The organism is Stenotrophomonas sp. 2201_Sma, from assembly GCF_056486685.1.
In genome coordinates, this window is record NZ_CM151329.1 from 1682828 (window position 1) to 1737492 (window position 54665).

56 protein-coding genes, 4 tRNA genes and 1 pseudogene (2 of these 61 running past the window's edge) are annotated in these 54665 nt (G+C 66.4%); 40 read left to right on the forward strand and 21 right to left on the reverse strand.

The genetic code is table 11. The features are described 5' to 3' along the window. Window positions 1-177 carry the end of an FMN-binding glutamate synthase family protein gene (locus tag ACZLIF_RS07925; protein WP_128989021.1) on the forward strand. 1446 nt of this gene lie to the left of the window's left edge, so only the last 177 of its 1623 coding nucleotides appear in the window; its start codon lies off the left edge, out of view; its stop codon occupies window positions 175-177. Between the two features lie 22 nt (window positions 178-199). Next, on the forward strand, window positions 200-661 hold the full coding sequence (locus tag ACZLIF_RS07930; RefSeq protein WP_128989023.1) for a GNAT family N-acetyltransferase: 462 nt from the start codon (window positions 200-202) through the stop codon (window positions 659-661). A gap of 50 nt (window positions 662-711) precedes the next feature. Here ACZLIF_RS07930 and ACZLIF_RS07935 read toward each other — a convergent pair whose 3' ends face one another. Next, complete coding sequence (locus ACZLIF_RS07935) at window positions 712-1959, reverse strand: TIGR03862 family flavoprotein (RefSeq protein ID WP_128989025.1); 1248 nt, start codon at window positions 1957-1959, stop codon at window positions 712-714. Continuing rightward, a complete protein-coding gene (locus ACZLIF_RS07940; protein ID WP_053519803.1) occupies window positions 1946-2380 on the reverse strand; it encodes an FKBP-type peptidyl-prolyl cis-trans isomerase in 435 nt (144 codons plus the stop codon). The genes ACZLIF_RS07935 and ACZLIF_RS07940 overlap by 14 nt, the downstream gene beginning before the upstream one ends. A 69-nt stretch (window positions 2381-2449) precedes the next feature. On the opposite strand from ACZLIF_RS07940, the gene ACZLIF_RS07945 reads away from it, so the two are divergent. The 4 genes from ACZLIF_RS07945 (at window position 2450) to ACZLIF_RS07960 (ending at window position 5361) form a co-directional block, all read left to right on the forward strand. Then, entirely contained in the window at window positions 2450-2815 is a 366-nt protein-coding gene (locus ACZLIF_RS07945; protein WP_053519804.1) for a DUF6164 family protein, read from the forward strand. A gap of 68 nt (window positions 2816-2883) precedes the next feature. Further along, window positions 2884-3651, forward strand: a complete 768-nt coding sequence (locus tag ACZLIF_RS07950) for a sulfurtransferase (protein ID WP_053519805.1) — start codon at window positions 2884-2886, stop codon at window positions 3649-3651. A gap of 148 nt (window positions 3652-3799) precedes the next feature. Further along, entirely contained in the window at window positions 3800-4795 is a 996-nt protein-coding gene (locus tag ACZLIF_RS07955) for an LLM class flavin-dependent oxidoreductase (RefSeq protein ID WP_128989027.1), read from the forward strand. A 68-nt stretch (window positions 4796-4863) separates the two neighbouring features. Further along, window positions 4864-5361: a pyridoxamine 5'-phosphate oxidase family protein gene (locus ACZLIF_RS07960; protein ID WP_053519807.1), complete on the forward strand. Its 498-nt coding sequence runs from the start codon at window positions 4864-4866 to the stop codon at window positions 5359-5361. A gap of 10 nt (window positions 5362-5371) precedes the next feature. On the opposite strand, the gene ACZLIF_RS07965 is transcribed toward ACZLIF_RS07960, so the two are convergent. Both ACZLIF_RS07965 and ACZLIF_RS07970 read right to left on the reverse strand, forming a co-directional pair. Next, the gene (locus ACZLIF_RS07965; protein ID WP_053519808.1) at window positions 5372-6025 is read right to left on the reverse strand and encodes an exopolysaccharide biosynthesis protein; all 654 of its coding nucleotides are present in this window, start codon (window positions 6023-6025) and stop codon (window positions 5372-5374) included. Further along, window positions 6009-7313: a hemolysin family protein gene (locus ACZLIF_RS07970; protein WP_065174920.1), complete on the reverse strand. Its 1305-nt coding sequence runs from the start codon at window positions 7311-7313 to the stop codon at window positions 6009-6011. The genes ACZLIF_RS07965 and ACZLIF_RS07970 overlap by 17 nt, the downstream gene beginning before the upstream one ends. 292 nt (window positions 7314-7605) lie before the next feature. Between ACZLIF_RS07970 and ACZLIF_RS07975 the strand changes: the two genes are divergently transcribed. Next, window positions 7606-8232: a DUF47 domain-containing protein gene (locus tag ACZLIF_RS07975; protein ID WP_004152833.1), complete on the forward strand. Its 627-nt coding sequence runs from the start codon at window positions 7606-7608 to the stop codon at window positions 8230-8232. 13 nt (window positions 8233-8245) lie between these two features. Continuing rightward, a complete protein-coding gene (locus ACZLIF_RS07980) occupies window positions 8246-9367 on the forward strand; it encodes an inorganic phosphate transporter (RefSeq protein WP_053519810.1) in 1122 nt (373 codons plus the stop codon). Between the two features lie 259 nt (window positions 9368-9626). Here ACZLIF_RS07980 and ACZLIF_RS07985 read toward each other — a convergent pair whose 3' ends face one another. The 3 genes from ACZLIF_RS07985 to parE all read right to left on the reverse strand — a co-directional run bounded on the left by ACZLIF_RS07985 (window position 9627) and on the right by parE (window position 13853). Further along, the gene (locus tag ACZLIF_RS07985) at window positions 9627-11123 is read right to left on the reverse strand and encodes a S10 family peptidase (protein ID WP_128989029.1); all 1497 of its coding nucleotides are present in this window, start codon (window positions 11121-11123) and stop codon (window positions 9627-9629) included. A gap of 110 nt (window positions 11124-11233) precedes the next feature. Beyond that, complete coding sequence (locus ACZLIF_RS07990; protein ID WP_128989031.1) at window positions 11234-11812, reverse strand: GNAT family N-acetyltransferase; 579 nt, start codon at window positions 11810-11812, stop codon at window positions 11234-11236. A gap of 151 nt (window positions 11813-11963) precedes the next feature. Further along, window positions 11964-13853 (reverse strand): DNA topoisomerase IV subunit B, encoded by a 1890-nt coding sequence (gene parE, locus ACZLIF_RS07995; protein ID WP_128989033.1) that lies wholly within the window; start codon window positions 13851-13853, stop codon window positions 11964-11966. Window positions 13854-14013: 160 nt separating this feature from the next. Here parE and ACZLIF_RS08000 point away from each other — a divergent pair, with 160 nt between their 5' ends. The 9 genes from ACZLIF_RS08000 to truD all read left to right on the forward strand — a co-directional run bounded on the left by ACZLIF_RS08000 (window position 14014) and on the right by truD (window position 21747). Beyond that, entirely contained in the window at window positions 14014-14247 is a 234-nt protein-coding gene (locus tag ACZLIF_RS08000; RefSeq protein ID WP_053519720.1) for a hypothetical protein, read from the forward strand. A 413-nt stretch (window positions 14248-14660) separates the two neighbouring features. Beyond that, complete coding sequence (locus ACZLIF_RS08005) at window positions 14661-16325, forward strand: CTP synthase (RefSeq protein ID WP_128989035.1); 1665 nt, start codon at window positions 14661-14663, stop codon at window positions 16323-16325. A gap of 90 nt (window positions 16326-16415) precedes the next feature. Beyond that, entirely contained in the window at window positions 16416-17246 is an 831-nt protein-coding gene (gene kdsA, locus ACZLIF_RS08010; RefSeq protein ID WP_128989037.1) for a 3-deoxy-8-phosphooctulonate synthase, read from the forward strand. Beyond that, the gene (locus ACZLIF_RS08015; protein ID WP_128989039.1) at window positions 17243-17590 is read left to right on the forward strand and encodes a hypothetical protein; all 348 of its coding nucleotides are present in this window, start codon (window positions 17243-17245) and stop codon (window positions 17588-17590) included. Before kdsA ends, ACZLIF_RS08015 begins: the two co-directional genes overlap by 4 nt. Before the next feature lie 251 nt (window positions 17591-17841). After that, window positions 17842-19134, forward strand: coding sequence for a phosphopyruvate hydratase (gene eno / locus ACZLIF_RS08020; RefSeq protein WP_053519724.1), 1293 nt, complete (start codon window positions 17842-17844; stop codon window positions 19132-19134). A 4-nt stretch (window positions 19135-19138) separates the two neighbouring features. Beyond that, window positions 19139-19492 carry a cell division protein FtsB gene (gene ftsB, locus ACZLIF_RS08025; protein WP_128989041.1) on the forward strand — a complete coding sequence of 118 codons (354 nt, stop codon included), beginning with the start codon at window positions 19139-19141 and terminating at the stop codon, window positions 19490-19492. Then, a complete protein-coding gene (ispD, locus tag ACZLIF_RS08030) occupies window positions 19489-20187 on the forward strand; it encodes a 2-C-methyl-D-erythritol 4-phosphate cytidylyltransferase (RefSeq protein ID WP_074901198.1) in 699 nt (232 codons plus the stop codon). The genes ftsB and ispD overlap by 4 nt, the downstream gene beginning before the upstream one ends. 34 nt (window positions 20188-20221) lie before the next feature. Next, window positions 20222-20719, forward strand: coding sequence for a 2-C-methyl-D-erythritol 2,4-cyclodiphosphate synthase (gene ispF / locus ACZLIF_RS08035; protein ID WP_074901199.1), 498 nt, complete (start codon window positions 20222-20224; stop codon window positions 20717-20719). Further along, a complete protein-coding gene (truD, locus tag ACZLIF_RS08040; RefSeq protein WP_053519728.1) occupies window positions 20716-21747 on the forward strand; it encodes a tRNA pseudouridine(13) synthase TruD in 1032 nt (343 codons plus the stop codon). Before ispF ends, truD begins: the two co-directional genes overlap by 4 nt. Before the next feature lie 10 nt (window positions 21748-21757). Here truD and ACZLIF_RS08045 read toward each other — a convergent pair whose 3' ends face one another. Then, window positions 21758-22297 (reverse strand): Smr/MutS family protein, encoded by a 540-nt coding sequence (locus ACZLIF_RS08045; protein WP_128989043.1) that lies wholly within the window; start codon window positions 22295-22297, stop codon window positions 21758-21760. A 209-nt stretch (window positions 22298-22506) separates the two neighbouring features. On the opposite strand from ACZLIF_RS08045, the gene surE reads away from it, so the two are divergent. Genes surE through ACZLIF_RS08065 form a run of 4 tightly spaced genes read left to right on the forward strand, consistent with a single transcriptional unit; the run spans window position 22507 to window position 25364 of the window. Then, on the forward strand, window positions 22507-23286 hold the full coding sequence (surE, locus tag ACZLIF_RS08050; RefSeq protein WP_053519730.1) for a 5'/3'-nucleotidase SurE: 780 nt from the start codon (window positions 22507-22509) through the stop codon (window positions 23284-23286). After that, the gene (locus ACZLIF_RS08055; RefSeq protein WP_478462505.1) at window positions 23283-23960 is read left to right on the forward strand and encodes a protein-L-isoaspartate(D-aspartate) O-methyltransferase; all 678 of its coding nucleotides are present in this window, start codon (window positions 23283-23285) and stop codon (window positions 23958-23960) included. Before surE ends, ACZLIF_RS08055 begins: the two co-directional genes overlap by 4 nt. A 19-nt stretch (window positions 23961-23979) precedes the next feature. Further along, on the forward strand, window positions 23980-24594 hold the full coding sequence (locus tag ACZLIF_RS08060) for a YqaA family protein (RefSeq protein ID WP_128989045.1): 615 nt from the start codon (window positions 23980-23982) through the stop codon (window positions 24592-24594). Beyond that, window positions 24591-25364, forward strand: a complete 774-nt coding sequence (locus ACZLIF_RS08065; RefSeq protein WP_053519733.1) for a peptidoglycan DD-metalloendopeptidase family protein — start codon at window positions 24591-24593, stop codon at window positions 25362-25364. The genes ACZLIF_RS08060 and ACZLIF_RS08065 overlap by 4 nt, the downstream gene beginning before the upstream one ends. Here ACZLIF_RS08065 and ACZLIF_RS08070 read toward each other — a convergent pair. From ACZLIF_RS08070 to yhbY, 3 genes are read right to left on the reverse strand one after another with little or no spacing between them, the layout of a single operon-like run. After that, window positions 25361-25534: a hypothetical protein gene (locus ACZLIF_RS08070; protein ID WP_478462506.1), complete on the reverse strand. Its 174-nt coding sequence runs from the start codon at window positions 25532-25534 to the stop codon at window positions 25361-25363. The two genes, ACZLIF_RS08065 and ACZLIF_RS08070, sit on opposite strands and share 4 nt — an antisense overlap. Before the next feature lie 34 nt (window positions 25535-25568). Next, window positions 25569-25943: an Mth938-like domain-containing protein gene (locus ACZLIF_RS08075; RefSeq protein ID WP_053519734.1), complete on the reverse strand. Its 375-nt coding sequence runs from the start codon at window positions 25941-25943 to the stop codon at window positions 25569-25571. A gap of 13 nt (window positions 25944-25956) precedes the next feature. Further along, complete coding sequence (gene yhbY, locus ACZLIF_RS08080; protein WP_053519735.1) at window positions 25957-26262, reverse strand: ribosome assembly RNA-binding protein YhbY; 306 nt, start codon at window positions 26260-26262, stop codon at window positions 25957-25959. Window positions 26263-26327: 65 nt separating this feature from the next. Between yhbY and rlmE the strand changes: the two genes are divergently transcribed. The 16 genes from rlmE to ACZLIF_RS08160 all read left to right on the forward strand — a co-directional run bounded on the left by rlmE (window position 26328) and on the right by ACZLIF_RS08160 (window position 42243). Beyond that, the gene (gene rlmE / locus ACZLIF_RS08085) at window positions 26328-26960 is read left to right on the forward strand and encodes a 23S rRNA (uridine(2552)-2'-O)-methyltransferase RlmE (protein WP_053519736.1); all 633 of its coding nucleotides are present in this window, start codon (window positions 26328-26330) and stop codon (window positions 26958-26960) included. 66 nt (window positions 26961-27026) lie between these two features. Next, window positions 27027-28964: an ATP-dependent zinc metalloprotease FtsH gene (gene ftsH / locus ACZLIF_RS08090; RefSeq protein WP_164972415.1), complete on the forward strand. Its 1938-nt coding sequence runs from the start codon at window positions 27027-27029 to the stop codon at window positions 28962-28964. A gap of 103 nt (window positions 28965-29067) precedes the next feature. Then, window positions 29068-29253, forward strand: a complete 186-nt coding sequence (locus ACZLIF_RS08095) for a hypothetical protein (RefSeq protein WP_065179301.1) — start codon at window positions 29068-29070, stop codon at window positions 29251-29253. A gap of 159 nt (window positions 29254-29412) precedes the next feature. Then, entirely contained in the window at window positions 29413-30309 is an 897-nt protein-coding gene (gene folP / locus ACZLIF_RS08100) for a dihydropteroate synthase (RefSeq protein ID WP_128990789.1), read from the forward strand. Further along, window positions 30309-31262, forward strand: a complete 954-nt coding sequence (gene miaA, locus ACZLIF_RS08105) for a tRNA (adenosine(37)-N6)-dimethylallyltransferase MiaA (RefSeq protein WP_128990787.1) — start codon at window positions 30309-30311, stop codon at window positions 31260-31262. Before folP ends, miaA begins: the two co-directional genes overlap by 1 nt. Window positions 31263-31358: 96 nt before the next feature. Further along, a complete protein-coding gene (hfq, locus tag ACZLIF_RS08110; RefSeq protein WP_004152891.1) occupies window positions 31359-31634 on the forward strand; it encodes an RNA chaperone Hfq in 276 nt (91 codons plus the stop codon). A gap of 14 nt (window positions 31635-31648) precedes the next feature. Further along, the gene (gene hflX, locus ACZLIF_RS08115; protein WP_128990785.1) at window positions 31649-32959 is read left to right on the forward strand and encodes a ribosome rescue GTPase HflX; all 1311 of its coding nucleotides are present in this window, start codon (window positions 31649-31651) and stop codon (window positions 32957-32959) included. 120 nt (window positions 32960-33079) lie between these two features. Next, complete coding sequence (locus ACZLIF_RS08120; RefSeq protein ID WP_053520002.1) at window positions 33080-33574, forward strand: CinA family protein; 495 nt, start codon at window positions 33080-33082, stop codon at window positions 33572-33574. Between the two features lie 34 nt (window positions 33575-33608). Beyond that, window positions 33609-35291, forward strand: coding sequence for a 2-polyprenylphenol 6-hydroxylase (gene ubiB / locus ACZLIF_RS08125; protein ID WP_065181390.1), 1683 nt, complete (start codon window positions 33609-33611; stop codon window positions 35289-35291). An 89-nt stretch (window positions 35292-35380) separates the two neighbouring features. Continuing rightward, a complete protein-coding gene (lexA, locus tag ACZLIF_RS08130) occupies window positions 35381-36016 on the forward strand; it encodes a transcriptional repressor LexA (RefSeq protein ID WP_074901220.1) in 636 nt (211 codons plus the stop codon). A 204-nt stretch (window positions 36017-36220) separates the two neighbouring features. Next, on the forward strand, window positions 36221-37258 hold the full coding sequence (recA, locus tag ACZLIF_RS08135; protein WP_128990793.1) for a recombinase RecA: 1038 nt from the start codon (window positions 36221-36223) through the stop codon (window positions 37256-37258). Between the two features lie 110 nt (window positions 37259-37368). Next, entirely contained in the window at window positions 37369-37863 is a 495-nt protein-coding gene (gene recX / locus ACZLIF_RS08140; RefSeq protein WP_111186069.1) for a recombination regulator RecX, read from the forward strand. A gap of 109 nt (window positions 37864-37972) precedes the next feature. Next, window positions 37973-40621 carry an alanine--tRNA ligase gene (gene alaS, locus ACZLIF_RS08145; protein WP_128990783.1) on the forward strand — a complete coding sequence of 883 codons (2649 nt, stop codon included), beginning with the start codon at window positions 37973-37975 and terminating at the stop codon, window positions 40619-40621. Between the two features lie 147 nt (window positions 40622-40768). Continuing rightward, on the forward strand, window positions 40769-40972 hold the full coding sequence (gene csrA / locus ACZLIF_RS08150) for a carbon storage regulator CsrA (protein WP_053520007.1): 204 nt from the start codon (window positions 40769-40771) through the stop codon (window positions 40970-40972). 77 nt (window positions 40973-41049) lie between these two features. Then, window positions 41050-41142: transfer RNA gene (locus ACZLIF_RS08155), tRNA-Ser, on the forward strand. A gap of 180 nt (window positions 41143-41322) precedes the next feature. After that, window positions 41323-42243 (forward strand): hypothetical protein, encoded by a 921-nt coding sequence (locus ACZLIF_RS08160; RefSeq protein ID WP_478462508.1) that lies wholly within the window; start codon window positions 41323-41325, stop codon window positions 42241-42243. Window positions 42244-42309: 66 nt separating this feature from the next. On the opposite strand, the gene ACZLIF_RS08165 is transcribed toward ACZLIF_RS08160, so the two are convergent. Then, window positions 42310-44418, reverse strand: coding sequence for a phosphocholine-specific phospholipase C (locus ACZLIF_RS08165; RefSeq protein WP_128989485.1), 2109 nt, complete (start codon window positions 44416-44418; stop codon window positions 42310-42312). 8 nt (window positions 44419-44426) lie between these two features. Continuing rightward, a complete protein-coding gene (locus tag ACZLIF_RS08170) occupies window positions 44427-46805 on the reverse strand; it encodes a TonB-dependent receptor (protein ID WP_128989483.1) in 2379 nt (792 codons plus the stop codon). A gap of 225 nt (window positions 46806-47030) precedes the next feature. Between ACZLIF_RS08170 and ACZLIF_RS08175 the strand changes: the two genes are divergently transcribed. Then, a complete protein-coding gene (locus tag ACZLIF_RS08175; RefSeq protein WP_128989481.1) occupies window positions 47031-48176 on the forward strand; it encodes an alpha/beta fold hydrolase in 1146 nt (381 codons plus the stop codon). Window positions 48177-48183: 7 nt separating this feature from the next. Here the strand turns inward: ACZLIF_RS08175 and ACZLIF_RS08180 are convergent, their stop codons facing one another. Next, the gene (locus tag ACZLIF_RS08180) at window positions 48184-49323 is read right to left on the reverse strand and encodes an MFS transporter (RefSeq protein ID WP_065181266.1); all 1140 of its coding nucleotides are present in this window, start codon (window positions 49321-49323) and stop codon (window positions 48184-48186) included. A gap of 185 nt (window positions 49324-49508) precedes the next feature. Here ACZLIF_RS08180 and ACZLIF_RS08185 point away from each other — a divergent pair, with 185 nt between their 5' ends. Continuing rightward, window positions 49509-50204: an alpha/beta hydrolase gene (locus ACZLIF_RS08185; RefSeq protein WP_065181267.1), complete on the forward strand. Its 696-nt coding sequence runs from the start codon at window positions 49509-49511 to the stop codon at window positions 50202-50204. 45 nt (window positions 50205-50249) lie between these two features. Here ACZLIF_RS08185 and ACZLIF_RS08190 read toward each other — a convergent pair whose 3' ends face one another. Then, complete coding sequence (locus ACZLIF_RS08190) at window positions 50250-50951, reverse strand: pirin family protein (protein WP_053520377.1); 702 nt, start codon at window positions 50949-50951, stop codon at window positions 50250-50252. Window positions 50952-51091: 140 nt separating this feature from the next. Here ACZLIF_RS08190 and ACZLIF_RS08195 point away from each other — a divergent pair, with 140 nt between their 5' ends. Further along, window positions 51092-52012, forward strand: coding sequence for a LysR family transcriptional regulator (locus tag ACZLIF_RS08195; protein WP_065181268.1), 921 nt, complete (start codon window positions 51092-51094; stop codon window positions 52010-52012). A 483-nt stretch (window positions 52013-52495) separates the two neighbouring features. On the opposite strand, the gene ACZLIF_RS08200 is transcribed toward ACZLIF_RS08195, so the two are convergent. From ACZLIF_RS08200 to ACZLIF_RS08225, 6 genes and pseudogenes are all read right to left on the reverse strand, one after another. Beyond that, window positions 52496-52572: transfer RNA gene (locus tag ACZLIF_RS08200), tRNA-Arg, on the reverse strand. Window positions 52573-52604: 32 nt separating this feature from the next. Further along, window positions 52605-52681: transfer RNA gene (locus ACZLIF_RS08205), tRNA-Arg, on the reverse strand. 58 nt (window positions 52682-52739) lie between these two features. Beyond that, a tRNA-Arg gene (locus ACZLIF_RS08210) sits at window positions 52740-52816 on the reverse strand. Beyond that, window positions 52807-53734 (reverse strand): annotated as a pseudogene (locus ACZLIF_RS08215) (alpha/beta hydrolase family protein). Before ACZLIF_RS08215 ends, ACZLIF_RS08210 begins: the two are co-directional and overlap by 10 nt. After that, entirely contained in the window at window positions 53731-54540 is an 810-nt protein-coding gene (gene thiD, locus ACZLIF_RS08220; RefSeq protein WP_053517263.1) for a bifunctional hydroxymethylpyrimidine kinase/phosphomethylpyrimidine kinase, read from the reverse strand. Before thiD ends, ACZLIF_RS08215 begins: the two are co-directional and overlap by 4 nt. A gap of 90 nt (window positions 54541-54630) precedes the next feature. Further along, window positions 54631-54665 carry the 3' portion of a YoaK family protein gene (locus tag ACZLIF_RS08225; RefSeq protein WP_053517265.1) on the reverse strand. 634 nt of this gene lie beyond the right edge of the window, so 35 of the gene's 669 nt are visible here — the last part of the coding sequence; its start codon lies beyond the right edge, outside the window — the gene reads right to left on this strand; the stop codon is at window positions 54631-54633.

The following is a 54665-nucleotide window of genomic DNA, read 5'->3' on the forward strand; positions in this document are numbered from 1 at the left end:
GTGTCGCCGGTGGAGATCCGCTCGCTGGCGACGCTGTATCGCTATCTGGAGCCGGGAGAACTGCTGCGGCGGGTGCCGGATCACGCGGTATTCCATGCGTTCTGGGCAGATGCGCGCAGTGATTCATTCCAGCCGCCGGCGCGGATCCAGGCGCTGAGAGCCAGCAAGTCGCGGTGATGGGGTTCCACACGGAGGTTGCATGCAGTTCAGGACCGGTACGATCGACGATGTCGCGCCGCTGTGGGCCCTGCGCACGCGGTGCGTGCGCGAGACCTGCAGCAGTCACTATCCGCCGAAGGTGATCGCACCCTGGGCGGCGTCGCCGCCGCCGGCGCAGTATCCGCGGCTGTTGTCGCAGGGCGGATGCGTGGTGGCCGAAGGCGGGCAGGGCGAGCTGCTCGGTTTTGGCGTACTTGATATCGATGGCAATGAGGTGGATGCGCTGTTCGTCGATCCGGATCGTGGCGGACAGGGTATCGGCCAGGCGCTGATGCAGCGTCTGCTGGCGCTGGCCGATCCGGGGCGCGAGGTGGTGCTGTCGGCCTCGCTCAATGCCGTGTCCTTCTATCAGCGGCAGGGTTTCATCCGCGAACGCGAGGAAATCTATCCCCATCCCAGCGGGGTACCACTCGCCTCTGTACGCATGCGAAGGCCGTGGTGAGGCGCTGCTTCCGGTAGCGCCGAGCCACGCCCGCTGCTACCGCAGGCGATTCAGCGTGTGGCCAACCACTGGATCACGCCTTCGGCGGCGCGCAGGCCACTGGCATAGCAGGCCGTCAGCAGGTAGCCGCCGGTCGGCGCTTCCCAGTCCAGCATTTCGCCGGCGCAGAACACGCCGGGCAGGGCACGCAGCATCAGCCCTGCGTCGAGCGCGTCCAGCCTTACCCCTCCGGCCGTGCTGATCACCTCGGCCATCGGCCGCGGGCGCAGCAGTTTCAGCGGCAGGCGCTTGAGCGTCGCTGCGACCGCAGCAAGATCGTTGCCCGCATCCTTACCGAGGTGCTCGAACACAAGTGCCGCTTTCACTGCGTCCACCCCGGCCTGGCGGCGCAGGTGCTCACCGAAGCTGCGGCCCTTGCGTGGGCGCGACAGATCGGCCAGCAGGCGTGCCTCATCGCGGCCCGGTGCCAGGTCCAGCCACAATGGCGCACACCCCTCGCGGTTGATGGTTTCGCGCAGGTCGGCCGACAGCGCGTAGATCAGGCTGCCTTCGATGCCATAGTCGCTGGCGACGCATTCGCCCTGGAGTGACCGTGGTTGGCCTGTCAGGTCGATCCAGTGCGCCACCACTGGCTTCAAGGGGGCACCGGCATTGCGCTGGGCGAACAGGGGCGTCCAGTCAACGTCGAACCCGCAGTTGGCGGCCTGCAACGGCGCGATGTCGACACCGCGCGCCTGCAGCGGTGCCACCCAGGCACCGTCGCTGCCGAGGTGCGGCCAACTGCCGCCGCCCAGCGCCAGCACGGTGGCATCAGCGCGCACGTCGAGGTCGCCGTCTTCGGTGTTGAAGCGCAGCGCGCCGTCGCTGGCCCATCCGCACCAGCGGTGATTCACGTGCAGGCGTACGCCCTGCTCCTTCAAGCGGCGCACCCAGCCGCGCAGCAGGGGCGCAGCCTTGCGATCGACCGGGAACACGCGGCCGGAACTGCCGACATAGGTCTCCACGCCAAGATCGGCGGCCCAGTCGCGCAGTGCCTGCGCGTCGAACCCGTCCAGCCAGCGGCCGACTTCACCGGCCTGCTCGCGGTAGCGGCTGTGGAACAGCGGGCGCGCATCGGAGTGGGTCAGGTTGAGCCCGCCCTTGCCGGCGATCAGGAACTTGCGACCGGGGGAACCCTTGGCTTCATAGAGGTCCACCTCCAGGCCGGCGGCGCGCAGGCGCTCGGCAGCGAACAGCCCTGCCGGGCCGCCACCGACGACAGCCACGCGGCGCGGCGCATGTCGATCAGGGTTGGACATCGAGCAGCTCGACATCGAACACCAGCGAGGAGCCCGGCGGGATCGGGCCGGCGCGACGGCTGCCGTAGCCCAGGTCCGGGGGGATCATCAGGGTGCGCTTGCCGCCGACCTTCATGCCGGCCACGCCTTCATCCCAGCCGCGGATGACCTGGCCGGCACCGAGCACGAAGGTGAACGGCTGGCCGCGTCCGACCGAGCTGTCGAATGTCTTGCCATGCTTGCTCTCGGTGCGGTTGTCGTAGATCCAGCCGGTGTAGTGCACGGTGACCTTCCGGCCCGCCACCGCTTCGGCCCCGGTACCGGGCTGGGTGTCGATGCGCTCGAAGGTGGTCAGCGTGCCTCCCGGTGGTGGGCCGGACGGCTCCATCGAGCAGCCGGCAGCAGCAAGGGACAGCAACAGGGGAAGCAGCAGTCGGCGCATCGGGCATCTCCGTCGGGCGCAGGGCGAGGGCGGCAAGGGTAGCGCATCGGCGCCGGGTATCATGGCGCCATGGCCAAACTCCTGCTCAATCTGCGCAATGTCGGCGATGACGAATATGCCGACGTCTGCACGCTCCTGGATCGCCACGGCATCGCCTGGTACCGCACCGAGCCCAGTCCCTGGGGCATTTCCAATGGCGGGCTGTGGCTCCGCGAGGACGGCGATCATGCGCGCGCCAAGGCATTGATGGCCGAGTACCAGGCCGAGCGTGCGCCACGCATCCGGGCCGAGCGTGAGCAGGCCCTGCGTGATGGCACGGCCGAGACCTTCGGCAGCCTGCTGCGGCGCCGGCCGCTGTATGTCGTGCTGGTACTGCTGGCGATGCTGGGCGCTGCTGCCCTGGTGCTGCTGCCGTTCATGCTGCTGCGGGGGTAGGGCGCTCCAGCCGCCGATCATCGACCCCGGGTCCTGACCCGGTGGCGGCCAGGCGCTAAAATGCGCGGATGATCGCCAATACCGCCGCCTATCATTTCACTGCCATCGACGCCCCCGAGGTTCTGTGCGACCAGCTGCTGGCGCGTGCCGAAGCGGCTGGGCTGCGCGGCACGATCCTGGTGGCGGGCGAGGGCCTGAATCTGTTCCTGGCGGGCGCCCCGGCCGCCATCGAGGGCTTCTACGCGGCACTGCGTGAGGATCCGCGTCTGGCCGGAATGCGGGTCAAGACCAGCTTCAGCGAGCATCAGCCCTTCGCGCGGCTCAAGGCCAGAGTGAAGCCGGAGATCATCAGTTTCCGCCGCGATGACGGCCAGCCGCTGGCCTATCCACGCGCGCCGGCGGTCGATCCGGCCACCGTGCAACGTTGGCTGCGGCAGGGCCACGACGATGCGGGAAAGCCGGTGGTGATGCTCGATACCCGCAATCTGCAGGAGGTGGAGTACGGCACGTTCAAGGACGCGCTGGTGCTGCCGATCCACAAGTTCACCGATCTGCCGGAGGCCCTGGCGCCGCACCGCGACGCATTGAAGGACAGCACCGTGGTCAGCTTCTGCACGGGTGGCATCCGCTGCGAGAAGGCCGCACTGTGGATGCTCAATGACGGCATGGACAACGTGCTGCAGCTCGATGGCGGCATTCTCGGCTACTTCGAAGAGGTGGGCGGCGAGGGCTACGACGGGCGCTGTTTCGTGTTCGATGAACGGGTGGCGCTGGATGCGGAGCTCAGGCCGCTGGTGGATGAGCCGCTGCCGGAACCACGCCCCAGCGCCTTCTGAGCGGCTGTCCCGGGCGCCGGTCGTGCACGGCTGTCCGGTCCACCTGGGGAGCTGACCCGCCCGGCAGGAATCAGCGTCCCGCCACCGGCACTGGCCGCCGTGCCGGGCCGACCCCATCCAGAGGGGATCTTTTGACGGAAACCGCCTGATGATCCCGTTGTCGATCCTCGACCTGGCCCCGGTCTGCGAGGGCAGCGATACCACCGCCGCCTTCTCCAACATGCTGGAACTGGCCCAGCATGCCGATGCGCTGGGCTACCGCCGCTACTGGCTGGCCGAACACCACAACATGCCCGGTATCGCCAGCGCGGCCACCGCCGTGCTGATCGGGCACGTTGCCGGTGGCACGCAGCGCATCCGTGTCGGTGCAGGCGGCATCATGCTGCCCAACCATGCGCCGCTGCAGGTGGCCGAGCAGTTCGGCACGCTGGCCTCGCTCTATCCGGACCGCATCGATCTGGGGCTGGGGCGGGCGCCCGGCACCGACCAGCCGACCGCCCGCGCGCTGCGGCGCTATTTCGACAGCGCTGACCAGTTCCCGCAGGATGTGCGTGAGCTGCTGCATTACTTCGAGCCGGTCCAGCCCGGTCAGGCGGTGCAGGCCGTGCCTGGCGGCGGCCTGCGGGTGCCGACGTGGATCCTGGGTTCCAGCCTGTTCGGTGCGCGCATGGCGGCATCGATGGGGCTGCCGTACGCCTTCGCCTCGCACTTCGCCCCGGACGCGATGGATGAGGCGCTGGCAGTCTACCGCCGCGAATTCCGTCCTTCGGCCACGTTGAAGCAACCGCACGCGATGCTGGCATTGAACGTGGTGGCCAGCGACAGCGAAGCCGAATCGCGCCGCCTGTTCACCAGCCAGCAGCAGAGCTTCGTCAATCTGCGCCGGGGGCGTCCCGGCAAGATCCCGGCACCGATCGACGACATCGAATCGTTCTGGGAGCCGCACGAAAAACTGGGTGTCGAGCGGGCATTGGCGTGCACGGTGCTGGGTGATCCGCAGCAGGTGGCCGAGGGTATCGCCGCGTTCGTCGAACGCCATCAACCTGACGAACTGATGCTCACCGCCAATCTGTATGACCATCGCGCGAGGCTGCGCTCGTTCGAGCTGACCATGCGGGTGTGGCACGATCGCCACGCGGGCTGAACGATTGCATCACGGCGCATTGCAGACCTTCCGCGTCTGATGGGGGCTCCCTACCCCTGGAGCTCCCCATGTCGGATTCCCGCGCAGAACACATCGCCCAGCTGGCCGAACTGATCAAGGATGTGGAGGTGGCGATGTTCACCACGGTCGGCGTGGATGGTCGCCTGTACAGCCGTCCGCTCGGCACCCAGCAGGTCGCCTTCGATGGTGACCTCTGGTTCGCCACCGCAGCCGACAGCCCGAAGGTGGCGGAAATCGCGCTCAATCCGCGGGTCAACGTGGCCTACGCCTCGACGTCGAAGAACACCTATGTGTCGGTGGCGGGCAATGCGCGCATCGTCGACGATCGGGCCAAGGTGGAAGCGCTGTGGTCGCCAGCGATGAAGCTGTTCTTCCCCGGCGGCAAGGACGATCCGAACCTTCGGCTCATCCACGTGCAGGCTGAATCGGCCGAGTACTGGGATGGACCGGGCACGCTGCTGGGCAGGGCGCTGACGTTCGTGCTGTCTGCGGTACAGGATGAGCCAGGCCAGCTTGCCGACAACGGTTTCGTCGACCTGCGTTGATGGGCCCGGTTCAGAACCAGCGCTGGAACAGTTCGACGGTGTAGCTCACCAGTTGGCCGGAACTGAAACCAAAGAACGCGATTGCCGCCAATGCTCCGATCCAGTTGACCAGCATCAGCGCGCCGTCGCGCTCGAGCAGGGCCAGGGAGAACAGCAGCAGCTGGAAGCCGAACAGATAGTTGGTGAACGGGATCGGCAGCGACAGCAGGATGCCCAGCAGGACCAGCAGTGCGCCGGTGAACGCGTGGGCCGGCAGCGGCTTGAGCAGCTGTGGCAGGCGTGGCTTGAGCATGCGGTCCAAGCGCCGCAGCGGGCGATCGATGCGGTCCAGGAACCGGTGCATGGTGCCGCGCTTCGGCCCGCGGCGGGCAATGAAGCCCGGCAGCCAGGGGCGCCGCATGCAGCACAGCATCTGCAGGCCGATGAGGATCACCAGGGGGCCACTGACCGCACCGCCCAGCCCCGGAATCGGGATGAACGACGGCAGGATCGCCACGAACAGGAAAACGCCGAAGGCGCTCTGCTGCAGATCCTGCAGGATCTGGCCCAGCTTCATGTGCTGGGCCGGGTCACCCCAGGCGAACATTTCCAGCAGCGTGCGGATGCCTTCGTTGCGATAGGCAGGTGCTGCGTCGCGCGGGCCGGACTCAGGCGGTGAGCTCATCGGCCTGCTCGTCCGACAGCGTACGCAGCAGCAGCTTGTCCACACGTGCACCGTCCAGGTCGACGATCTCGAAGCGCCAGCCGGCCCAGTCGAAGTACTCGCCCGCGTGCGGGATGCGGCCGAAGTAGTGGATGCACATGCCGGCAAGGGTGTAGTAATCGCCCTCTTCGGCGTCGGGGAGCTCGTTGCTGCCGATCAGCTCGCGGAGGTCGTCCACCGGCAGCGAGCCGTCCACCAGCAGCGAGCCGTCCTCACGGGTCACCACCAGTGCGTCCTCGTCGGCATTCTCCACCGCCTGCAGGCGGCCGACCACTGCGCCCATCAGGTCGCTGATGGTGACCAGTCCCTGGATCTCGCCGTATTCGTCGACGACCAGCGCCATCGACTGCTGTTCTTCCCGGAAGATCTCCAGCAGCTTCATCGCATGGGTGGACTCGGAAACGTACAACGGCTCGCGCAGGGTCTGGAACAGCGCGTTGTCGCCGCGTGCCATGCGGGTCGCAAGCGATTTCAGTTCAAGCACACCAACCACATCCATGTCGTTGTCGCGATAGACCGGATAGCGCGAGAACTCATGCTCGGCCATGATTTCCAGGTTGCGGTCCAGGCCGGCCTGCGTGTCCAGCCAGGCGATCCGGTTGCGCGGCGTCATCAGGCTGTCGGCGGTGCGATCGCCCAGCCGCATCACGCGGTTCATCATGTCGCGCTCATGGGTGTCGATCACACCTGCCTCGTGGCTTTCGGCCACCAGCATGCGGATCTCCTCTTCGGTCACCGAGGCGGCTTCGTCCTTGCCCAGGCCAAGTGCCTTCAGCACCAGCTGGGTCGTCCTGGACAGCAGCCAGACGAAGGGCAGGGCCAGTTTGGCCAGCCAGCTCATCGGCATGGCCACCAGGCTGGCAATGGCCTCGGAGCGGGTCAGGGCCAGCCGCTTGGGCACCAGCTCACCAAAGATCAGGGTCACGAAGGTGATGAGGGTCACGGCCAGCGTGGTGCCGACCTGGGAGGCGTAGGTGAAGCCGGGCATCAGGCCCTGCAGCCAGCCGGCAATGGCGTCGCCGATGGCGTCGCCGCCCAGGTAGCCGGTCAGCACGCCGATGACGGTGATGCCGATCTGGACCGTGGACAGGAAGCTCTCGGGCTTTTCGGACAGCTCCAGGGCCTTGGCGGCGCGCTTGGAGCTGCCGGCCATCTGCTTGAGACGGCTCTTGCGCGAGGTCATGACCGACATCTCGGACATGGCGAAGAAGCCGTTCAACAGAACCAGCGCGAAGACAATCAGGATCATTTCAAACACGGGCGTCGTCCCCGGTTGGTGGCAGGGAGGGCGGGTGCTTGCGATGGCGGCAGGCGCTCAGGAGCAGAGTCCGGCGCGGCGCTGGGGGATAAGGGTCGTCGTCCATAAGGTGCGCCCGAGGGCGCGCTGGCATCTTAGCAAAGGGCCGTGGCAAGGTGGCAACTGCCTGTTCAGGTTGGCGGGTTCCACCCCCGGAAAGGGGGCGGGGATACCCGAGATGGTCATCTAGCCGTCATAATTCCGTCCGGTGCCGTCCTTCCCGCGACGGCTGACAGGTTTCTCAATGTTCTCTCTGCAGACCATTTTCGGTTCCGGCAAACAGTTCTACACCCTGCTCGATGAGGCTGCCGTCGCGGCCTCCGACGCCGCCAAGGCGCTGCATTCCATGCTGCGCGAGGCCGACCGCCAGCCCGCGCTGGACGCCTTCAAGCTGGCCCGCCTGCGCGAGCGCGCGGCGTCGGACAAGATCAGCCAGGCGCTGGTGGACAGCTTCATGACGCCGATCGAGCGTGAAGACATCGAAGCGCTGGGGTCGGCGCTGTACAAGATCCCCAAGCAGATCGAGAAGTTCGCCGATCGCTATTCGCTGGCCACGACCCACCTGGAGCACATCGACTTCGCGCCGCGCGCGGCGATGCTGGAGCAGGCCGCCGGCGTGGTGGTGGAGATGGTGGCCGACCTGCGCCACATGAACCTGGACCGGATGACCGCGCTCAACGAGAAGCTGCGCTCGCTGGAGAACGAGGCCGACCGGCTGATGCTGGAGCTGTACCGCGACATCTATTCCGGGCGCCTGGACAACCTGCAGATGTTCCTGCTCAAGGAATTCTTCGAGATCCTGGAAAAAGCCATCGACCGCTGCCGCGAGGCCGGCGTGGTGGCGTACCAGATCGTGCTGAAGAACAGCTGACGGACGCCGCCGCATGTTGACCCTCGTCCTGGTGGTGATCCTGGCTGCGCTCGTCTTCGAGTTCATCAACGGCTTCCACGACACCGCCAACTCCATCGCCACCGTGGTGGCGACCAAGGTGCTCTCGCCCGGCTGGGCGGTGATGCTCGCCGCCTTCATGAACCTGATCGGTGCCCTGACCGGTACGGCGGTGGCGCTGACCATCGCGTCGGGCCTGCTCAACACCAACGTGGTCGATGTCACCCCGCAGGTGATCCTGTGCGCCCTGCTGGGCGGCATCATCTGGAACCTGATCACCTGGTGGAAGGGGCTGCCGTCCTCGTCCTCGCACGCCCTGATCGGTGGCCTGTGCGGCGCCGGCCTGGCGGCCGCCCACAACAACTGGGATGCGCTGATCTGGTCCGAACGGCTCGGCAGCTGGGCGCAGAACAAGGGCCTGCTGTGGAAGGTGTTCGTGCCGATGATCACCTCGCCGATTGCCGGCTTCCTGCTGGGCATCGTGGTGATGGTGCTGCTGTGGGGCCTGATTGCCGGTCTGGCCAGGATCGGTGGTGCGATTGGCCGCCTGGCCCGTCCGCGCTGGGTCAATGCCTTCTTCGGCAAGGCGCAGATCGTCTCGGCCGCCTACATGGGCTTCGCACACGGGCACAACGACGCACAGAAGACCATGGGCATCATCGCCATGACCCTGATCGGTGCCGAAGCCACCGGTGCGCTGGACAACCTGCCGTCCTGGCTGGCCTTCATGCATCCGGACGCGCAGGCCGGTGACGGCATCGCGATGTGGATCGTGCTGACCTGTGCGGTGGTGATGGCCGCCGGTACCGCTTCGGGTGGCTGGAAGATCATCAAGACGCTGGGCCACAAGATGGTCAAGCTGCATCCGATCCACGGCTTCGCCGCGGAGACCAGCTCGGCCACCATCCTGACCCTGGCCGCCCATTTCGGCATGCCGGTCTCGACCACGCACAGCATCTCCACCGCGATCATGGGCGTGGGCTTTGCCAAGAATCCGCGTTCGCTGAAGTTCGGCGTGATCGAGCGCATCGTCTGGGCCTGGATCCTGACCATCCCGGCGGCAGGCGGCTGTGCGTACCTGATCCTGAAGCTGTTCGAGCTGTTCGGCTGGACCTGATGCCAGCAACCCCGGGGTCAGAGCCCTTTCCCTGCAGATAGGGATCTGACCCCGGAAATGAAAAAGCCCGCCGGATTCCGGCGGGCTTTTTTCATGGGCAGATCGTTTTTCCGTATCCAGCGTGTCGACCAAGGTCGACACCCACCAACAGCAGCAGGAACCTCGCCAGCCCACGGGAACCCGGCTTTTGCCGTTGCCGTTGCCGTTGCCCTTGCCGTTGCCGTCAGCGGGCGCCGGGCCGCAGGCGCGGCCGAACCCCTTAGTTGCGCTGGAACAATGCCTGCACATCCTTGCGGAATGCCGCCTGGCTGTCGGCACGGCTGTAGAACATGTGCCCGCCCGGGTAGCTGCGCACCTGCACGCGGTCCGGGTTGCTGCCCATCGCCGGCATCTGGTCCACGGTCAGGATCGAGCCCATGAACGGGCACGACAGATCATTCCAGCCGTGCGCGATCAGCACCTGCAGATTCGGATCGATCGCCACTGCCTGGCGCAGCTGGGTCACCGCACCCTGGCGCAGATCGCCATTGCGGTCCCACAGCCGGTTCACCTCATAGTTCAATGCCTGGTAGCGCGCATCGACCTTCCAGCCCACCACGCGGGTGACGAAGTCGACCATCGCGGTGGTGGTCGGCGCGATGATGCTGTCGAGCAGGGGATCGTTGGCGCGCTGTTCCGGATCGTTCGGGAACGGGTCAAACGCCGTCACGTTCGAGTCGTAGCGGCTGCCCAGCGTGCCCTTGTCGCGGAACACTTCGCGCAGGTAGGCCTGGGTTTCCAGGCGGCCGCCGGCACGACGCACGAACTGCGGGTCCAGCCCGGTCAGCTCGGTGACCCGGCGCAGCATCGCCTCGGTGGCCTGCGGATCGCTGCGGCCCTTCATCAGGGCGGTGGCGTAATCGCCGCGGGTGTACTCGACCACCTCACGCATCGCCGCGTCGGTCAGGCGGCCCTGGCGCTCCAGGTGCGCCGCTGCGATCGAGGGCAGCGTCTGCATCCACGCCATCGGCGAGACGTCGGCGTTGTCTTCCAGGGTCGGGCTCAGGTACGGCGAGACCAGCACCAGGCCGTTCATCGCGACGCCCAGCCGTGTCTGCAGGTAGTGGGTGATGCGTGGGCCGCGGTAGCCGCCGTAGCTCTCACCGGTGAGGTACTTGCGCGACGCCATGCGCTGGTTGCGCAGCAACCAGTCGTAGATCGATCGCGACAGGTACTCGATGTCGGCACTGGGGTTGTACAGCGCCTTCTTCGCTTCGTCATCGCCGATGCGGGCACGGCTGAAGCCGGTGCCGACCGGGTCGATGAAGACCAGATCGGTGAAGTCCAGCCACGTTCCCGGATTGTCGTGCAGCGTGGCCGGCGCCGACGCGCTGTCGCCCTCCGAGCCGAAGGTCACGACCTTCGGGCCGATGGCGCCCAGATTGAGATACACCGAGGACGCGCCGGGCCCGCCGTTGAGCGCGAAGGTCACCGGCCGGTCCTTGCCGGGCATCGTGTAGGCGGTGAACACCACATCGGCGATTACCTTGCCCTTCTCGTCACGTACCGGCAGCGTCCCCACGGTGGCGGTGTAGTCGAGCGTGCGGCCTGCCAGGCGGATGCTCTGGCGGGTGGAGGCGTCGGCCGGCAGCGCAGGTGCTTCGGTCCTGTCGTCCGTGGCATCGGGCTTGGATTCGGCGGCTGGCGTGGCCAGCACGCTGGCAGGAGCAATGAGCAGGCCGACGCAGAGCGCGGCAGTGTGCAGCAGGGACTTCATGGCACCGGATCGGCAGCGGAAGGGGGTTCCGATGCTAGGCCTCCAAGGTGCCGCGCCGTATGTGTCCAAAGCCATGGCCGGGCGTTGTCGTCGGTTGCGGCCAGATTGGGTCAAGTGGGCAGGGCGGTCGCGGCTTCATCATCGGCCAGCAGCCCGTATACAGCCGAGTCGGCCAACTCGCCCCGGATGCGCCAGCGTTGGCGCAGGAGGCCCTCACGATGGAAGCCGAGGCGTTCAAGCACGTGCGCGGAGGCCGCATTGCGCGGATCGATCTCGGCTTCGACGCGATGCAGGCGCAGCGTCCGGAACAGGTAGGCCAGCACCTGCTGCAACGCCTCATGCATGTAGCCCCGGCCCTGGACCTCAGGTGCCAGCAGATAGCCGATCTCGGCACGCGCAGCATCGCGATCGACGGCAAACACCACGCAGATGCCCAGCAACGGCCCTTCCAGCGATTCGCGCACGGCCAGCTTGAGCTGGGTGCCGATGGCGTGTGCGGCGAGGTCGTCGTCGATCTGTTCGCGGGCTTCGCCCGGCCGTGTCCAGGCAGGATGGTTCCACCAGCGCATCACCGCCGGATTGGATTGCAGCGTGAACAACGCAGCAGCGTCATCACGACGGATCGGGCTCAGGACCAGCCGCGTGCTGTGCAGCGGCAGGCCGGGGAACAGCAGCGAGTGGCTGGGCAATGCGGTGGTCCACGCGGATGAGCGCGCATTATGGACCCGCAGGGTTTGCCGATGGGGGTGTAATGCCCCGGTGGGCGGCCTGAACCGGTACTGCCAGGCCATGCAGCCAGAGCCGTTTCCCGACAGGAAACGGCCCTGGCCCGCGCTGGGATCAGACTTCCAGCGACGCCAGATCGCCCTTGGTCTCCAGCCAGCCCTTGCGGTCAGACGCCCGCTTCTTGGCCAGCAGCATGTCCATCAGCGAACGGGTCTGCTCGCGATCGTCCACGGTCAGCTGCACCAGGCGACGGGTGTCCGGGTGGATGGTGGACTCACGCAGCTGCGAGGGATTCATTTCGCCCAGGCCCTTGAACCGGGTCACGTTGACCGCGCCCTTGATCTTCTCGCGCTCGATCTTGTCCAGCATGGTGCGCTTTTCTTCCTCGTCCAGTGCGTAGAAGACCTGCTTGCCCACGTCGATGCGGAACAGCGGCGGCATTGCCACGAACACGTGGCCGGCGTCGACCAGCGCCGGGAAGTGCTTCAGGAACAGCGCCGTCAACAGGGTGGCGATGTGCAGGCCGTCCGAGTCGGCGTCGGCCAGGATCACCACCTTGCCGTAGCGCAGGCCGCTGATGTCATCCTTGCCCGGATCGCAGCCGATGGCGATGGCCAGGTTGTGCACTTCTTCCGAGGCCAGCACGCTGTTGGAGGAGACTTCCCAGGTGTTCAGGATCTTGCCGCGCAACGGCATGATCGCCTGGAAATCCTTGTCGCGTGCCTGCTTGGCGCTGCCGCCTGCCGAATCACCCTCCACCAGGAACAGTTCGGTACGCGACAGGTCCTGGCTGATGCAGTCTGCCAGCTTGCCCGGCAGGGCAGGGCCCTGCGTGACCTTCTTGCGGACCACCAGCTTTTCGGTCTTCAGGCGCGCGCTGGCGCGCTCGATGGCGATCTGCGCGATCTTCTCGCCCAGTTCCACGTTCTGGTTCAGCAGCAGGCTGAATGCATCGTGCGCGGCACCTTCCACGAAACCGGCGGCCTGCCGCGAGGACAGGCGTTCCTTGGTCTGCCCGCTGAACTGCGGATCGGTCATTTTCAGCGACAGCACGAACGACACGCGGTCCCACACGTCTTCCGGCGCCAGCTTCACGCCACGCGGCAGCAGGTTGCGGAAGTCGCAGAACTCGCGAAGCGCCTCGGTCAGGCCCGTGCGCAGGCCGTTGACGTGGGTACCGTGCTGGGCAGTCGGGATCAGGTTGACGTAGCTTTCCTGGACCAGCTCGCCTTCCGGCAGCCAGGCCACGGCCCAGTCCACCACTTCGGTGTCCTTCTTCAGGTTGCCGACGAACAGGTCGGCCGGCAGCATTTCGCGCTCGCCCAGCTCCAGCTTCAGGTAGTCGCGCAGGCCGTCCTCGTAGTACCAGGTGTCGACTTCGCCGGTGGCTTCGTCGGTCAGCTTCACGGTCAGGCCCGGGCACAACACCGCTTTGGCGCGCAGCAGATGCTTGAGCGCGCGCACCGCGAACTTCGGCGTATCGAAGTACTTCGGGTCGGGCCAGAAGCGCACGCGGGTGCCCGTGTTCTTCTTGCCGACCGTGCCCACCACTTCCAGCGGCGTGGCGCGGTCACCGTTACGGAAGGTGATGCGGTGTTCGGCACCTTCACGCTTGATGTGCACCTCCACCAGGGTCGACAGCGCGTTGACCACGCTGACGCCGACGCCGTGCAGGCCGCCGGAGAAGGTGTAGTTGTTGTTGCTGAACTTGCCGCCCGCGTGCAGGCGGGTCAGGATCAGCTCGACACCCGGGATCTTCTCTTCCGGATGGATGTCCACCGGCATGCCACGGCCGTCATCGCTGACCTCCACGCTGCCGTCCTTGTACAGGGTGATCTCGATCGAGCGGGCGTGGCCGGCGAGGGCCTCGTCCACCGAGTTGTCGATCACTTCCTGCGCCAGGTGGTTGGGGCGCGCGGTGTCGGTATACATGCCGGGACGGCGCTTGACCGGGTCAAGGCCGGACAGGACTTCAATATCGGCGGCGTTATAGCGGGCGTTCATCTATGTTCTAAAGCGCGGAGCGACGCGCAAGTGTGCGGTCTGGGCGGCGAATTTGCACGCCTGCGGTTCAGCCTCGCCACCGGGGAGGGGGTAAAATGGCAGCCGCTGGAATCCGGACGCCAGCGTCCCCATGTCCCAGCCATACCGCGAGGAGGACTCCATGAAGAAGTTGCTGACCATTGCGATCCTGGCCGCTGCCGCCGTTGCGGTGCCGCTGGTGATGGCGCAGAACGCCGGCCAGCCGGCCCCGCAGCAGGGTGACCAGGCCGACAAGGCACAGGCCGAAGCCGACGCCAAGGCCAAGCGCCGCGCGCAGGCCAATGCGGAGCTGAAGGCCAAGGGCCAGCCGGTTCCGCAGCAGGAAGAAGAGGAAGAGGCGCGCAAGAAGCGCTGAGCGCACGCGCACCCTCCCTTTCCCACGGAAGCCCTGTAGAAGCGGGCTTCTGGCGACGCCACGCCCCCGCAAGGGGGCGTTTTTCGTTTGGTCGGCCTGCACAAGCCTCTTGGGTTGGCGGCCATCTATCTGTAAACTATGGCTTTCCGGGAGTAGTGCGTGTCCACCATTTGCGAATGGGCTGGCACGGCCATGCGTGGCCTCCAGCAATGCGGGTCGCAGGTGACGGTCGATGTGACCGGCGCGGTTGCCCCGACCTCGCGCGATGGTTACCGTCTGGCGCCAGCCGCCGCACGGATCGGCACCTCCCTCGCTGCCCCAGCGAACCGGAAAACCCCCTTCAAGCGCCATGTCCGCCCCCAGGGCGTGCGTGGCGCTGTCGTTTTCCATTTCCAGACAGGATGCTTGCAGCCATGACTCCCTTGATTTTCGTAACCGGCGGCGTGGTGTCCTCGCTCGGCAAAGGCATTGCCGCTGCGTCGCTGGCCGCCATTCTCGAAGCCCGTGGCCTGAAGGTCACGATGATGAAGCTCGACCCCTACATCAACGTTGATCCGGGCACCATGAGCCCGTTCCAGCACGGCGAGGTCTATGTCACCGATGACGGTGCCGAGACCGATCTCGATCTGGGCCACTACGAGCGGTTCGTGCGGACGCGCCTGAGCCGCAAGAATTCGGTCACCACCGGTCGCATCTACGAGAACGTGATCCGCAAGGAGCGTCGCGGCGATTACCTTGGCGCGACCGTGCAGGTCATTCCGCACATTACCGACGAGATCCGTCGTTGCATCGACGAAGCCACCGAAGGCTATGACGTCGCCCTGGTCGAGATCGGCGGCACCGTCGGCGACATCGAATCGCTGCCGTTCCTGGAGGCGATCCGCCAGGTGCGTACCGAGCGTGGTCCGGAGAAGGCGCTGTTCATGCACCTCACCCTGGTGCCGTACATCGGCGCGGCCGGCGAACTGAAGACCAAGCCGACCCAGCACTCGGTGAAGGAGCTGCGTTCGATCGGCATCCAGCCGGATGTGCTGTTGTGCCGTTCGGAGCAGGCCGTGCCCGATTCGGAGCGTCGCAAGATCGCCCAGTTCACCAACGTTTCCGAACGCGCCGTGATCAGCGTGCCGGACGTGGATGTGCTGTATCGCATCCCTTCGGGACTGCATGCGCAGGGCCTGGATGAGATTGTCGTCAACCAGCTGAAGCTGGCCGACAAGGCCGGTCCTGTCGATCTGTCGGTGTGGGAGGACGCGGTCGACGCCACGCTGCATCCGCTCGACGAGGTGACCATCGCCGTGGTCGGCAAGTACGTCGACCACCAGGATGCATACAAGTCGGTCGGCGAAGCACTCAAGCATGGTGGCCTGCGCCAGCGCACCCGGGTCAATCTGAAGTGGCTGGAAGCGCAGGACCTGGAAGGCACGGACATGGCCGCGCTGGCCGATGTCGATGGCATCCTGGTGCCGGGCGGATTCGGCGACCGTGGTTTCGAAGGCAAGGTGCTGACCTCGAAGTTCGCCCGCGAGAACCAGGTGCCGTACTTCGGCATCTGCTACGGCATGCAGGCGGCCGTGGTCGATTACGCGCGCAACGTGGTCGGCCTCGAAGGTGCCAACAGCACCGAGAATGATCGCCAGTCGCCGAATCCGGTGATCGGCCTGATCACCGAGTGGCGCACCGCTGCCGGTGAAGTCGAGAAGCGCGACGACAAGAGCGACCTGGGCGGCACCATGCGCCTGGGCCTGCAGGAGCAGCGCCTGAAGCCGGGCACGCTGGCGCGTGAGCTGTACGGCAAGGACGTGGTGGCCGAGCGCCACCGCCACCGGTATGAGTTCAACAACCGTTATCGCACCCAGCTGGAAGACGCCGGCCTGGTGATCGCCGGCAAGTCGATGGACGACACCCTGGTGGAAGTGGTCGAGCTGCCGCGCGATGCGCATCCCTGGTTCCTGGCCTGCCAGGCGCATCCGGAGTTCCTGTCCACGCCGCGTGACGGCCACCCGCTGTTCATCGGCTTCATCCGCGCCGCACGCGAGCGCAAGGCCGGTGGCCAGCTGTTGCAGGAAGCGCGCGCCTGACTTGCGATGGGGCCCGCCAAGCCCCATCTTGGTCGCGTGAACTAAGTGCATCGGCCCGTTCGATGCAGCGGACAACTCTAAGGAAACGCCATGAAACTGTGTGGATTCGAAGCGGGGCTGGACCAGCCCCTGTTCCTGATCGCCGGCCCCTGCGTGATCGAGTCGATGCAGTTGCAGCTCGATACCGCTGGCAAGCTGAAGGAGATCACCGGCAAGCTTGGTGTGAACTTCATCTTCAAGTCCAGCTTCGACAAGGCCAACCGCACGTCTGGTACCGCTTTCCGGGGCCCGGGCATGGAGGAGGGGCTGAAAGTCCTGGCCGAGGTCAAGAAGCAGATCGGCGTGCCGGTGCTGACCGACGTCCATGAGTACACCCCGATGGACGAAGTGGCTTCGGTCGTGGATGTGCTGCAGACCCCGGCATTCCTTGTTCGCCAGACCGACTTCATCCGCAAGGTGTGCTCGGCCGGGAAGCCGGTCAACATCAAGAAGGGCCAGTTCCTGGCGCCCTGGGACATGAAGCCGGTCGTGGAGAAGGCCAAGGCGACCGGTAACGATCAGATCATGGTCTGCGAACGCGGTGCCAGCTTCGGCTACAACAATCTGGTGAGCGACATGCGTTCGCTGGCGGTGATGCGCGAGACCGGGTGCCCGGTGGTGTTCGACGCCACCCATTCGGTGCAGCTGCCGGGTGGGCAGGGCACCAGCTCCGGCGGCCAGCGCGAACATGTGCCGGTGTTGGCCCGGGCTGCGGTGGCGGTGGGTATCTCCGGTCTGTTTGCCGAGACCCATCCTGACCCGTCCAAGGCCCTCTCCGACGGTCCCAACGCATGGCCGCTGGACCAGATGGAAGCACTGCTCGAAACGCTGATGGAGCTCGATGCGGTGACCAAGAAGCACGGTTTCTCACGCTTCGCGTGAAGTCTGACCCATGGACGGCGCTGGAAACCCAGCGTCGCCGCCGGCACTGGAAACAGTGGCCGTGGGGCCTGATCGCACTGGGCCTGGCGGGGTTGTTCACGGTGGGTGTGTTCGGTCTGGTGCTGATCGGCGCAGCGTCCGTGCGGTCCCCGGGTGATGGCAGCAGCGTGCTCAATCTGCGGGCGTACTTCATGGCGCTGCTGGCCGGCGAGCTGTTGACTGCCGGCGGCTGCATCGCTGCCGCCGTGCTGGCTTGGCGCCTGAATCGCGGCAGGGTGGCCGCCGGGCTGGCGGTTGTCCTGCTTTCGCTGTGGCTCGGTGCGCTGTCCTACGGGATGCTGTGATGAATACGAGCACGTCTGCACGCGATTGGCCCAAGGGCCTGATCGCGCTCAGGCTGGCGGCGCAGGCATGGCACCGTCTGTCCGGCCATGGCCGCTGCTTTGCGGGTGCTTCTGGTATCGCTGCTGCTGCCGGGGCGGGGGCCAGCCGGGGCTGACGCCGTTCGCGCCATTTGGCAACGGGCGGGCAGCCGGGGATAATCACGCGGCATTCGTTTTGTCGCCCCCTCTCCATACAGGTAACCGGCCCGACCATGAGTACGATCCGCAGCATCCACGCCCGTGAAATCCTCGACAGCCGTGGCAACCCCACGCTCGAAGCCGAAGTCACCCTGGAGGACGGTTCGTTCGGTCGTGCCGCGGTTCCCTCCGGCGCCTCGACCGGCACCAAGGAAGCGGTGGAGCTGCGTGACGGCGACAAGACCCGCTACCTGGGCAAGGGCGTGCGCAAGGCCGTCGACAACGTCAACACGACCATCGCTGCCGCGCTGAAGGGCTTCGAGGCCACCGACCAGTCCGGCCTGGACCGCCGCCTGATCGACCTTGATGGCACCGAGAACAAAGGCCGTCTGGGCGCCAACGCGCTGCTCGGTGTCTCGATGGCGGCCGCGCACGCCGCCGCAGCATCCAGCAAGCAGGCGCTGTGGCAGTACCTGGCCGGCAGGACCGGCGTGACCCCGTCGCTGCCGGTGCCGATGATGAACATCATCAACGGCGGCGCGCATGCCGACAACAACGTCGACTTCCAGGAATTCATGGTGCTGCCGGTCGGCTTCACCTCGTTCTCCGAAGCGCTGCGCGCCGGCACCGAGATCTTCCACTCGCTGAAGTCGGTGCTGAAGGGGCATGGCCTGAGCACCGCGGTCGGTGACGAAGGCGGCTTCGCACCTGACTTCCGCAGCAACGTCGAGGCGCTGGACACCATTCTCGAAGCGATCGGCAAGGCCGGCTACACCGCGGGCGAGGACGTGCTGCTGGGTCTGGACGTGGCCTCCAGCGAGTTCTTCGAGAACGGCAAGTACAACCTGGTCGGCGAGAACAAGCGCCTGACCTCCGAGCAGTTCGTCGACTTCCTTGCCGACTGGGCCGCGCAGTACCCGATCATCACCATCGAGGACGGCCTGGCCGAGAACGACTGGGCGGGCTGGAAGCTGCTGACCGATCGCATCGGCAAAAAGGTGCAGCTGGTAGGCGATGACCTGTTCGTGACCAATCCGAAGATCTTCCAGGAGGGCATCGACTCCGGTACTGCCAATGCCATCCTGATCAAGGTCAACCAGATCGGCACCCTGAGTGAAACCCTGGAAGCGATTGCCATGGCTGACCGTGCCGGTTATGCCGCTGTCGTCTCGCACCGTTCGGGTGAAACCGAAGACACCACCATCGCCGACATCGCCGTGGCCACCACCGCCACCCAGATCAAGACCGGCTCGCTGTGCCGCAGCGATCGCGTGGCCAAGTACAACCAGCTGCTGCGTATCGAGGAAGCCCTCGGTGCCGGCGCGCGTTACGCCGGTCGTGACGCGTTCGTTTCGCTGAAGCGCTGAGGCCATGCGCGATTGGCGCTGGCTGCTGCTGGTGCTGGCCCTGCTGCTGGCATGGCTGCAGTACCGTTTCTGGTTCGGCCCGGGCAATTCGGGGGAAGTGATGATGCTCGAAGCCCAGGTCGCCGGCCAGGAACGGGACAACGAAGGTCTGCAGCAGCGCAATGATGCGCTGGCTGCCGAAGTGAAGGACCTCAAGGAAGGCCAGTCCGCCATCGAAGAGCGCGCACGCAGTGAACTGGGCATGATCAAGCCCGGCGAGAAGTTCTACCGGGTGGTTGACGACGCGCCGGTTCGTCCGGCGCAGCCGCCAGTGGCGATGCCCGAACAGGCGGGCGACCACCCGGCGGACGTGCCATGAGCGCGGCGATCTGGGTGGTCGTTCCCGCTGCCGGTCGTGGCGCCCGTTTTGGTGCGCCACTGCCCAAGCAGTATCTGCAGGCGGGCGGGCAGATGCTGCTGGCCCACACCCTGCAGGCACTGCTGGCCCATCCGGCCGTTGCCGGCGCGATGGTGGTGATCGGCGAGAATGACGCGGATTGGCCGGGCTGGAGCGAATGGGCCGGCAAGCCCGTGCTGACCTGCACGGGCGGGGCGACCCGCGCCGCCTCCGTGCTGGCCGGCCTGCTCGCGCTGCCGGAGAGCGTCCGTGCCGACGAGTTCGTGCTGGTGCACGATGCTGCGCGGCCCAATCTGTCGCTGGCCGACCTGGGCCGCCTGCTGGAGGTTGGCCGTACCGATCCGGTCGGGGCCATTCTTGCCGCGCCGGTACGCGACACCCTGAAGCGGGCCGGTGACGATGGTGGTATCGACGGCACCGAGCCGCGCGAGCGCCTGTGGCGTGCGCTGACCCCGCAGCTGTTCCGCCGCCATCAGTTGATCCGCGCGCTGACCGACGCCGCTGCGTCCGGCGTGGATGTCACCGACGAAGCCATGGCCATGGAGCGCCAGGGCCAGCGCCCGCTGCTGGTTGAAGGCAGCGAGGACAACTTCAAGGTCACCACGCCGGCCGACCTGGACCGCTTCGAATTCGTACTTTCCCGCCGCGCCGGCTGAACGCCCGCGCGGCCCTGCTGCAAGGGTTGCATCCATGAGCACTGCTCCGTTCCCGCCCGTCCGCATCGGCCAGGGCTACGACGTCCACGCCTTTGGTGAGGGTGACCACATCATGCTGGGAGGCGTGCGCGTGCCGCACAGCCACGGTGTGCTCGCGCACAGCGATGGCGACGTGATCCTGCACGCGCTGTGTGACGCCATGCTCGGCGCGCTGGCGCTGGGCGACATCGGCCAGCACTTTCCGCCCAGCGATGATCGCTGGAAGGGGGCCGACAGCAGCGACTTCGTCCGCCACTGCGACGCTCTCCTGCGTGAGCGCGGCTGGTGCGTCGGCAACACCGATGTCACCGTGATCTGTGAACGACCGAAGGTCGGGCCGCATGCGCTGGCAATGCGTGAATGCATCGCGGCACTGTTGCAGCTGCCACTGGATGCGGTCAGCGTAAAGGCCACCACGTCGGAGAAGCTTGGCTTCACCGGTCGCGGTGAAGGCATCGCGGCACAGGCTGTGGTCCTGCTGGTGGCGGCATGATTCCGCTGCCGCTCGCGTTCGGTGCGCCGCTGCTGCAGGCGCGCATCCGCACCACGCCGGAGGATTTCCAGGTCGACGAGCTGCCGGCCTTTGAGGCCACGGGCGAGGGCGAGCATCTGCTGCTGCATGTCCGCAAGCGCGGTGCCAACACCGTGCATGTGGCCAAGGTGCTGGCCAAGTGGGCCGGCCTGCCGGAGATGGCGGTCAGCTATGCCGGGATGAAGGATCGCCACGCGGTCACCACCCAGCGCTTCAGTGTGCATCTGCCCAAGCGCGTCGCGCCGGATCTGGCGCTGCTGGCCAGCGATGATATCGAAGTGCTCGATGCAACCTGGCACAACCGCAAGCTGCAGCGTGGCGCGCTGGCCGGCAATCGTTTCAGGCTGGTGCTGCGCCAGGTACACGGCGATGCAGTCGCAATCAGCGAACGCCTGCAGCAGATTGCCGATCGTGGTTTGCCGAACTGGTTCGGCGAACAACGTTTCGGCCGCGATGGCGGCAACGTTCCGGCAGCGCTGGCGATGTTCGGTGGCCGCCGCATGCGCAAGGACCAGCGCTCGCTGCTGCTGTCGGCTGCGCGTTCGGCACTGTTCAATCGCGTGCTTGCCGCACGCGTGGAGCAGGGTGTCTGGGACCAGCCGCTGGACGGTGAGGTGTGGATGCTGGATGGCAGCCGCAGCGTGTTTGGTCCGGAGCCTTATACCGATGCACTGGCAGCGCGGCTGGCCGGGTTCGATATCCATCCCAGCGCACCGTTGTGGGGGGAGGGCGAGCTGCGCAGTACCGGCGCCGCCCGCGAGCTCGAACTGCGCGCGCTCGACGACGAGGAATCGAAGGCGCTGCGTGCCGGACTGGAAGAGGCACGGCTGAAGCAGGAGCGCCGCGCGTTGCGCCTGCGTCCTGCGCTGCTGCAGCACCAGTGGCTGGCGGAAGATGTGCTTGAGCTGTCGTTCGCGCTGCCGCCGGGCTGCTACGCCACCGCGGTCCTGCACGAGCTCGGGCCGGTCGAGGACGCCGCGCAGTCCTGAGCGGATTGCATCAGCGCCGGGACAGCAGCACCAGTACGGCACCGGTTCCGCCCTGGCTGGTCGGCGCCGAATGGAAGGCAAGCACATCATTGCGCAGGCGCAGCAGCCGGTCGACCAGATTCTTCAGGACCGGCGCACCACCGTCGGACTGCAGTCCCTTGCCGTGGATGATGCGCACGCAGCCATACTCATGTGCGTGCGCCTCCAGCAGGAACTGGCGCAGCATGGCCTCGGCCTGCGCTGCGGTCGCGCCATGCAGATCCAGCTCGTCCTGCACCGAGTACTGGCCGCGCTTGAGACGCTGGAACAGCCGCGGTGGAAGGGCGTCGCGCCGGTAGCTGGCCACATCCCCGGCTTCCAGCGGTGCGCTGTCGCACAACAGCCGGGCGAACTCGCCGGCGGCCTCGGCCTCGTCGCGTTCGGCCATGCGCGCGCGCGGCTTCGGCCGGGCAGCGGCCGGCGCGGGTTCGGCCTCTTTGCGCAGCGGCGTCACTTCGCCGATGGCTGCGCGGAAGAGCGCGGCAGGGTCTTCGTCTTCTGGATGCGACATGCGCACAGGGTAAACCGGTGACGCGGGCCTGCCTATCGCAATGCGAGGCCAGTCGTGACCGCCGGCAGGGTAGGACCTGCGGCTCGCATGCGGCACAATAGACGATGCCCCTGCAGGGTCGTCGGCTTCCGCAGGGAAGCACGACGGTCCCGCCAACACCGCACGGTGACGGAATCGAATTCTTGGAAAATCAAGCGGTTAAATCGAAGATGCGAATTCTGGTCAGTAACGACGATGGCGTCGACGCCGCAGGTATCCGGATGCTTGCCTCGGTACTGCGTGACGCCGGCCACGAAGTGACGGTGGTCGCACCCGACCGCGATCGCTCAGGCGCCAGCAATTCACTGACCCTGGACCTGCCCATCCGGCTCAAGCGCATCGATCACTACACCGTGTCGGTGGCCGGCACGCCCACCGACTGCGTGCATCTGGCACTGACCGGCCTGCTGGAGTTCGAACCCGACATTGTCGTGTCGGGCATCAACAACGCCGCCAACCTGGGTGACGACGTGATCTATTCCGGAACCGTCTCGGCGGCGATGGAGGGGCGCTTCCTCGGCCTGCCCGCGGTGGCGGTGTCCCTGGTAACCCGCAATCACGATCCCCGTCACTTCGAGACCGCGGCGCGTGCCGCCGTGGAAATCGTCGCCCGCCTCAAGGCCGATCCGCTGCCGGCGGACACCATCCTCAACGTCAACGTGCCCGACCTGCCGTGGACCGAGGTCAAGGGTTTTGAAGTCACCCGGCTGGGCAACCGCCATCGCGCCGAAGGCTGCATCCCGCAGAAGGATCCACGCGGCAACGAGGTGTACTGGATCGGTCCGGCGGGCCGCGAGCAGGACTCCGGCCCCGGCACCGACTTCCACGCGGTGCGCACCGGGCATATCTCGATCACCCCGATCCAGGTGGATCTGACCCGCTATCAGGCGCTTGAGAAAGTGGCCAGCTGGGTCGGCGGTCTCAGCGCCGCGCTGGACCAGCCGGCATGAGCCCACGCCTGCGCCTGCAACCGAAAGCCGTCGGCATCGGCATGACGTCACAGCGCGTCCGCGATCGTCTCGTCGATCGCCTGCGCGAAGCCGGCATCGTCGACGAGTCCACGCTGAACGCGATCCGGGTGGTGCCCCGCCATCTGTTCATCGACGAGGCCCTGGCCTCGCGGGCCTATGAAGACACCGCGCTGCCGATCGGCCACGGCCAGACCATCTCGCAACCCTGGGTGGTGGCCCGGATGACCGAAGCGGTCGTGCAGGTGGCGCCCAAGCGGGTGCTGGAGGTGGGGACGGGCTCCGGCTACCAGGCCGCCGTGCTTGGTGCACTGGGTCTGGAGGTCTACACCGTGGAGCGCATCGGCGACCTGCTGCGGCAGGCCCGCAAGCGGTTCCGCGCACTCGGCATGAACATCCGCACCAAGCACGATGACGGCCGTGTCGGCTGGGCCGAGCACGGCCCGTTCGATGCCATCGTCGTCACAGCTGCGGCCCCGGCGCTGGTCGACGCACTGATCGAGCAGCTGGCCGAAGGTGGCCGGCTGGTGGCGCCGGTCGGCGGTGCCAGTGCACAGTCGCTGGTGCAGCTGGACCGCAGGGCCGACGGCAGCGTCGAACAGCGCGTGCTGGCGCCGGTCACCTTCGTGCCGCTGCTGTCTGGCATGCTGGACTGAATCCACGGAGCAGGGTTGCATGAAGATTTTCGGACCGCTGTACGAGCGGGCGATGAAGTGGGCGGCGCACGAACGCGCGCCGACCTACCTGACGGTGCTGAGTTTTTTCGAGGCGATCATCTTTCCGGTGATGCCGGAAGTGATGCTGGCGCCGATGTGCGTGGCTCAACCCCGGCGCGGCTGGTGGTTCGCGACCCTCAGCCTGGCCGGTTCGATGGTCGGTGCCCTGGTCGGCTATGCGCTGGGCCACTTCGCATTCGAGGCGATCAAGCCGTTGTTCGAAATGCTGGGCATGTTGCCGGCAATCGAACAGGGCATCACCACCGTGCAGGAGAAGATGGCCGAATCGCCGTGGGCGGTGTTCACGTTCCTGGTCCTGGGCGGCTTCATGCCGATCCCGATGAAGGTCTTCACGTGGGCATCGGGTATCGTCGGCGTACCGATGCCGCAGTACCTGCTGAGCATGCTGATCGGACGCGGCAAGCGCGTATATGTGCTCGCTGCCGTGATCCGCATCGGTGGAGCGCGCGCCGAAGCGGCGCTGCGTCGCTGGATTGAACCGCTGGGCTGGATCGCCACCGCGTTGGTGGTGGTGCTGATCGCCTGGCTTGTATGGAGGTCGAAGTTCGCATGAGTGCTGATCGTCTGAGCAAGGGAGTGCGCGTCGGCGCGCTGGTGCTGCTGGTTTCCGGCCTGGCTGCCTGTGGCACCGCCACGGTGGTGCGGCCCAATGGCAGTGGTGGCGGGGCGGCGGTCACCACGCCCAAGACTTCGGTGGCCAAGCCGGGGCAGACCGTGGTCGTGCGCAAGGGCGACACGATCTACGCGCTGGCCCGCATCCACGACATCACCCCGGCCGATCTGATCGCCTGGAACAGCCTGGACAACCCGTCGACGATCTATCCGGGACAGGTCATCCGCCTGTATCCGCCGGGGGCCAGCAGCGGCCGCGCACCGACCACCGTGGTCACCGCGCCGCGCAGCGGTGGCAGCACGGCACCCGCCACGGCACCGGCCGGCCCAGTGAAGAGCAACATCGCCTGGCGCTGGCCGGCCGATGGCGCGATCGTGGGCCGCTACGTGGCAGGCGACGCAACCAAGCAGGGCGTCGACATTGCCGGTACCAGCGGGCAGGCCGTCAAGGCCACCGCCAACGGTGTGGTGGTGTACTCGGGCGCCGGACTGGTCGGCTATGGCGAGCTGATCATCATCAAGCACAGCGACCAGTGGCTGTCGGCCTACGGCCACAACCGCAAGCGCCTGGTCAACGAGGGACAGAGCGTGAAGGCGGGTGAGCAGATTGCCGAGATGGGGCGCACCGGCGCGAATCGCGACATGCTGCACTTTGAAATCCGCTACAACGGCAAGCCGGTCGATCCGCAGCAGTACCTGCCAGCGCGCTAGCGCAGGCAGGTACGGTAGCGCCGGGCCATGCCCGGCGTATGCGCATCAAGGTAGCGCCGGGCCATGCCCGGCGTATGCGCATCAAGGTAGCGCCGGGCCATGCCCGGCGTATGCGCATCAAGGTAGCGCCGGGCCATGCCCGGCGTATGCGCATCAAGGCCCGTATCCATCAAGGTAGCGCCGGGCCATGCCCGGCGGTGGTCCTCAACCTTCCAGGATGAACGCGGCCGCCACCTTGCGGCCTTCGCCGGCAAGGATGTTGAAGGTGCGCGCCGCGGCAGGGTTGTTCATCACTTCCAGGCCGATCCCGCGCGACAGGCAGGCGGCCATGACCGCAGCCGACGGAAACACCTGCCGCTCGCCGGTTCCCAGCACGATCAATGCAGGACTCAGTGCCAGCACCGGTTCCAGGTCGGCCACCGTCAGCGCCGCCGCATCGGCGACTGGCCAATGTTCGACCAGCTGGTCCGGCGTCAGCAGAAAGCTGCTGGCCAGCACCGTGTCATTGACCTTGGCCGAGCGGCCATCGGCAGCGCGCAGGCTGTAGGCGTAATCGGGCGGCTCGTGGTTCAGCTGCATGGCGGAGGCGCGATCAGCCGCGCGGCAGCACGATCTGGCGCTGCTCCCTGCTCGGGCGATACAGCACGGCAACGTGACCGATGCGCTGCACCAGCGCACTGTCGGTGGCTTCGACGATCTCGCCGATCATCGCGTCCCGGGCCTCGCGGTCCTCGGCTGCGACCTTGACCTTGACCAGCTCGTGGCGCTCCAGCACTTCGTTCAGCTCCGCGATGAAGGCCGGGGTCACTCCCTTGCCGCCGGTCTGCAGCAGGGCCTTCAGGTCGTGGGCTTGGCCGCGCAGGAAACGGGTCTGGGAGGCGGTCAGGGCGATGGACATGCAGGAAAAGACGGTTGAACGGGGGGATCAGGGTATCATGACGGCCCCATCAGCCCCTATTTCCAATGGCAACCCGCAGCAAAAGCAGCCAGCGCTGGCTCAAGGAACACTTCTCCGACCCCTTCGTGAAGAAGGCGCAGGCCGAAGGCATGCGCTCGCGGGCGGCCTACAAGCTTGAAGAGTTGCTTGAACGTGACCGCCTGCTGAAGCGGAACATGGTCGTGGTGGACCTCGGTGCCGCCCCTGGCGGATGGTCTCAGCAGGTTCGGAGACAGATGGGCGATACCGGCCGCGTGCTGGCGCTGGACATCCTGGACATGCCGCCGCTGGCGGGTGTGGAGTTCCTTCACGGTGACTTCAGGGAAGAAGCCGTCCTATCTCAGTTCGAAGCCATGCTCGGGGACGAGCCGGTGGACCTTGTGCTGTCGGACATGGCCCCCAATAAAAGTGGCATGGACGCGGTCGACCAGCCGCGGATGATGCATCTGGCGGAGCTGGCGCTGGACTTCGCCGACAACCACCTGAAGACCGGCGGGGCGTTCCTGATCAAGCTGTTCCAGGGTGTGGGCTTTGACGACTACGTGCGTGAAATGCGCCGTCGCTACGACAAGGTCTCCATCCGCAAGCCGGAAGCGTCGCGTAAACGCTCTCCCGAGGTGTACGCCTTGGGTCAGGGCAAACGCGCCCACATGAAGTAAGCTCGCAACGTAAGTTTCAACCCCAACGCAACGCCCGCACTAAGAGGAACACCGGAGCCAATGAGGATGAACGACTTGACCAAGAACCTCCTGCTATGGGTGGTCGTCGCCGTCGTGCTGATGGTGGTCTTCCAGAGCTTCTCGCCCAAGTCCTCCGGGGCCGGGGTGCAGGGCGCGTCCTATTCGCAGTTCCTGGACCAGGTGGACAGCGGCAACGTGCAGAAGGTCGCCTTCGGCGGCGACATGCGCGGCGGCACCAGCCAGATCACCTACACCACCCGGGGTGGACAGTCGTCCACCATCACCGCGCCGTTCGATCGCGACCTGATCAACGTGCTGCGCACCAAGAACGTCGAGATCGTGCAGGAGGAGCCCTCCAGCGGCATCTCCCTGGGCGCGATCCTGATGAATTTCCTGCCGGTCATCCTGATCATCGGCTTCTGGCTGTTCATCATGCGCCAGATGCAGGGCGGCGGCGGCGGCGCCAAGGGCGCGATGTCCTTCGGCAAATCGCGCGCCAAGCTGCAGGGCGAGGACCAGATCAAGGTCACCTTCGCCGATGTCGCCGGCTGCGACGAGGCCAAGGAGGAAGTGGGCGAACTGGTCGACTTCCTGCGCGACCCGTCCAAGTTCACCAAGCTGGGCGGCAAGATTCCGCGTGGCGTGCTGATGGTCGGCCCGCCGGGTACCGGCAAGACGCTGCTGGCCAAGGCCATCGCGGGTGAGGCGAAGGTGCCGTTCTTCTCGATCTCCGGTTCGGACTTCGTGGAAATGTTCGTCGGTGTCGGCGCCAGCCGCGTGCGTGACATGTTCGAGCAGGCCAAGAAGCACGCCCCGTGCATCATCTTCATCGACGAGATCGATGCCGTCGGCCGCCACCGTGGTGCCGGCCTGGGCGGTGGCCACGACGAGCGCGAGCAGACCCTGAACCAGCTGCTGGTCGAGATGGATGGCTTCGAGGGTGGCGAAGGCGTGATCGTGATCGCCGCGACCAACCGTCCGGACGTGCTGGACCCGGCGCTGCTGCGCCCGGGTCGCTTCGATCGCCAGGTGGTGGTCGGTCTGCCCGACGTGAAGGGCCGCGAGCACATCCTGAAGGTGCACATGCGCAAGCTGCCGCTGGCCGACGACGTCGAGCCGCTGGTGATCGCGCGCGGTACCCCGGGCTTCTCCGGCGCGGACCTGGCCAACCTCTGCAACGAGGCAGCCCTGTTTGCTGCGCGTGGCAACGAGAAGGAGGTCCGCATGGACCACTTCGACCGTGCCCGTGACAAGATCCTGATGGGTGCCGAGCGCCGTTCGATGGCCATGAGCGAGGAGGAGAAGACCCTCACCGCCTACCACGAAGCCGGCCATGCCATCGTCGGCCGCCTGGTGCCCGAGCACGACCCGGTCTACAAGGTCACGATCATTCCGCGCGGCCGCGCCCTGGGTGTGACCATGTATCTGCCTGAGGGCGACAAGTACTCGATGAATCGCGTGGCGATCCAGTCGCAGCTGTGCTCGCTGTACGGCGGCCGCGTCGCCGAAGAGCTGATCTTCGGCACCGACAAGGTCACCACGGGTGCGTCCAACGACATCGAGCGCGCCACCAAGATGGCCCGCAACATGGTCACCAAGTGGGGCCTGTCCGAAGAACTCGGTCCGATCGCCTATGGCGAGGAGGACGACGAAGTCTTCCTGGGCCGCTCGGTGACGCAGCACAAGAGCGTGTCCAACGACACCGCGCGCCGCATTGACGAGGAAGTGCGCAACATCCTCGACAAGGCCTACGCCCGCACCACCCAGCTGCTGACCGACAACATCGACAAGCTGCACACGATGTCGCAGCTGCTGCTGCAGTACGAGACCATCGACGCGCCGCAGATCGACGCCATCATGGAAGGTCGCGAGCCGCCGCCGCCGGCGGGCTGGAACAAGTCGAACAAGGACGGTGGCAGCAACGACAAGGGCGGTGATGCCCGTCCGCTGCCGCCGATCGCCGGTCCGGCCGAATCGCACTGACGGCCCCGCCGCACGTGACATCAGACGAGGCCGGGGCAACCCGGCTTCGTCGTTTCCGGGCCCTCGGCCCATCCCGAAGAACCGATCTGACGCTGGAGCCCGCATGTCCGCCCCGAAGCCCGAACCGATTTCCCACACCGTCGAGATGGTCATCGCCACCGTGGTCGGCGTGGGTGTGGGCCTGGGGGCCGACAATCTGCTGCTGGGCTGCGTGGTGGGTATTGCGGTCGGCATCGTCCTGAGCATTGCCAGGACCCTGTACGTGGACCGCAAGCGCCGCCGCCGTTGAGGAGTGTCGGCAGGGCTGACGCCCTGCAACCGGACCGGCCCCGCCTTTCATCAGCAAACCAGCTGTTGCTCTGGCTGTTGTTGTCGCTCTGGCCTCTGCGGGTGCAGGGCGCAGCCCTGCCGAACTAAACTACCCGCCGTTGTCCCTGCAGGATTGCCCATGTTCGATATCTCGCCCCAGCTCGACTGCGCCGGTCGCATCCTGCGCCTGGACCGTGCCCGGGTCATGGGCATCGTCAACGTCACCCCGGATTCGTTCTCTGACGGGGGCAACCATGACACCACGGAGGCGGCGGTCGCGCATGGACTGAAGCTGGTGGAAGAGGGCGCCGACCTGCTCGACATCGGGGGTGAATCGACCCGTCCCGGCGCTGTACCGGTATCGGTGGATGAAGAGCTCCGCCGAGTCGTTCCGGTCATCGAACAGCTTGCGGCGCGTACCTCCGTGCCGATCAGCATCGATACCTTCAAGCCTGAGGTGATGCGCGCGGCGGTGGCCGCCGGCGCCGGCATGATCAACGACATCTTCGGCCTGCGCCAGGACGGCGCGCTGGAAGCGGCCGCTGCGGCCAACGTGCCGGTGGTGCTGATGCACATGCAGGGCGAGCCGGGCAACATGCAGGCCGATCCGCACTACGACGACGTCGTTGCCGAAGTCCACGGGTTTCTCGTGCAGCGCCTGTTCGCCGCCGAGATGGCCGGCATCGCGAAGAAGCATCTGGTCATCGATCCGGGTTTCGGCTTCGGCAAGAACACCGCGCACAACATGACCCTGTTGGCGCGTTCGGAGCGTTTTCTGGAACTGGGTGTGCCGATGCTGGCGGGCCTGTCGCGCAAGCGCAGCCTTGGCGAGCTGACCGGGCGTGACGCGCCGGCCGAGCGGGTGGCGGCGTCGGTGGCCGCGCACCTGATTGCCGTGCAGCGCGGTGCGCGTATCGTGCGTGTGCATGACGTCGCCGCCACCGTCGATGCACTGAAGATCTGGCAGGCAGTGGACGCCGTGCCGGCGCCACGCGATGACACCCGGCCGACGATCAGCTGGCCGGACGAAGACTGATGGGCGTTGACCGGCGGCCGCTGGCGATTGCCGTGATGGGGCCGACCGCCAGTGGCAAGACGGCCACCGCGATCGCCCTGGCCCGGCAGCTGGATGGCGAGATCGTCAGCGTTGACTCGGCGCTGGTCTATCGCCATCTGGATATCGGTTCGGCCAAGCCCGACGTTTCCGAGCGCGCACAGGCGCCGCATCACCTGCTGGACCTGCGTGATCCGTGGCAGACCTACTCAGCGGCGGAGTTCGCCGCCGACGCCGGCCGCGTCGTCGCCGACATCGTTGCGCGTGGACGGATGCCGATCCTGGCCGGGGGCACCGGCCTGTACTTCCGCGCCCTGCTGCAGGGACTGTCGCCCATGCCGGAGGCCGACCCGGCCCTGCGCGCCACGCTGGCAGCCGAGGCCGCCGAGCGCGGTTGGGCCGCGTTGCATGCCGAACTGGCGAAGGTGGACCCCGCCGCTGCTGCCCGCATCCATGCGACAGACCCACAGCGGATCCAGCGGGCGCTGGAGGTCTATCGGCTGACGGGAACGCCGATCAGCGAGTGGCAGCGCCGGCCCGGCGTGGCGCCGCTGCCGGTACGCACCCTGAAGCTGGTCCTGGCGCCGCACGACCGGGCAATCCTGCACCGGCGGATCGAGGCCCGCTTCGATGCCATGCTGGCCCAGGGCTTCCTCGACGAAGTGCGCGATCTGCGCGCGATGCCGGAAATGGCCGCTGTCGCGGCACCGCTGGACCTGCCGGCGGTGCGTGCGGTCGGGTACCGCCAGGCTTGGGAGCATCTGGACGGCCGGATCGATGCCGGCGGCTTCCGCGACAAGGCGATCTTCGCCACCCGCCAGCTGGCCAAGCGGCAGCTGACCTGGCTGCGGGGTGAGCTTGACGCGCGCTGGTTCGACCCCCATATCGACCACGAGCGGCTGGCCGGCGCGGTCTCGACCTTCGTCGCACGCTGAACCGCCGCCAGCCGTGTAACATCACTGTCCGGCGGGCGGCTCGGGGGCCGCGGCAGCCGCCGGCAACCCAATAAGAACAATAATCAGGAGTGAGCAATGTCCAAGGGGCAATCGCTGCAGGATCCTTTCTTGAATGCACTGCGGCGCGAGCGCGTGCCGGTTTCGGTGTACCTGGTCAACGGCATCAAGCTGCAGGGCACGATCGAGTCGTTCGATCAGTTCGTGGTCCTGCTGCGCAATACGGTCAGCCAGATGGTCTACAAGCATGCGATCTCCACCGTGGTGCCGGCACGCAATGTGAAGGTTGGGCCGGGCGGTGGTTATGTGCAGTCGGGTGAAGGTGGTCAGGCAGGTGATGAAGCAGACGAGTAAGACCGGAGCGGTGAATGTTTGACCGCTCGAAAAAGGGTGAACATGCCCTGCTGATCCAGCCGCACTTCGGCAAGCTGGAAGACGACGTGCTGGAAGAGTTCGGTGATCTGGCCCGCTCGGCAGGGGCCAGCATCGCTGCCACGATCACCGCGCGCCTGGACCGTCCCAATCCTTCGACCCTGATCGGCAGCGGCAAGCTGGATGAGATCAAGGCAGCGGCTGACGCCACCGGCGCCGATCTGGTGCTGGTCAACCATGCGCTGAGCCCCGGCCAGGAACGCAACCTGGAACGCTTCCTGGAGCGCCGGGTGATCGACCGTACCGGCTTGATCCTGGACATCTTCGCGCAGCGCGCTCACAGCCACGAAGGCAAGCTGCAGGTCGAGCTGGCGCAGCTGCGTCACCTTGCGACGCGGCTGGTGCGCGGCTGGACCCATCTGGAGCGCCAGCGCGGTGGTTCGATCGGCCTGCGCGGCCCGGGTGAAACCCAGCTGGAAACCGACCGCCGTCTGCTGCAGAAGCGGGTGGAGCAGTTGCAGAAGCGGCTGGAGAAGGTCGAAGTCCAGCGCACCCAGATGCGCCGTGCGCGCGTGCGCAGCGAACTGCCGCGTGTGGCCCTGGTCGGTTACACCAATGCCGGCAAGTCGACCCTGTTCAACGCGATGACCGGCGCCGAGGCCTATGCGGCCGACCAGCTGTTCGCGACCCTGGACCCGACGGTGCGCCGCATCGCTGTGCCGGGTGGCAACGTCGTGCTGGCCGACACCGTCGGCTTCGTCCGTGACCTGCCGCACGACCTGGTGGCCGCGTTCCGCTCGACCCTGTCCGAGGCCCGCGAGGCCGATTTCCTGCTGCACGTGGTCGATGCGGCCGATCCGCACCGCGAGGAGCGCATCGCCCAGGTTGACGAGGTGCTGGCTGCGGTCGGTGCGGGTGATCTGCCGCAGCTGCTGGTGTTCAACAAGATCGACCGTATCGAGGGCGCCGAAGTGCGCCACGATGGTCAGGATGGCGTGCCGGACGAGTCGCGCCGCGAGCGGGTCTGGATCTCCGCGCGTGACGGGCAGGGCCTGGAGCTGTTGCAGGCGGTGCTGGGCAAGCGCCTGGGGTTGCAGCATGTGACCGGGGAGCTGCGCCTGCCGCCGGATGCTGGCCGCCTGCGCGCGCGCCTGCATCAGCTGGAAGTGATCCGCAGCGAGCAGGCAGACGAGGAGGGCTGGCTGCTGCAGGTCGACCTTCCGATTGCCGAAGCCGAAAAGCTTGCGGCCAGCATTGATGGCGGGCCGATCCGCGCCCTGCTGCCGGAAAAGCTGCCGGAATGGTGAGATAGCGCCGGACAATCCCGGTACGCGCCGCTGCCTAGTCGGGCGCGTACCGGCCGGGACGCGACACGCGTCTGCGATCTGCGGTACAACAGGCGGGTTCTTCACCCCACTGTCATCTCGATGTCCATCCCTACCGACGCCGACCTCAACGCCCAGGCTGCCGCACTCGGGCAGCGCCTGCAGCAGGCCTCGCTGCAGCTTGTGACGGCTGAAAGTTGCAGTGGCGGCTGGATCGCCAAGACCATGACCGACATCGCCGGTTCCTCGGCGTTCTTCGACTGCGGCATGGTGGTCTACAGCTACGAAGCCAAGCAGCGCCTGCTGGGGGTACGTGCGCAGACGCTGGAGCAGTTCGGTGCGGTGAGCCGCGAAACGGTGCTGGAGATGGTGTCCGGCGCCCTGATCAACTCCGGTGCCGGCATCGCGGTGGCGGTTACCGGCATTGCCGGTCCTGGTGGCGGCAGCCCGGACAAGCCGGTCGGCAGCGTCTGGATCGGCTGGAAGCGCCGCGGCGGATACGCCCGGGCGGAACTGTTCCAGTTCGATGGCGACCGCGAAGCCATCCGCAGGCAAACCGTCGCTGCGGCATTGCACGGTATCGACGCCCAGCTGTGACATGCTGCTGCGGTAATCGTCCGGAGCACGCATGATGTGGGAAACGCTGGGCACCGTCCGTGACCTGGGGAGGCTGCAGGAAATTGCAGCGGTCCTGATCCGTTATGGCTTCGGCGACGTGGTGCGCCGGATCGGCCTGGCCACGGTGCTGGAGCGTGCCGGGCGCCTGCTGCACTGGAACGAGGACCGCCAGCATCTGCTGCGGATGACCGCGCCGGTGCGGGTGCGCAGCGCCCTGCAGGACCTCGGTCCGACGTTCGTCAAACTCGGACAGGTGCTGGCGACCCGTGTCGATCTGCTGCCGCCGGAGTGGATCGCCGAGCTTTCCGAACTCCAGAATGCGGTGCCGGCCCTTCCTTATGCGCAGATCCGCGCGCAGCTGGAGGCCGATCTGGGCGCGCCTCCGCAGCAGGTATTCGCCTTCCTCGACGAAACACCGATGGCGGCGGCCTCGCTGGCGCAGGCCCATCGCGCGCGCCTGCTGGACGGCCGCGAAGTGGTGCTGAAGGTGCGTCGTCCCGGCATCCGTGACGTGGTCGAAGCCGACCTGCGCCTGCTGGCACGGCTGGCCGAAATCGTCGAGGCGCGTCTTCCGGATCTGCGCCGTTACCGGCCGGCAGAGGTGGTGCAGCAGTTCACCGTATCGCTGCGGCGCGAACTCGATTTCGCGGCCGAATGCCGCAACGCGGAGCGCATCGCACGCAACTTTGAAGGTCGCGACGACATCCTTGTTCCCGGCGTGCATTGGCAGTGGACCTGCGAAAGCCTGAACGTGCAGGACTTCGTGGACGGCATTCCGGGCCGCGATCTTGCCGGCGTGGACGCAGCAGGGCTGGACCGTCGTGAACTGGCGCGGCGTGGTGCCAACATCGTATTGAAGATGGTGCTCGAGGACGGCAGCTTCCACGCCGATCCACACCCGGGCAACATCATCTATCTGCGTGACGGCCGCATCGGCGTGATCGACTTCGGCATGGTCGGGGCACTGTCCGAAGTGCGTCGCTTCCAGGTTGCGCAACTGCTGCACGGGCTGGTCGAACAGGATCCGCAGGGGGTGGCCGACGTCCTGCTGGACTGGGCCGGGGGCGTGGAGGTAGATGAGAACCGGCTGCAGCACGACATCAGCCAGTTCGTCGACCAGTACCGTGGCGTGCCGCTGAAGGATCTGCGCATCGGCCTGATGCTGGGCGACATCACCCAGTTGCTGCGCAGCTACAGCCTGACCCTCCCGGCCGACCTCGCCCTGATGATCAAGGCGTTCCTCACCCTGGAAGGCATGGGCCGGCAGCTCGACCCGGACTTCGACATGGCCAGTGCCGCACGCCCCTTCCTGGAGCGGGTGGTACTGCAGCGCTACGCGCCGCGCGCACTGCTCAAACGCGGCCGGCGCAGCCTGTTGGGAATGATCGACTTCGCCGGCGATCTGCCGCGCGATCTGCGCAAGCTGGTGCAGGCGGCGCGCCGCGGGCGCCTGCAGCTGAAGGTCGAGACCAGTGCGCTGCAGGGCTTTGGCGAGCAGGTGAACCGTGCGGCCAATCGCATGGTGATGGGCATCGTGACTGCAGCGCTGATCATCGGCTCATCGATCGTCATGCACAGCGTCGGTGGGGTCTCCAGCCGCTGGCTGCTGGCGCTCGGGGTTTCCGGATTCGTCGGGGCCGGTATCTGCGGCGTCTGGATCCTGTTCTCCATCTGGAGAAGTGGCAGGCACGACTGAGTGTCGTTCGCCGCGGTATCGCCCGGCACGCTTCGCCCTGTCGTGTCCGGCACTTGCAGTTCCTGTAGTTAGTAGTAATACTACTAACCATGGACCTGACCGACACCCAGCAGGCGATCCTGCAGTTGATCGCCGAGCGTATCGAGAGCGAAGGCGCGCCGCCGTCGCAGACTGAAATCGCACGTGCGTTCGGCTTCAAGGGCGTACGCGCGGCCCAGTACCACCTGGAGGCGCTGGAGCAGGCGGGAGCGATCCGCCGCATTCCCGGCCAGGCCCGGGGCATCCGCCTGGTGCAGGCTCCCCCCGTGGAGACCCTGGCCGAGCCCGGGCTGCCCGACAGCGTGCTGCGGCTGCCGGTACTCGGGCGGGTCGCCGCCGGCCTCCCTATCGGTGCGGATATCGGCTCGGACGATTTCGTGGTGCTGGACCGGGTGTTCTTTTCGCCCGCGCCGGATTACCTGCTGAAGGTGCAGGGTGACTCGATGATCGACGAAGGCATCTTCGATGGTGACCTGATCGGCGTGCACCGCACCCGCGACGCCCATTCGGGGCAGATCGTGGTGGCGCGCATCGATGATGAGATCACCGTCAAGCTGCTGAAGATCGCGAAGGACCGTATCCGGCTGTTGCCCCGGAACCCCGATTACAAGCCGATCGAAGTGCTTCCCGATCAGGACTTTTCGATCGAAGGCCTGTACTGCGGCCTGTTGCGGCCGAATCGCTGAAGCGTTCGAAGGTGCGTTACCCCGCGGTCTTTTGTGGCGATTCTCTGGTTCCACCGAGGTTGGTACGGATGTCCGATAATTCTTTTCAGAGCGCCGGGCAGAATCTCAGCCTGTGCGATACGTCCGCCTTAAAGTGAACCCATGGCAAAGAAGACCCCCAAAGACAGCACCCCCAACGAAATGACCTCTGCAAGGACCAATACGATGGACGAGAACAAGAAGCGCGCATTGGCTGCTGCTCTGGGCCAGATCGAAAAGCAGTTCGGCAAGGGCTCGGTGATGCGTATGGGCGACCGTGTGGTCGAGCCCGTCGAAGCCATCCCGACCGGTTCGCTGATGCTCGACATCGCATTGGGCATCGGGGGTCTGCCGAAGGGCCGCGTGGTGGAAATCTATGGACCGGAGTCCTCGGGCAAGACCACGCTGACGCTGCAGGCCATCGCCGAATGCCAGAAGATGGGAGGCACCGCTGCCTTCATCGATGCCGAGCACGCTCTCGACCCGATCTATGCCGCCAAGCTTGGCGTGAACGTGGACGACCTGCTGCTGTCGCAGCCCGATACCGGTGAACAGGCATTGGAAATCGCCGACATGCTGGTCCGTTCCGGCTCGGTGGACATCCTGGTGATCGACTCGGTCGCGGCATTGACCCCGAAGGCCGAAATCGAAGGCGAGATGGGCGACCAGTTGCCGGGTCTGCAGGCCCGCCTGATGAGCCAGGCGCTGCGTAAGCTGACCGGCAACATCAAGCGCTCGAACACGCTGGTGATCTTCATCAACCAGCTGCGCATGAAGATCGGCGTGATGATGCCGGGCCAGAGCCCGGAGACCACTACGGGTGGCAATGCGCTGAAGTTCTACGCCTCGGTCCGCCTGGACATCCGCCGCATCGGTGCGATCAAGAAGGGCGATGAGATCATCGGTAACCAGACCAAGATCAAGGTCGTCAAAAACAAGCTGGCCCCGCCGTTCAAGCAGGTAATCACCGAGATCCTGTATGGCGAAGGCATCAGCCGTGAAGGTGAACTGATCGACATGGGCGTGGATGCCAAGCTGGTCGAGAAGGCCGGTGCCTGGTACAGCTATGGCGAAGAGCGCATCGGCCAGGGCAAGGACAACGCCCGCGGTTATCTGCGTGACAACCCGACCGTCGCCGCCAAGCTCGAAGCCGAGCTGCGCGAGAAATTCCAGCCGTCCGAGGCCGTCCGTGAGGACGGCGACGACGAAGGCGACGACGAGTAAGTCTTGCTGTGGGGTAGGGTGACGCCGTCAGTGACGTCGCTCTACCCCGCAGGTTCGAACCGCCCAGGATGGGCAGGGTGCCAGGGACGGCGCCACCCCTGGAGGGATTGATGTCCGACAGCGACGAACCTACCTCGACAGGCCGAAAGCGCCGGCCTCGCGAGCAGACTCCGGTGCAGCGGGCACTGGGCCTGCTGGTCCGCCGGGAGCATTCACGCAAGGAATTGACCCGCAAACTGACTGCGCGGGGTATCGAAGACGAAGCCGCGCAGGCAGCGGTCGCCAAGCTGACCGAGGCGGGGTGGCAGGACGACACCCGGTTTGCCGAGAACCTGGTACGCATGCGGGCCAACACCGGTTACGGCCCCATCCATGTGCGTGCCGAACTGGGGACCCATGGGCTGGACAGTGCCGCGATTGCCGCAGCGATGGACAGCTACGAGGGCGACTGGCAGGAGAACGCCCGTGATCTGGTCCGCCGCCGCTTTGGCGAGGCCGGCCCACAGGACCTGGCGCAGCGCCGCAAAGCGGCGGATCTGCTGGCGCGGCGGGGCTTCGACGGTGACAGCATCCGCCGTGCGACCCGCTACGACCCTGACGATTGAGACTGGCGGCGCCGGGCCTGATACCCTTTAGGTTTTCGGCGGTCCGTCGCGACCCTGGCCCACGCGGCCGGTGGTCCGGGTCCGCCGGCCCGCAGACTGCCAGCCCCCAATGAACGCACCCGCCAAATTCACGACCTCCCAGATCCGCAGCGATTTCCTTGAATTCTTCAAGGGCAAAGGCCATACCATCGTGCCGTCGGCACCGCTGGTGCCTGGCAACGATCCGACCCTGCTGTTCACCAACTCCGGCATGGTGCAGTTCAAGGACGTGTTCCTCGGTGCCGAGAAGCGCAGCTACGTGCGCGCGGCCGATGTCCAGCGCTGCCTGCGCGCGGGTGGCAAGCACAACGATCTTGACCAGGTTGGCTACACCGCCCGCCATCACACTTTCTTTGAAATGCTGGGCAACTGGTCGTTTGGTGACTACTTCAAGAAGGACGCGATTGCGTGGGCGTGGGAGCTGCTGACCCAGGTCTGGAAGCTGCCGGCCGATCGCCTGCTGGTGACTGTCTACCAGACCGACGACGAAGCCTACGAACTGTGGCGCGACATGGTGGGGGTGCCGGAAGAGCGCATCGTGCGTATCGGCGACAACAAGGGCGCGCCGTTCGCGTCGGACAACTTCTGGCAGATGGCCGACACCGGCCCGTGTGGTCCGTGCACCGAGATTTTCTACGACCACGGCGACCACATTGCCGGCGGTCCTCCGGGGTCGCCGGATGAGGATGGCGACCGCTTCATCGAGATCTGGAATCTGGTGTTCATGCAGTTCGACCGCCAGCCGGACGGCACTCTGGTGCCGCTGCCGGCGCCGTGCGTGGATACCGGCATGGGCCTGGAACGTCTTGCGGCGATCCTGCAGCATGTCCACACGAACTACGAGATCGACCTGTTCCAGGCTCTGATCCGCAAGGCCTCCGAGCTGACCGGCACCTCCGATCTGGAAAACAAGTCGCTGCGCGTGATTGCCGACCACATCCGCGCCTGCTCGTTCCTGATCGTCGATGGCGTCCTGCCTTCCAACGAAGGACGTGGCTATGTGCTGCGCCGTATCATCCGCCGCGCCCTGCGCCATGGTTGGATGCTGGGTGTGCGCCAGCCGTTCTTCAGCAAGCTGGTGCCGACGCTGGTTGCGCAGATGGGCGAGGCCTATCCGGAGCTCCCGGCGGCAGCGGACACTGTGACCCGCGCGCTGCAGGTTGAGGAGGAGCGGTTCGCCGAGACGCTCGACGCCGGCATGAAAATCTTCGAAGACGTTGCGGCAAGGGCCGGCAATGGTGTGATCCCGGGTGGTGACGCCTTCCGCCTTTACGACACCTATGGCTTCCCCCTGGACCTGACCCAGGACATCGCCCGCGAACGTGACCTGACGGTCGATATCGCCGGGTTCGATGCGGCGATGGAGCAGCAGCGCGAGACCGCGCGTGCCGCGGGCAAGTTCGGCGGTGGCGTGACCCTGCCGGCCGAGCTGGTGGCGACGCTGACCCCGACCGTGTTCCTGGGCTACGACCGCCTGCAGGCCGGTGACCTGACCGTGCTGGCGCTGCTCAAGGAGGGGCGTCCGGTACAGTCGGCCAGTGCCGGCGACGCCGTCATCGTCATCACCAACCAGACGCCGTTCTATGCCGAGTCCGGCGGCCAGGTCGGCGATACCGGCGTAATGACCGGCAACGGCGTGCGGCTGGCGGTGGAAGACACCCAGAAGTTCGCGGGCCAGTTCCACGGCCATGTCGGTACCCTGACCGAAGGCGACCTGAAGGTGGGCGATGTGCTGGCTGGCGAGGTCGACAGTGAGCGCCGCGGCGCCACCATCCTCAACCACTCGGCCACCCACCTGCTGCACGCGGCCCTGCGCGAAGTGCTGGGCACGCACGTGCAGCAGAAGGGCTCGCTGGTGGCGCCGGACCGCCTGCGTTTCGATTTCTCGCATTTCCAGCCGATCAGTGCCGAAGAACTGGCCGTGATCGAGCGCAAGGTCAATCAGCAGGTGCGTGCCAACAATGTTGCCGAAGTGCACTCCATGGGCATGCAGGAAGCACTCGATTTCGGCGCCATGGCACTGTTCGGAGAGAAGTACGGCGAACAGGTCCGGGTACTGAAAATGGGCGACTATTCCACCGAACTGTGTGGTGGCACCCACGTCAAGCGCACCGGTGATATCGGCCTGTTCAAGATCACCTCGGAAGGCGGTGTCTCCGCGGGCGTGCGTCGCATCGAAGCGGTCACCGGTCAGGGCGCCCTGGATTACGTCGATGCCGAAGAGGCGCGGTTGTCCGAGGCGGCCGAGCTGCTGGGTGGCAGTGCTGCCGACGTGGTCGAGAAGATCCGGGCGCTTGGCCAGCGCCAGAAGCAGCTGGAACGTGAACTGGAAGCGGTGAAGGCCAAGGTTGCCGCGGGTGCGACCGCCGACCTTTCCAGCCAGGCGGTCGAGGTCGCGGGCGTGAAGGTGCTGGCGGCCCGCCTGGAGGGCTTCGACGCCAAGGCGCTGCGCGATGCCGTGGACCGCCTGAAGCAGCAGCTGGGAGACGCGGTGATCGTGCTGGCAGGTGCCCAGGACGGCAAGGCCGCCCTGGTCGCCGGCGTGAACGGCAGTGCAACGGGCCGGGTCAAGGCCGGGGAACTGTTGTCGCATATCGCCGGTCAGATCGGGGGCAAGGGCGGCGGACGCCCGGACCTCGCCCAGGGTGGTGGCGAGGACGGGCCCGCCCTTGCCACTGCACTGGCTGCCGTCGTCGAATGGGTCAGCCCCCGCCTGTGATGAAGCCTGCCGTCCCCCTTCTTGTAGGAGCGGGACGGCTGACGGTACCATTGCGAATCTTTTCCCTTTGTCGTGGTAGCGCTTCTTGACGAAGCGTCAAGCCGGTGGGGGATACCCTTCCACACGGTTCCATGGAGACTTACAAAAATGTTGATCCTGACTCGCCGCGTCGGCGAAACCTTGATGATCGGTGACTCGGTGAGCGTCACCGTGCTCGGCGTCAAGGGTAACCAGGTACGTATCGGCATCACTGCGCCGAAGGACGTCGCTGTGCATCGCGAAGAGATCTACCAGCGCATCCAGCGTGGTGACGAAGCCGGCAGCGCCGGTGGTGAAAATTCTGCGGAATAAGGCTTTACCTTCGCGCGTGATTAACGTTATGATTCACGCCCCGCTGAGGTGCGACGCACCCCCGCGGTGAAATCCCCGGAGTGATGCCCGAGTGGCCGAAGGGGCTCCCCTGCTAAGGGAGTATAGGGTCAAAAGCTCTATCGAGGGTTCGAATCCCTCTCACTCCGCCAGATATTCAGAAAAGCCCCTGGAGACAGGGGCTTTTTTGTGGGCCGGAATTCTCCCGTGCAGCACGTTGCCCATCACCTGCAGGAATCGAGTCTGCGCTGATTGCTGGACTTGGATTGCAGGTTCTGATGTGCTGAGCCGGTACGCCGACGGATCGGCGATCGATGGGACGGGAAGTGCGGATGCAGATTTCCTTGAAGCGCGCTCTGATCGTGGGCGGTGTGTCAGTTGTCGTGTTGACCGGCGGTTATGTCCTGTGGGGCCGCGCGGATTCCATGCCGCAGGCGATTGCGGCGCACGCGCCTCACACGCAAGGCCGCACTGACGTCGCACCCGCGCCCTCAAAGCAGCATCGTGCCGCTGCGCGAACGGGTCCGCAGCCGCCGCATCCCCAGGTCTTCCGCCGGGTAGGTCCGAAGGCATACGAGATTGCCGGCAACCGTGAGCGGCGGCCGCCGGGCGATGCGCTTGAGTACATGAGGGTGATGAAGCAGCGTTCCGACGCCGGTGATGCGGATGCGAGCTATCTGATGGAGTTGACGGTGCGCGAGTGCAGGAACCTGATCAAGCATGATCCGGTCGCGTCATTCGATTTCCTTCGTAATGCAGGCATGACGCCGGATCCTGCCTCGTTGGTCAATGATGAGCGTCGTCTGGGCGAGTGTGCGTCTTTGGTAGCTGCGCCTGCCTTCTATCATGGAGCATGGCTTGCCAGGGCCGCCTCGCAGGGTTCAATCGAAGCCAAGCTGCTTTACGCGGCCGATCCCGAGACCGTCATCGGCCCTCCGGCGGAGTGGCTTGCGAATCCGGAATCCCTGGTCAGATGGCGGGAGAGTGCGATGCGCCATCTCCATGATGCTGCGGCAACGGGAAGCCTCGATGCGGTCAGTCACCTGTCCAGCGCGTACGACAAGGGAAGAATCACCGCCTACGATGGCGTGAATGCCTATGCATATGCCTTGGCCGCTGCCAAGGCAAATCCGGCACATATGCCGGCGAGGAGCCTGCAGGAGTTGCAGGCGAAGTTGAGCCCTGCACAGCGCGAGGCTGCGCGCGAGCGGGCGACGCAGGTGTACGCGGACTGCTGCATCGCAGATCAATGACGCGCAGTCCCGATTCCGTCGGTTTCGATGGGGCAGGACGCGGCCTGCCGGATTTCGTCCTCGACCTCAATCGTGCTGGAACCACAAGGGTTCACTGCCCATCGCCGGATCGCTGGTGCCGGGGCGGCCATCCTCGACGCGCCCTGCCAGGCGCAGCGCACCGCTTCCTGCGCTGACATGCAGGTCGTACCAGCCTGCGGTGGGGGCTGCATCCCAGGCCAGCGATGTTTCCGAGCGCGCGGCGATGTCCAGCGTCTGGTCGGGCATGTGCCCGGCATAGGCGCCTCCCTGCACGCGGACCCGGCAGGGCTCATCGCCTGGATTACGCAGACGCAGGCGAAGCTGGCCATCGGCGCGCTCCACGTCCGCCAGCAACATCGGGGAGGTGGCATCGCCGCGGAAGTGGCGATGGAATCCATTGGGGCCCAGCAGCCACAGGTCGAAGCGGCCATCGGCAGCAAGCGGCCAGCGCGCCTGCACGGGCGTGCCCGGCACCAGCGTGTAACGCCTCGGAATCGCGTCCAGGCGCAGCCGGTCGTAGACATGCAGTACCGCTGCCGCTCCTTCGCAGGCCAGCTGCAGATCGATGCTTCCGGCGGCCAATGCGGTGATCCGGGCCTGCGGCCGATAGGGCAGGGCGCGTGCCGGTCTCACCCCGGCTTCCTGGCGTGCAGGGTGCAACCCCTCCGGCAGCGCAGGCACGGTCCGGCTCGGCAGGGCCGCGGCGCGCGCGGCCACCGCATCGACGTCAGGCAACGCTTGCACGAAGGGGCGGGTATCGCGCTGGGCGAAATCGAACGCGTGGGTCAGATCGCCACAGACCGCGCGCCGCCACGGTGAGATGCCCGGTGCGGGCACACCGAAGCGGCGTTCGATCAGGCGCAGTACCGAGGTGTGGTCATACACCTGCGAATCGACCCAGCCGCCCCGGCTCCAGGGCGAGATCACGTACAACGGCACGCGTGGGCCCAGTCCATAGGGGCGGCCACGCAGCTCGGCGGCGTCGTACTTCTCGTCGCCAGGCGCAGGATGCCGATGGTATTCGCCTTCGGTGCCGACCGACGATGCGCCGGCCCAGCCATCCTCCAGCGGTGAAGGCGGGGCGGGCGGCGGCACGTGGTCGAAGAAGCCGTCGTTCTCGTCGAACATCAACAGCAGGGCGGTACGACTCCAGACCTCCGGGTCGGCGGTCAGCGCGTCGAGCACGCGCGCGGTGTAGGCCGCGCCCTGCGCTGGGCTGGAGGGGCCGGGATGTTCGCTGCCGGCAGCGTCGGCGATGATGAAGCTGACCTGTGGCAACTGCCCGTCGACCACATCCTGGCGCAGCTGTGCCAGCCCGCGCGTGCTGACCCCGCGGGCGCGAAGCTGCGGATCGTGACCCGGTGCAGCGCGGTACGCCTGCCGGAAGGTCTCGAATCCGGCCAGCGGGTTGTCGGTGAAGTTGTCGGCCATGTCCTGGTAGATCTGCCAGGACACCCCTGCCTGCTGCAGCTGCTCGACGTAGCTGGTCCACTGATAGGACGCCGGATGGCCGCCGTGCTCCGGGAAGTTGTCGTGGGAGTTGGCGATCACCGGGCCGCCGGCGCGGGCAAAGGGATCGTTGTGGCCGGTCCACAGGAACACCCGGTTCGGGTTGGTGCCGGCCTGGATCGCGCAGTGATAGGCATCGCAGACGGTGAAGGCATCGGCGAGTGCGAACTGGAAGGGCAGGTCGCTGCGCTGGAAGTAGCCCATGGAGTGGTTCTGCTTGGCTTTGGGCCACTGCCCCATGCGCCCATGGTCCCAGGCACGCTGCGCGTCAGGCCAGGTGTGCGGCGTGCCTTCGACGCGCATGTAGCCGAAGTGCGCGGCGGTATCCAGCGGGAACGGTGCGATCGCGCGGCTGCCGCTGGCATCGGGTTGCAGCCACAGGGTGCGCGCAGCGCCACCGCCCGCCAGGGGGGCGGCGGGGGCCACGAAACGATCACCGAATCCGCGCACGCCCGGCAGGGTGCCGAAGTAGTGATCGAACGAGCGGTTCTCCTGCATGAACACCACGATGTGCTGCAGGTCCTGCAGGCTCCGGGTGCGTGCATCGGGGGCGATCGCGGCGGCCCGGGCGATGCTCGGCAGCAGCGGTGAAAGGCCGGCGGCAAGGCCGGCCTGCAACAGTCGGCGACGGCCGATATCGGTCACGGGTTCACTCACAGGTCCACGCGGAAGGAGATGCCGACGGTGCGCGGAGCGCCGATGAAGGCGCTGTCGCGGCCGTCGACACCTGCAAGATACCGCTTGTCGGTGAGATTGCTCACCACCAGGTTCGCACCCATGCCCTTCAGGCGTGGCGACAGGCCCTGCAGATCAAAGCCGATGTTGGCATTGAACACCGTGGCCGAGGGGAGGCTGCTGGCGTTGGCGGCATCGAGGTAGCGCGTTCCCAGATAGCGACCTGACAGGCCGAAGTTCCAGTTCTCGCCCTGCCAGTCAGCCGAGACCACCAGGATCTGCTCGGGCTGGCCGATCACCTTGGCGCCATCGACGATGCCCAGCTGGGCGTCACGCGCGGAATCGCCGCTGCCGAGGTACTTCGAGCGGTTGTAGGTATAGGCCGCGTTGATCCGCCAGCCGTTGTCCCAGCCGTATCCGAGCGCCGCTTCCAGGCCATTGCTCTCCACGCCCCCGAAGTTCTCGTAGACGCCGTCGGTCTCGCCCAGGTAATCGATGCCGCTGACGAAACCGGCCGGCAGGTAGACGATGCGGTTGTCGAACTTGATGTTGTACAGGGTGACCGAGGCGGTCAACGGCCAGCGGCTGATGCGCATGCCGAGTTCGATGTTGTCGGCGGTCTCCGGCTCGACGTTGCGGAAGCGCTGCGGATCGGTCTCGCCCAGTACGCCTGAGGGGATGGCCGCGAAGTTCTGCGAGAAGCCTGCGAACAGTTCCATGCCCTGAACACCGGGTGCCCAGGTGAAGCCGGTGGACAGCAGCGGATCGGACTTTGAATCGGACGTGACGTTCTCGGCGGCGCCGATCACACGCCGGCGGGACTGGTCCACGAAGAACTGCTTCACGCCCAGGCGCGCGCTGAAGGGGCCGAAGCGGGCCACGTCCTCGATGTAGTACATCTGCTCATCGACCTTGTACCGGTCTTCGAACTGGACCCAGTACGGCTGGTGATCGAAGGCGATGTCCTGCCCGACGTTGAGCAGCCGGTGCCAGTCGCGGCGTGCGGAGCGGTCCAGCTTTTCCACCCACAGGCCACCGCGGACCGTGTTGTCGATGCTGCCGAAGGTCTGCCGCCACTCGACGTCGGCAGTGACGCCCATGCGGTCGTTGTCGTAGTGGGTGTGGCGGTAGGACTGGGCGCCGAGCACATTTCCGGCGTAGCAGCCCGGATCATACTCGGCCGTGAAGCCCAGCCGCGGCGTGCAGGTGGCCAGACGCTGGGCGGCGCTGCCATCGGGATTGACGAAGTAGATCTGGCCCCGGTTGCTGCCGCCGTACACGGTGCTGCCGCCGGTGTACTCCGACTCGGGGCGACCGCTGCCATCGTCGCTGACCTGCGCCAGGTACGGCGGCAGCCAGTCGCCGCGACCCTGCATGCGATGACCGTAGGCCGCCATGGAGGCCTTGAAGCCGTTGCCACCGTCAAAGGCCGCGCGCAGGTAACCGAAGGTGTTCTCGCGCAGGGCACGGGAACCGGAACGGAAGTTCTGGTCCAGATAGGGAATGCCGGTCAGGGTGCCGACCAGGTTGTCGCGGTCCGGATTGGTGGCGAAGCCCTGTGGCGAAACGCTGGTGTACTCCGGTTCGTCGGCATCGTTGTAGGACAGATAGCCGGTGAGTGTCCAGCGGTCCAGTTCGGTGACGAACTTGCCGGCGATATGGTCGTTGCGGGTGCGGCCGCTGCCGTCGATCCAATCGTGCACGCGCGCCGAGGATGCACTGACCCAGGCACGGGTGTGGCCGCCAAGCACGCCGGTGTCGTAGCGCACGTAGTACTTGCGCGCTTCATTGTCACCGGCACCGACGACGAAGCGCAGCCGGCTGTCCTGCAGCGGATCGCCGGTGAGGAAGTTCAGGGTGCCGCCCAGCGCCTCGTTCGAGCGCGAGGAGATGTCAGCCGTGCCCTGGCTGACCTCCACCGTTTCCAGGTCCAGGGTGTCGATGTAGCGATTGGCCAGGGAGCCACCGCCGTAGCCCGAGCCACCATTGGGCAGGCCATCGATGGTGGTGCCGATCTGCTGCGTATCGCGGTTGGTGACGAAGCCGCGCATGCTGATCTGCGTGCCCCACACCGACGAACCGGTGGCATCGGCCTCGCTGACGACCACGCCGGGCACTTCGTTGAGCGCGTCGTTGACGCTGCTCATCACCAGCTGCCGGTTCAGTGTTTCCGTGCGCACCGCAGTCTTGGCGTAACTGGTTGCCTGGCCGATCACCTGGACCTGGTCCAGCGTGCGGGCGTCGCTGCGACGTGTCGTGTCACCCTCTCCCTGCGGTGCTTCGGCGAGGGCGTCCAGTGTGGGCGCGATCAGCAGGGCAAGCAGTGAGATACGGGGAATACGCGCATGCGTTGGCATCGAAACCGGACCTTCACGAGTGGGGGAAGCCCCGGAGTGTCGGCAGCGGCAGTGACGTGACGGTGACGTGCAGATGCAGCCTTCATTGCACCGGCGGCGTGGGAGGCGCCCTGCACCAAGCTGAATCGATGCTGCGATGTCATCAAGCCGTCATCGAACCGCGATAGATGGCAAGCGCAGTGCCCGCTAGGCTGCCACGCTGTCGCATTTTTTCCTTGATCGCCCATGAAGCGCCCGCTGCTGCTGTTGCTGGCGTGCGCCGGCCTATGGCTGGCTGCATGCTCTTCCTCGATGAATGCCGCATCCACCTCGCTCGCCGACCGCCTGGTCGCGCCGGGCGGCGTGTCGACGCTGCTTGACCAGCCGCGCATCGCTGCGGCCATTGCCGGGATTCCCAATCGCCATGGTTTCGCGCCGGGCCGTGATGGCGTGCCGATCTTCTGGCGCGTGTTCGATCCGGGCGACTACGGCGCCCGCTATCGCTATCTGCCGCAGCGGCACGAGAATGGCCTGCCGCTGGACACCGGACTCAGCCTGTCGGTGCCGCAGCCGTTCCAGGCACAGGCGCCGCGTGGCACCGTGGTGCTCCTGCACGGCTGGATGATGAACGGCGATTCGATGCTGCCGTGGTCATTGCAGCTGGCCGGATCGGGCTATCGCGTGGTCACGCTCGACCTGCGCAACCACGGTCAGTCCGGGGCTGGACCCTCCGGCTATGGCACCTACGAATCGGACGACGTGGTCGATGTGATCGCTGAGCTGCGCGCACGCGGCGAAGTCGCCGGGCCCCTGTATCTGTTCGGCGTGTCCTATGGCGCGGCGACGGCGGTGTTCACCGCTGAAAAGCTCGGTGACCAGGTTGCCGGCGTCGTCGCGATGGAGTCGTTCGCCAATGCCGGCGTAGCCATCCGCACGATGATTCCGCACCTGATGGCGCTGCAGCCGGAAGGGTGGAAGGCACAGGCCGTGGCCTCATATGCGCGGTGGCGTTATGGCGGACAGGACATCGACCAGGTGATTGCTGCGGCCAGCCGCCGCATCGATGTCGATCTTGACCATGTGGATGTGGCCCGTGCGCTGGCCGACACGCGCGCCTGTGTGCTGCTGCTGCACGGGCAGGGCGACCAGCACATTCCTGTGAGCCAGGGGCGCGAACTCGCGCAGGCCAACCCGCGGGCGCACTACATCGAGATGCGCGGCGAGGACCACATCACCCTGCCGCTGCGGCTGGATCTGTTGGCCGGTGTGGTCGACGACTGGATGGCGCGCGACGAACGGCACCCCCCGTCCACCTGCCCGGCGCCGCAGCTGCCGGCACAGGCCGAGTGGCTGGTGCACGATGTGCCGGCAGCGGAGCCGGCACGCGGTTGATGCATCGTCAGGACAGCCGGCGCGCCAGTGCGGGCGCCGACAGCGCGACACCGATCAGCAGTGCCGCCACGCAGAGGAACGCGAAGCCCAGGCTGCTGGCATGGGCCAGTGCGCCGATCGCGGCCGGGCCGGCGAGAATGCCGGCATAGCCCAGTGTGGTGACAGCCGTGATGGCGATGTTCTCGGGCATCGCGCGCTGCTGTCCCGCCATCGAGAACAGTGCCGGCACGATGTTGGCGCAGCCCAGGCCGACCAGCGCATGGCCCGCAAGGGCAACCGGCAACGATGGCACCAGGGTGGCCACGGCAAAGCCGGCCGCAGCGGTGATGCCGCCGATGACAAGGGTGCGGGTGCGGCCGAGACGCTCGACGATGCCATCGCCGAACAGGCGCATGGCAGTCATCGCCAGAGTGAACACCGCGAAGCCCGCGCCGGCCTGGTCGCGAGGCACCTGCCGTACCTCGGCCAGGAACACGGCGCTCCAGTCCAGCATCGAGCCTTCGGCGAGAAACACCACGAATGCCAGCACGCCGATGAACAGCACCACGCCATGTGGCAGTGCCAGCAAGGGGCCTTCGTGCAGGATCCGTTGCGGACGCCAGTGCGGTGCCGACAGCACAGCTACCAGCAGCAGTGCCGCCGCCGCGAGCAGCGCGGCCAGCCAGAGCGGTGTGCCCAGGATCAGCAGACCGGTCATGCAGCCGGCGCCGACAAAGCCACCGATGCTGTAGAAGGCGTGGAAGCCGGACATCATCACCCGGCCGGCTTCGCGTTCGACGGCCACTGCCTGCATGTTCATCGTGCAGTCCATCGCACCCACGCCCGCGCCGAACACGAACAGGGCCGCACCGAGCACGAAGGGCGAAGGCGGCACCGCCAGCAGCGGCAGTGCCAGCAGCACGAGTGCACAGGTGACCACCAGCAGCCGACGGCAGCCGAAGCGACCGGTCAGCGCACCGGCCAGCGGCATGGCCAGCAGTGAGCCCAGCCCGAGGCACAGCAGCACGGCGCCCAGACCGGCGTCGGACAGCCCTGCCTGGGCCTTGGCGAAGGGCACCATCGGTGCCCACGCGGCGGTGGCGAAACCGGGAATGAAGAAGGCGGCGCGGGTGGCGTGCTGCTGGGCACGTGGGGAAGAAGGCGTCATGCGCAGTAGGAAGCTCCAGTGAACCGACATGGAAGCGATTTCATGGGCATTCGGCAAGTGCCACCGGAGGGGGGCCGACATGCATACGATTGCAGCGCGCCAAGGGCGTCACTGCTGTTTAACGCTGCGCGGCGACAGTGGGCTCACGGTCGGCATTCCGCCTGGCCGCTGCCGGAGATCCATCCATGAGTACTGCGCCGACCATCCTCCTCGTCCATGGTTTCTGGGGCGGGGCCGCACACTGGGCCAAGGTCATTCTGGAACTGCATCGCAACGGCCATGACCGCGTGCAGGCGGTCGAACTACCCCTTACCTCGCTGGCCGATGATGCCAGCCGCACGCAGAAGATGATCCGCCAGATCGATGGCCCCGTCCTGCTGGTCGGCCACTCCTACGGTGGTGCAGTGATCACCCAGGCGGGCAGGGAGGCCAACGTCAAGGGCCTGGTCTACATCGCCGCATTCGCACCCGACGAGGGCGAGAGTGCGGGTGGCATTACCCAGCAACACCTGCCCGAGGCGGCAGCGAACCTTGCCCCGGACAGCGACGGCTATCTGTGGCTGCGCGCGGACAGATTCCACGAGAGCTTCTGCCAGGACCTCACCGCCGACGAGGGCCGCGTGATGGCGGTGACCCAGAAGGCGCCGCTGGCGAGCACGTTTGGTGACGCGATCACCGATCCGGCGTGGAAGCACAGGCCGAGCTGGTACCAGCTGTCGCGCCAGGACCGGATGATTGCGCCCCAGAACCAGGCGATGATGGCCGATCGGATCCAGCCCCGGCGTCTTCTGCAACTGGATGCGAGCCATGCTTCGCTGGCGTCGAAACCGGCCGAGGTGACTGCGTTGATTCTGGAGGCCTGCGCCGCCGTCGGCGGTTGAGGCCAGAGGTCGCCCGCGGTACCGGTCGGCACCGCGGGCGTGACTTCACAGCGGCAGGTCGAACACCAGCACTTCGGCGTCGTTGCCGTTCTCCAGCGTCAGCTGCGCTTCGTCGCTGATCTGCAGCGCATCACCGGCTTCCAGGGTGATGCCGTTGACCTGCAGCTGGCCACGAGCGACCTGCACATAGGCACCGCGTCCGCTGCCCAGGGCGTGGTGCAGCTTGTGGCTGCCGTCGAGCAGGGTGGCGAAGATGCGGGCATCCTGGTGGATGCGCAGGGAACCATCGGCGCCGTCGGGCGAGGCGATCAGGCGCAGCTGGTTGCGCTTGCTGTCCGGCGTGAAGTGGGTTTCCTCATACGACGGGGTGATGTTCTCCGTGTCCGGGAAGATCCAGATCTGCAGGAAATGCACGGGTTCGGTGGCCGAGTGGTTGAACTCGCTGTGGCTGACGCCGCTGCCAGCGCTCATGCGCTGCACATCGCCGTAGCGCAGTACCGAACCGGTGCCCATCGAGTCCTTGTGTTCCAGTGCGCCGCCCAGCACGTAGGAGACGATCTCCATGTTGCTGTGGCTGTGGGTGCCGAAGCCCTGGCCGCCGATCACCTTGTCCTCGTTGATCACCCGCAGCGGACCGAAGCTGACATAGCGCGGATCGTAGTAGTTGGCGAACGAGAAGGTGTGGCGCGAGGACAGCCAGCCATGTTCGGCCAGGCCACGGGTAGCACTCTTGCGGATCTGCAGCATGGGATATCTCCTTGTTCGATGTTTTCGATGGGGCGGGGGCAGGGCATTGATCGCCGTGTTTCCCTGTTGGAGAGAAGTATCCGCTTGCGCCGGTGCTTTGAAAAACGGATAGTTTTGAAAGCCATCATCGAAAAATTCGAATGCTCAAGCTCAGCCTCGAAGCCCTGCAGATCCTGGACGCCATCGATCGCCGCGGTTCGTTTGCGGGTGCCGGCAAGGCCCTGCACAAGGTGCCGTCCACCATTTCCTACACCGTGGCCAAGCTGGAAGAGGATCTTGGCGTGCAGCTGTTCGACCGGGTGGGCCCGCGTGCGGAGCCGACCGAGGCCGGTCGCGCGCTGCTGGATGAGGGCCGGCATCTGCTCCGTGCGGCCCGCGAACTGGAACTGCGGGTGCGCCGGGTGGCCTCCGGCTGGGAAACCGAACTGACCCTGGCAGTGGATTCGGTGTTTCCCACCTGGCTGCTGGGTCCGGACATCGCCGCATTTCGCGGCGCTGAGGCGCCGACCCGCCTGCGCTTGATCGGCGAGGCGCTGTCCGGCACCTGGGAGGCGCTGCTGGACCGGCGTGCCGATCTGCTGGTGGGCGCGCCGGGCGAGGGGCCGAGCGGTGGTGGCTACGTGGTCGAGCCGTTGGGTACGGTCGAGTTCGTGTTCGCGGTTGCCCCGGATCATCCCTTGGCGGCAGTGCCGGGCGTGCTGGGACGTGAGCAGCTGGTCGAGCACTGTGCGATCGCGGTGTCCGATTCGGCGCGGCGCTTGCTGCCCCGGACGGTTGGCCTGCTGATGGGGCAGGAGATGCTGACAGTGCCCGACATGGCCAGCAAGCTGAAACTGCAATGCGAGGGCGTGGGCTTCGGCTTTCTGCCCGAGCCGTGCGCGCGCGCGGCGGTGGCACGAGGCGAACTGGTGATCCGTGAGGTCGAGGAACACAAGCCGGAGGAGACCTTCTGGTTGGCCTGGCGGACCGGTGAGGATGGCGCGGCATTGCGCTGGTGGCGCGAGCGCCTGCGCAGGCCGGAGTTGCTGTCGCAGTGGTGGCGGGCAATGGCCGGGGGATAGGTGTGCGGCAGGGCTGCGCCCTGCACCCGCTACGGGCGGGAACACGGCAACAGCAGTAGCCACGGCCGAAGCGGGTTTGCCGGGGCAGGACGGGGCGGGTCCGGTTGCGGGAGACGCCGTAAACCCGTCCTTGGGGGCTTGGCCGCGGCATTCATGCCGCGGACACTCCCGCAACCGGGCCCACCCCGCCTTCGACAGTTTTCCGCTATCTGTCGGAACGGCGTACTGCTCTGGTAGGTGTCGACCTTGGTCGACACGGTAGATCCACGCCATGCATGGATGAATTCACTCGATATCTGACAGATGTGTCGACCAAGGTCGACACCTACCAACAGCCGCGTGAACCTGTCGAAGGTGGGGGCGGTGTCGGAACGCGCGCTGTTGCTGTTGCTCCGGCTTTGGCTTCGGCGGGTGCAGGGCGCAGCCCTGCCGAAGAACACACATAAAAAAAACAGCAGGCCGAGGCCTGCTGTTTCGGTGTAATGGTGCGCCCGGAGAGATTCGAACTCCCGACCGCCTGGTTCGTAGCCAGGTACTCTATCCAACTGAGCTACGGGCGCCAATCACATAAACCTGTTGTGTTGATCGTGTATGGTGCGCCCGGAGAGATTCGAACTCCCGACCGCCTGGTTCGTAGCCAGGTACTCTATCCAACTGAGCTACGGGCGCGCGGTACACAATCAAATTTTACTTCATTTCCAGCGGCGGATGCCGGAAACCTGTCGAGTGGTGCGCCCGGAGAGATTCGAACTCCCGACCGCCTGGTTCGTAGCCAGGTACTCTATCCAACTGAGCTACGGGCGCCCTGCGACAGGAGCGGAATTATGCGGATGTCGGCGCGTACCGTCAACCGTTTTTGTGAAGATTTTCATCCAGCTGAATGAAAAATTGGTGAGCGACCGCCTGTGGCGCCTTCATCCACGCGAAGTGGTCGGCACGCGTGCCCAGTTCCCCGTCGGACAGCACATGCAGGTGTGATGCCACATTCGGCAGTTTGTCCAGCAACGCCTGCATCGAACCGGTCGGTGCCAGCCAGTCGTGTTCCATCACCACGGCCTGCGCGCTGCCATGCACGCGTGCCATCTGCGCATCGAGATCCTCGGTCATGCCCGCGGCTGCGTAATGGTTGCTCAGGCCCACCCGCGACCAGTCGGCAATCAGGCCGCGTGCTTCGGTGCCCCCAAAGCCCAGGCGCCGGCCGTGCAGCACGCCCTGGCGGCGGGCGATCCAGGGCAGGAAGCGGTACACCAGCGGCAGAAGCCATCCGCGCGGAGGCGGAAACGTACGCCAGAACGGCGTGCCACTGGCGGCCAGCCACAGGCACTCGAAGTGCTGCGGTTGCCGTCCTGCATGCACGCAGGCCAGCTGCCCACCCAGGCTGTGCCCACCGATGATCCAGGGCAGCGCGCCTTCGCCGGCATCGGCGTTGGCGAGCAAAGCCTGGCTGGCAGGCAGGTCCTGCTCGAGCACTTCACGATAGCCCCAGTCCTGCGTGCGCGAAGGGCGCAGTGAACTGCTGCCGTTGCCACGCCACTCGTGCAGGTAGACCGCGATGCCTTTCGCAGCGAGGGCCTGCGCCAGTGGCAGGTAGTGGCGCGCGGCCACGCCGAGTGCGGGGAGCCATAGCAGCCGCGCCAGCGGCTGCTCGGGTACGCAGGCCATCACCTCGAAGCGATGGCCGTCGCCGCATTCCACGGCCAGTGTCCGTGATGGCAGGCTCATGCGTGGGGCGCTGCGCCGAAATGATCCAGCACGCGCACATCGCTGCGCCCCGGCATGTAGCCCAGTTGCAGCCCGCGTGCCACGTAGTCGATCGATGCTTCGCAGGCGTTGGCCAGGCTCAGGCCATTGCACAGTTGCGCGGCGATGGCCGAGGCCAGTGTGCAGCCGGTGCCGTGGGCATCCAGCGGCAGGCGCGCGTGACTGAATTCCTCGCTGCTGACGCCATCGAAGTAGCGATCGATCACGCGGTTGCCCTCGTGCAGGTGGCCGCCCTTGAGCAGCACCGCGCCGGCCCCGAGATCCAGCAGTGCCGACGCAGCCCGCTCGGCGTCGTCTCCATCGCCGATGGTGCGGCCCACCAGCAGTTCTGCCTCCGGTGTGTTGGGAGTGACCAGCGTGGCCAGCGGAAGCAGACGCTCGCGCATTGCCTGCAGCGCGCTGTCTTCCAGCAGGCGCGCACCACTGGTGGCGACCATCACCGGATCCAGCACCACATGTGCGGGCCGGTGACGCTGCAGCGCATCGGCCACGGCGTGGATCACCTCGGCATTGGCCAGCATGCCCAGCTTCACCGCGTGGATGTCGAAATCATCGAAGCACGCGTCGAGCTGCGCGCGCAGGAATTCGATTGGCGGCACATGCACGGCGGTGACACCGCGGGTGTTCTGCGCGGTCAGTGCGGCGATCGCGGAGAGGCCATGCACGCGGTGTGCGGCGAAGGCCTTCAGGTCGGCCTGGATGCCGGCGCCTCCGCCGGAGTCGGAGCCGGCGATGGTGAGGGCGGAAACGGGAGTGGTCGGGCTCATGCGGCGATTGTGCCGTGGTCCCCGGAATGGGGGTAGTGCCGGCTGCCGGCAGGGGCGGACGCCTCAAGCTGCGCGTGCGTGCGGCGACGCTCAGTACCGCCAGCGTACCCATTGCTGGTACAGCA

Bases quoted from the DNA above. Each gene is read 5' to 3' on its own strand.
- thiD (WP_053517263.1), bottom strand. From the start codon at position 54,540: ATGAGCCCGACCACTCCCGTTTCCGCCCTCACCATCGCCGGCTCCGAC.
- ACZLIF_RS08000 (WP_053519720.1), top strand. From the start codon at position 14,014: ATGAAGAAGTTGCTGACCATTGCGATCCTGGCCGCTGCCGCCGTTGCG.
- ACZLIF_RS07960 (WP_053519807.1), top strand. From the start codon at position 4,864: ATGTCGGATTCCCGCGCAGAACACATCGCCCAGCTGGCCGAACTGATC.
- ACZLIF_RS08185 (WP_065181267.1), top strand. From the start codon at position 49,509: ATGAGTACTGCGCCGACCATCCTCCTCGTCCATGGTTTCTGGGGCGGG.
- ACZLIF_RS08075 (WP_053519734.1), bottom strand. From the start codon at position 25,943: ATGCAGCTGAACCACGAGCCGCCCGATTACGCCTACAGCCTGCGCGCT.
- eno (WP_053519724.1), top strand. From the start codon at position 17,842: ATGAGTACGATCCGCAGCATCCACGCCCGTGAAATCCTCGACAGCCGT.
- folP (WP_128990789.1), top strand. From the start codon at position 29,413: ATGTTCGATATCTCGCCCCAGCTCGACTGCGCCGGTCGCATCCTGCGC.
- parE (WP_128989033.1), bottom strand. From the start codon at position 13,853: ATGAACGCCCGCTATAACGCCGCCGATATTGAAGTCCTGTCCGGCCTT.
- truD (WP_053519728.1), top strand. From the start codon at position 20,716: ATGATTCCGCTGCCGCTCGCGTTCGGTGCGCCGCTGCTGCAGGCGCGC.
- ACZLIF_RS07945 (WP_053519804.1), top strand. From the start codon at position 2,450: ATGGCCAAACTCCTGCTCAATCTGCGCAATGTCGGCGATGACGAATAT.
- surE (WP_053519730.1), top strand. From the start codon at position 22,507: ATGCGAATTCTGGTCAGTAACGACGATGGCGTCGACGCCGCAGGTATC.
- ACZLIF_RS07985 (WP_128989029.1), bottom strand. From the start codon at position 11,123: ATGAAGTCCCTGCTGCACACTGCCGCGCTCTGCGTCGGCCTGCTCATT.
- miaA (WP_128990787.1), top strand. From the start codon at position 30,309: ATGGGCGTTGACCGGCGGCCGCTGGCGATTGCCGTGATGGGGCCGACC.
- ACZLIF_RS07970 (WP_065174920.1), bottom strand. From the start codon at position 7,313: ATGATCCTGATTGTCTTCGCGCTGGTTCTGTTGAACGGCTTCTTCGCC.
- recX (WP_111186069.1), top strand. From the start codon at position 37,369: ATGTCCGACAGCGACGAACCTACCTCGACAGGCCGAAAGCGCCGGCCT.
- ispD (WP_074901198.1), top strand. From the start codon at position 19,489: ATGAGCGCGGCGATCTGGGTGGTCGTTCCCGCTGCCGGTCGTGGCGCC.
- recA (WP_128990793.1), top strand. From the start codon at position 36,221: ATGGACGAGAACAAGAAGCGCGCATTGGCTGCTGCTCTGGGCCAGATC.
- ACZLIF_RS08120 (WP_053520002.1), top strand. From the start codon at position 33,080: ATGTCCATCCCTACCGACGCCGACCTCAACGCCCAGGCTGCCGCACTC.
- ACZLIF_RS08055 (WP_478462505.1), top strand. From the start codon at position 23,283: ATGAGCCCACGCCTGCGCCTGCAACCGAAAGCCGTCGGCATCGGCATG.
- ACZLIF_RS08180 (WP_065181266.1), bottom strand. From the start codon at position 49,323: ATGACGCCTTCTTCCCCACGTGCCCAGCAGCACGCCACCCGCGCCGCC.
- ACZLIF_RS08070 (WP_478462506.1), bottom strand. From the start codon at position 25,534: ATGGATACGGGCCTTGATGCGCATACGCCGGGCATGGCCCGGCGCTAC.
- ACZLIF_RS07965 (WP_053519808.1), bottom strand. From the start codon at position 6,025: ATGAGCTCACCGCCTGAGTCCGGCCCGCGCGACGCAGCACCTGCCTAT.
- ACZLIF_RS07955 (WP_128989027.1), top strand. From the start codon at position 3,800: ATGATCCCGTTGTCGATCCTCGACCTGGCCCCGGTCTGCGAGGGCAGC.
- lexA (WP_074901220.1), top strand. From the start codon at position 35,381: ATGGACCTGACCGACACCCAGCAGGCGATCCTGCAGTTGATCGCCGAG.
- hflX (WP_128990785.1), top strand. From the start codon at position 31,649: ATGTTTGACCGCTCGAAAAAGGGTGAACATGCCCTGCTGATCCAGCCG.
- ACZLIF_RS07980 (WP_053519810.1), top strand. From the start codon at position 8,246: ATGTTGACCCTCGTCCTGGTGGTGATCCTGGCTGCGCTCGTCTTCGAG.
- ACZLIF_RS08195 (WP_065181268.1), top strand. From the start codon at position 51,092: ATGCTCAAGCTCAGCCTCGAAGCCCTGCAGATCCTGGACGCCATCGAT.
- ACZLIF_RS08170 (WP_128989483.1), bottom strand. From the start codon at position 46,805: ATGCCAACGCATGCGCGTATTCCCCGTATCTCACTGCTTGCCCTGCTG.
- ACZLIF_RS08160 (WP_478462508.1), top strand. From the start codon at position 41,323: ATGCAGATTTCCTTGAAGCGCGCTCTGATCGTGGGCGGTGTGTCAGTT.
- ACZLIF_RS07975 (WP_004152833.1), top strand. From the start codon at position 7,606: ATGTTCTCTCTGCAGACCATTTTCGGTTCCGGCAAACAGTTCTACACC.
- hfq (WP_004152891.1), top strand. From the start codon at position 31,359: ATGTCCAAGGGGCAATCGCTGCAGGATCCTTTCTTGAATGCACTGCGG.
- csrA (WP_053520007.1), top strand. From the start codon at position 40,769: ATGTTGATCCTGACTCGCCGCGTCGGCGAAACCTTGATGATCGGTGAC.
- ACZLIF_RS08065 (WP_053519733.1), top strand. From the start codon at position 24,591: ATGAGTGCTGATCGTCTGAGCAAGGGAGTGCGCGTCGGCGCGCTGGTG.
- alaS (WP_128990783.1), top strand. From the start codon at position 37,973: ATGAACGCACCCGCCAAATTCACGACCTCCCAGATCCGCAGCGATTTC.
- ACZLIF_RS08060 (WP_128989045.1), top strand. From the start codon at position 23,980: ATGAAGATTTTCGGACCGCTGTACGAGCGGGCGATGAAGTGGGCGGCG.
- rlmE (WP_053519736.1), top strand. From the start codon at position 26,328: ATGGCAACCCGCAGCAAAAGCAGCCAGCGCTGGCTCAAGGAACACTTC.
- ispF (WP_074901199.1), top strand. From the start codon at position 20,222: ATGAGCACTGCTCCGTTCCCGCCCGTCCGCATCGGCCAGGGCTACGAC.
- ACZLIF_RS07930 (WP_128989023.1), top strand. From the start codon at position 200: ATGCAGTTCAGGACCGGTACGATCGACGATGTCGCGCCGCTGTGGGCC.
- ACZLIF_RS07935 (WP_128989025.1), bottom strand. From the start codon at position 1,959: ATGTCCAACCCTGATCGACATGCGCCGCGCCGCGTGGCTGTCGTCGGT.
- ACZLIF_RS08045 (WP_128989043.1), bottom strand. From the start codon at position 22,297: ATGTCGCATCCAGAAGACGAAGACCCTGCCGCGCTCTTCCGCGCAGCC.
- kdsA (WP_128989037.1), top strand. From the start codon at position 16,416: ATGAAACTGTGTGGATTCGAAGCGGGGCTGGACCAGCCCCTGTTCCTG.
- ACZLIF_RS08190 (WP_053520377.1), bottom strand. From the start codon at position 50,951: ATGCTGCAGATCCGCAAGAGTGCTACCCGTGGCCTGGCCGAACATGGC.
- yhbY (WP_053519735.1), bottom strand. From the start codon at position 26,262: ATGTCCATCGCCCTGACCGCCTCCCAGACCCGTTTCCTGCGCGGCCAA.
- ACZLIF_RS08005 (WP_128989035.1), top strand. From the start codon at position 14,661: ATGACTCCCTTGATTTTCGTAACCGGCGGCGTGGTGTCCTCGCTCGGC.
- ACZLIF_RS07950 (WP_053519805.1), top strand. From the start codon at position 2,884: ATGATCGCCAATACCGCCGCCTATCATTTCACTGCCATCGACGCCCCC.
- ftsB (WP_128989041.1), top strand. From the start codon at position 19,139: ATGCGCGATTGGCGCTGGCTGCTGCTGGTGCTGGCCCTGCTGCTGGCA.
- ubiB (WP_065181390.1), top strand. From the start codon at position 33,609: ATGTGGGAAACGCTGGGCACCGTCCGTGACCTGGGGAGGCTGCAGGAA.
- ACZLIF_RS08095 (WP_065179301.1), top strand. From the start codon at position 29,068: ATGTCCGCCCCGAAGCCCGAACCGATTTCCCACACCGTCGAGATGGTC.
- ftsH (WP_164972415.1), top strand. From the start codon at position 27,027: ATGAACGACTTGACCAAGAACCTCCTGCTATGGGTGGTCGTCGCCGTC.
- ACZLIF_RS08175 (WP_128989481.1), top strand. From the start codon at position 47,031: ATGAAGCGCCCGCTGCTGCTGTTGCTGGCGTGCGCCGGCCTATGGCTG.
- ACZLIF_RS07940 (WP_053519803.1), bottom strand. From the start codon at position 2,380: ATGCGCCGACTGCTGCTTCCCCTGTTGCTGTCCCTTGCTGCTGCCGGC.